General features: G+C 60.1%; 57 protein-coding genes and 3 pseudogenes (2 of these 60 running past the window's edge). 28 read left to right on the top strand and 32 right to left on the bottom strand.

The genetic code is table 11. From position 1 onward, the window contains the following. The 12 genes from rpsC to rpsL all read right to left on the bottom strand — a co-directional run. Positions 1-59, bottom strand: the beginning of a protein-coding gene (gene rpsC, locus AC1RZR_RS22500) for a 30S ribosomal protein S3 (protein WP_013895697.1). Its footprint begins 667 nt before the window's first position; only the first 59 of its 726 coding nucleotides appear in the window; the start codon lies at positions 57-59; its stop codon lies beyond the left edge, outside the window. Continuing rightward, the gene (gene rplV, locus AC1RZR_RS22495) at positions 59-448 is read right to left on the bottom strand and encodes a 50S ribosomal protein L22 (protein ID WP_006205462.1); all 390 of its coding nucleotides are present in this window, start codon (positions 446-448) and stop codon (positions 59-61) included. The genes rpsC and rplV overlap by 1 nt, the downstream gene beginning before the upstream one ends. A 2-nt stretch (positions 449-450) precedes the next feature. Continuing rightward, a complete protein-coding gene (rpsS, locus tag AC1RZR_RS22490) occupies positions 451-729 on the bottom strand; it encodes a 30S ribosomal protein S19 (RefSeq protein ID WP_006205463.1) in 279 nt (92 codons plus the stop codon). Positions 730-745: 16 nt separating this feature from the next. After that, positions 746-1,579: a 50S ribosomal protein L2 gene (rplB, locus tag AC1RZR_RS22485; protein ID WP_027026960.1), complete on the bottom strand. Its 834-nt coding sequence runs from the start codon at positions 1,577-1,579 to the stop codon at positions 746-748. Positions 1,580-1,601: 22 nt separating this feature from the next. Then, positions 1,602-1,895, bottom strand: coding sequence for a 50S ribosomal protein L23 (locus AC1RZR_RS22480; protein WP_379097707.1), 294 nt, complete (start codon positions 1,893-1,895; stop codon positions 1,602-1,604). After that, positions 1,892-2,512: a 50S ribosomal protein L4 gene (gene rplD / locus AC1RZR_RS22475; RefSeq protein WP_481826034.1), complete on the bottom strand. Its 621-nt coding sequence runs from the start codon at positions 2,510-2,512 to the stop codon at positions 1,892-1,894. Before rplD ends, AC1RZR_RS22480 begins: the two co-directional genes overlap by 4 nt. Continuing rightward, positions 2,512-3,225: a 50S ribosomal protein L3 gene (gene rplC, locus AC1RZR_RS22470; protein ID WP_111548978.1), complete on the bottom strand. Its 714-nt coding sequence runs from the start codon at positions 3,223-3,225 to the stop codon at positions 2,512-2,514. Before rplC ends, rplD begins: the two co-directional genes overlap by 1 nt. 61 nt (positions 3,226-3,286) lie before the next feature. After that, entirely contained in the window at positions 3,287-3,595 is a 309-nt protein-coding gene (rpsJ, locus tag AC1RZR_RS22465; RefSeq protein ID WP_010909272.1) for a 30S ribosomal protein S10, read from the bottom strand. Between the two features lie 69 nt (positions 3,596-3,664). Continuing rightward, complete coding sequence (tuf, locus tag AC1RZR_RS22460; RefSeq protein ID WP_013531404.1) at positions 3,665-4,840, bottom strand: elongation factor Tu; 1,176 nt, start codon at positions 4,838-4,840, stop codon at positions 3,665-3,667. Positions 4,841-4,906: 66 nt separating this feature from the next. Beyond that, positions 4,907-6,997: an elongation factor G gene (fusA, locus tag AC1RZR_RS22455; protein ID WP_379078891.1), complete on the bottom strand. Its 2,091-nt coding sequence runs from the start codon at positions 6,995-6,997 to the stop codon at positions 4,907-4,909. 29 nt (positions 6,998-7,026) lie between these two features. Then, complete coding sequence (gene rpsG, locus AC1RZR_RS22450) at positions 7,027-7,497, bottom strand: 30S ribosomal protein S7 (RefSeq protein WP_008875664.1); 471 nt, start codon at positions 7,495-7,497, stop codon at positions 7,027-7,029. Positions 7,498-7,572: 75 nt separating this feature from the next. Beyond that, a complete protein-coding gene (gene rpsL, locus AC1RZR_RS22445; RefSeq protein WP_006333356.1) occupies positions 7,573-7,944 on the bottom strand; it encodes a 30S ribosomal protein S12 in 372 nt (123 codons plus the stop codon). Between the two features lie 463 nt (positions 7,945-8,407). On the opposite strand from rpsL, the gene AC1RZR_RS22440 reads away from it, so the two are divergent. The 3 genes from AC1RZR_RS22440 (at position 8,408) to AC1RZR_RS22430 (ending at position 10,960) form a co-directional block, all read left to right on the top strand. After that, positions 8,408-8,689, top strand: coding sequence for a transcriptional regulator (locus AC1RZR_RS22440; RefSeq protein ID WP_481826033.1), 282 nt, complete (start codon positions 8,408-8,410; stop codon positions 8,687-8,689). 7 nt (positions 8,690-8,696) lie between these two features. After that, positions 8,697-9,818 carry a PLP-dependent cysteine synthase family protein gene (locus AC1RZR_RS22435; RefSeq protein WP_481826032.1) on the top strand — a complete coding sequence of 374 codons (1,122 nt, stop codon included), beginning with the start codon at positions 8,697-8,699 and terminating at the stop codon, positions 9,816-9,818. Between the two features lie 215 nt (positions 9,819-10,033). Continuing rightward, the gene (locus tag AC1RZR_RS22430) at positions 10,034-10,960 is read left to right on the top strand and encodes a Gfo/Idh/MocA family protein (RefSeq protein WP_481826031.1); all 927 of its coding nucleotides are present in this window, start codon (positions 10,034-10,036) and stop codon (positions 10,958-10,960) included. Positions 10,961-10,966: 6 nt separating this feature from the next. On the opposite strand, the pseudogene AC1RZR_RS22425 reads toward AC1RZR_RS22430, so the two are convergent. From AC1RZR_RS22425 to AC1RZR_RS22370, 12 genes and pseudogenes are all read right to left on the bottom strand, one after another. Further along, a pseudogene (locus tag AC1RZR_RS22425) lies at positions 10,967-11,633 on the bottom strand (O-methyltransferase). 159 nt (positions 11,634-11,792) lie between these two features. After that, positions 11,793-15,990 (bottom strand): annotated as a pseudogene (rpoC, locus tag AC1RZR_RS22420) (DNA-directed RNA polymerase subunit beta'). 131 nt (positions 15,991-16,121) lie between these two features. Then, positions 16,122-20,258 carry a DNA-directed RNA polymerase subunit beta gene (rpoB, locus tag AC1RZR_RS22415; RefSeq protein ID WP_379097691.1) on the bottom strand — a complete coding sequence of 1,379 codons (4,137 nt, stop codon included), beginning with the start codon at positions 20,256-20,258 and terminating at the stop codon, positions 16,122-16,124. Positions 20,259-20,509: 251 nt separating this feature from the next. Next, complete coding sequence (gene rplL / locus AC1RZR_RS22410) at positions 20,510-20,887, bottom strand: 50S ribosomal protein L7/L12 (RefSeq protein WP_095089666.1); 378 nt, start codon at positions 20,885-20,887, stop codon at positions 20,510-20,512. 54 nt (positions 20,888-20,941) lie between these two features. Further along, complete coding sequence (gene rplJ, locus AC1RZR_RS22405) at positions 20,942-21,460, bottom strand: 50S ribosomal protein L10 (protein WP_095089664.1); 519 nt, start codon at positions 21,458-21,460, stop codon at positions 20,942-20,944. Positions 21,461-21,874: 414 nt separating this feature from the next. Beyond that, positions 21,875-22,573 carry a 50S ribosomal protein L1 gene (gene rplA / locus AC1RZR_RS22400; RefSeq protein ID WP_379097690.1) on the bottom strand — a complete coding sequence of 233 codons (699 nt, stop codon included), beginning with the start codon at positions 22,571-22,573 and terminating at the stop codon, positions 21,875-21,877. A gap of 4 nt (positions 22,574-22,577) precedes the next feature. Continuing rightward, positions 22,578-23,006, bottom strand: a complete 429-nt coding sequence (gene rplK, locus AC1RZR_RS22395; RefSeq protein WP_006333334.1) for a 50S ribosomal protein L11 — start codon at positions 23,004-23,006, stop codon at positions 22,578-22,580. A gap of 174 nt (positions 23,007-23,180) precedes the next feature. Continuing rightward, a complete protein-coding gene (nusG, locus tag AC1RZR_RS22390; protein ID WP_013531409.1) occupies positions 23,181-23,708 on the bottom strand; it encodes a transcription termination/antitermination protein NusG in 528 nt (175 codons plus the stop codon). Positions 23,709-23,735: 27 nt separating this feature from the next. Continuing rightward, positions 23,736-23,939, bottom strand: a complete 204-nt coding sequence (gene secE / locus AC1RZR_RS22385) for a preprotein translocase subunit SecE (protein WP_013531408.1) — start codon at positions 23,937-23,939, stop codon at positions 23,736-23,738. Between the two features lie 322 nt (positions 23,940-24,261). Beyond that, entirely contained in the window at positions 24,262-25,398 is a 1,137-nt protein-coding gene (locus AC1RZR_RS22380) for an NAD(P)/FAD-dependent oxidoreductase (protein WP_481826030.1), read from the bottom strand. 88 nt (positions 25,399-25,486) lie between these two features. Then, positions 25,487-27,028, bottom strand: a complete 1,542-nt coding sequence (locus tag AC1RZR_RS22375; RefSeq protein ID WP_477275033.1) for an amino acid ABC transporter permease/ATP-binding protein — start codon at positions 27,026-27,028, stop codon at positions 25,487-25,489. A 96-nt stretch (positions 27,029-27,124) separates the two neighbouring features. After that, positions 27,125-27,967, bottom strand: a complete 843-nt coding sequence (locus AC1RZR_RS22370) for an ABC transporter substrate-binding protein (protein WP_481826029.1) — start codon at positions 27,965-27,967, stop codon at positions 27,125-27,127. Positions 27,968-28,172: 205 nt separating this feature from the next. Between AC1RZR_RS22370 and AC1RZR_RS22365 the strand changes: the two genes are divergently transcribed. The 9 genes from AC1RZR_RS22365 (at position 28,173) to AC1RZR_RS22325 (ending at position 36,913) form a co-directional block, all read left to right on the top strand. After that, entirely contained in the window at positions 28,173-29,252 is a 1,080-nt protein-coding gene (locus AC1RZR_RS22365; RefSeq protein WP_477275037.1) for a LacI family DNA-binding transcriptional regulator, read from the top strand. 822 nt (positions 29,253-30,074) lie between these two features. Next, on the top strand, positions 30,075-31,787 hold the full coding sequence (locus AC1RZR_RS22360; RefSeq protein ID WP_481826028.1) for an HsdM family class I SAM-dependent methyltransferase: 1,713 nt from the start codon (positions 30,075-30,077) through the stop codon (positions 31,785-31,787). Further along, a complete protein-coding gene (locus AC1RZR_RS22355) occupies positions 31,784-32,872 on the top strand; it encodes a BsuBI/PstI family type II restriction endonuclease (protein WP_481826027.1) in 1,089 nt (362 codons plus the stop codon). The genes AC1RZR_RS22360 and AC1RZR_RS22355 overlap by 4 nt, the downstream gene beginning before the upstream one ends. Then, positions 32,862-33,932: a DUF262 domain-containing protein gene (locus AC1RZR_RS22350; protein WP_481826026.1), complete on the top strand. Its 1,071-nt coding sequence runs from the start codon at positions 32,862-32,864 to the stop codon at positions 33,930-33,932. The genes AC1RZR_RS22355 and AC1RZR_RS22350 overlap by 11 nt, the downstream gene beginning before the upstream one ends. After that, a complete protein-coding gene (locus AC1RZR_RS22345) occupies positions 33,929-34,948 on the top strand; it encodes a RelA/SpoT-related domain-containing protein (protein ID WP_481826025.1) in 1,020 nt (339 codons plus the stop codon). Before AC1RZR_RS22350 ends, AC1RZR_RS22345 begins: the two co-directional genes overlap by 4 nt. Before the next feature lie 12 nt (positions 34,949-34,960). Continuing rightward, positions 34,961-35,809: a pentapeptide repeat-containing protein gene (locus AC1RZR_RS22340; protein ID WP_481826024.1), complete on the top strand. Its 849-nt coding sequence runs from the start codon at positions 34,961-34,963 to the stop codon at positions 35,807-35,809. Between the two features lie 14 nt (positions 35,810-35,823). Continuing rightward, positions 35,824-36,354 (top strand): DUF6998 domain-containing protein, encoded by a 531-nt coding sequence (locus AC1RZR_RS22335; RefSeq protein WP_481826023.1) that lies wholly within the window; start codon positions 35,824-35,826, stop codon positions 36,352-36,354. A gap of 71 nt (positions 36,355-36,425) precedes the next feature. Then, on the top strand, positions 36,426-36,665 hold the full coding sequence (locus tag AC1RZR_RS22330) for an HTH-like domain-containing protein (RefSeq protein ID WP_481826022.1): 240 nt from the start codon (positions 36,426-36,428) through the stop codon (positions 36,663-36,665). Beyond that, positions 36,662-36,913, top strand: coding sequence for a hypothetical protein (locus AC1RZR_RS22325; RefSeq protein WP_481826021.1), 252 nt, complete (start codon positions 36,662-36,664; stop codon positions 36,911-36,913). Before AC1RZR_RS22330 ends, AC1RZR_RS22325 begins: the two co-directional genes overlap by 4 nt. Before the next feature lie 306 nt (positions 36,914-37,219). Here the strand turns inward: AC1RZR_RS22325 and AC1RZR_RS22320 are convergent, their stop codons facing one another. The 7 genes from AC1RZR_RS22320 to AC1RZR_RS22290 all read right to left on the bottom strand — a co-directional run bounded on the left by AC1RZR_RS22320 (position 37,220) and on the right by AC1RZR_RS22290 (position 43,830). Then, positions 37,220-37,423 carry a hypothetical protein gene (locus tag AC1RZR_RS22320; RefSeq protein ID WP_481826020.1) on the bottom strand — a complete coding sequence of 68 codons (204 nt, stop codon included), beginning with the start codon at positions 37,421-37,423 and terminating at the stop codon, positions 37,220-37,222. 268 nt (positions 37,424-37,691) lie between these two features. Next, on the bottom strand, positions 37,692-38,402 hold the full coding sequence (locus tag AC1RZR_RS22315; protein ID WP_481826019.1) for a competence protein CoiA family protein: 711 nt from the start codon (positions 38,400-38,402) through the stop codon (positions 37,692-37,694). Between the two features lie 105 nt (positions 38,403-38,507). After that, positions 38,508-39,935 (bottom strand): UvrD-helicase domain-containing protein, encoded by a 1,428-nt coding sequence (locus tag AC1RZR_RS22310; RefSeq protein WP_481826018.1) that lies wholly within the window; start codon positions 39,933-39,935, stop codon positions 38,508-38,510. Beyond that, the gene (locus tag AC1RZR_RS22305; RefSeq protein ID WP_481826017.1) at positions 39,925-41,649 is read right to left on the bottom strand and encodes an ATP-dependent nuclease; all 1,725 of its coding nucleotides are present in this window, start codon (positions 41,647-41,649) and stop codon (positions 39,925-39,927) included. The genes AC1RZR_RS22310 and AC1RZR_RS22305 overlap by 11 nt, the downstream gene beginning before the upstream one ends. Positions 41,650-42,103: 454 nt before the next feature. Next, on the bottom strand, positions 42,104-42,424 hold the full coding sequence (locus tag AC1RZR_RS22300; protein ID WP_481826016.1) for a DUF6804 family protein: 321 nt from the start codon (positions 42,422-42,424) through the stop codon (positions 42,104-42,106). Continuing rightward, positions 42,421-42,768: a hypothetical protein gene (locus tag AC1RZR_RS22295; protein ID WP_481826015.1), complete on the bottom strand. Its 348-nt coding sequence runs from the start codon at positions 42,766-42,768 to the stop codon at positions 42,421-42,423. The genes AC1RZR_RS22300 and AC1RZR_RS22295 overlap by 4 nt, the downstream gene beginning before the upstream one ends. A gap of 147 nt (positions 42,769-42,915) precedes the next feature. Further along, positions 42,916-43,830 (bottom strand): ArdC family protein, encoded by a 915-nt coding sequence (locus tag AC1RZR_RS22290; RefSeq protein ID WP_481826014.1) that lies wholly within the window; start codon positions 43,828-43,830, stop codon positions 42,916-42,918. Positions 43,831-44,443: 613 nt separating this feature from the next. Between AC1RZR_RS22290 and AC1RZR_RS22285 the strand changes: the two genes are divergently transcribed. From AC1RZR_RS22285 to AC1RZR_RS22260, 6 genes and pseudogenes are all read left to right on the top strand, one after another. Further along, positions 44,444-44,686: a helix-turn-helix domain-containing protein gene (locus tag AC1RZR_RS22285; protein WP_481826013.1), complete on the top strand. Its 243-nt coding sequence runs from the start codon at positions 44,444-44,446 to the stop codon at positions 44,684-44,686. Between the two features lie 87 nt (positions 44,687-44,773). Further along, on the top strand, positions 44,774-45,613 hold the full coding sequence (locus AC1RZR_RS22280; protein WP_481826012.1) for an ImmA/IrrE family metallo-endopeptidase: 840 nt from the start codon (positions 44,774-44,776) through the stop codon (positions 45,611-45,613). Between the two features lie 6 nt (positions 45,614-45,619). Continuing rightward, the gene (locus tag AC1RZR_RS22275; protein ID WP_481826011.1) at positions 45,620-46,084 is read left to right on the top strand and encodes a DUF4411 family protein; all 465 of its coding nucleotides are present in this window, start codon (positions 45,620-45,622) and stop codon (positions 46,082-46,084) included. A gap of 987 nt (positions 46,085-47,071) precedes the next feature. Continuing rightward, positions 47,072-48,220, top strand: a pseudogene (locus AC1RZR_RS22270) (IS701 family transposase); the annotation flags it as partial. A gap of 623 nt (positions 48,221-48,843) precedes the next feature. Continuing rightward, positions 48,844-49,362: a Ros/MucR family transcriptional regulator gene (locus AC1RZR_RS22265; protein ID WP_481826010.1), complete on the top strand. Its 519-nt coding sequence runs from the start codon at positions 48,844-48,846 to the stop codon at positions 49,360-49,362. A 65-nt stretch (positions 49,363-49,427) separates the two neighbouring features. Next, positions 49,428-49,787, top strand: coding sequence for a sunset domain-containing protein (locus AC1RZR_RS22260; protein ID WP_481826009.1), 360 nt, complete (start codon positions 49,428-49,430; stop codon positions 49,785-49,787). Between the two features lie 18 nt (positions 49,788-49,805). Here AC1RZR_RS22260 and AC1RZR_RS22255 read toward each other — a convergent pair whose 3' ends face one another. Beyond that, positions 49,806-50,351, bottom strand: coding sequence for a recombinase family protein (locus AC1RZR_RS22255; protein ID WP_481826008.1), 546 nt, complete (start codon positions 50,349-50,351; stop codon positions 49,806-49,808). Positions 50,352-50,590: 239 nt separating this feature from the next. Between AC1RZR_RS22255 and AC1RZR_RS22250 the strand changes: the two genes are divergently transcribed. From AC1RZR_RS22250 to AC1RZR_RS22205, 10 genes are all read left to right on the top strand, one after another. Next, a complete protein-coding gene (locus AC1RZR_RS22250) occupies positions 50,591-51,388 on the top strand; it encodes a hypothetical protein (protein WP_481826007.1) in 798 nt (265 codons plus the stop codon). A gap of 36 nt (positions 51,389-51,424) precedes the next feature. Beyond that, a complete protein-coding gene (locus AC1RZR_RS22245) occupies positions 51,425-51,823 on the top strand; it encodes a dynein light chain family protein (RefSeq protein ID WP_481826006.1) in 399 nt (132 codons plus the stop codon). Positions 51,824-52,018: 195 nt separating this feature from the next. Next, the gene (locus tag AC1RZR_RS22240; protein ID WP_481826005.1) at positions 52,019-52,234 is read left to right on the top strand and encodes a hypothetical protein; all 216 of its coding nucleotides are present in this window, start codon (positions 52,019-52,021) and stop codon (positions 52,232-52,234) included. A 69-nt stretch (positions 52,235-52,303) separates the two neighbouring features. Further along, on the top strand, positions 52,304-52,864 hold the full coding sequence (locus AC1RZR_RS22235) for a hypothetical protein (RefSeq protein WP_481826004.1): 561 nt from the start codon (positions 52,304-52,306) through the stop codon (positions 52,862-52,864). 128 nt (positions 52,865-52,992) lie between these two features. Further along, a complete protein-coding gene (locus AC1RZR_RS22230) occupies positions 52,993-53,361 on the top strand; it encodes a hypothetical protein (RefSeq protein WP_481826003.1) in 369 nt (122 codons plus the stop codon). Between the two features lie 26 nt (positions 53,362-53,387). Beyond that, positions 53,388-53,609 carry a hypothetical protein gene (locus AC1RZR_RS22225; protein ID WP_481826002.1) on the top strand — a complete coding sequence of 74 codons (222 nt, stop codon included), beginning with the start codon at positions 53,388-53,390 and terminating at the stop codon, positions 53,607-53,609. A 32-nt stretch (positions 53,610-53,641) separates the two neighbouring features. Then, on the top strand, positions 53,642-53,860 hold the full coding sequence (locus AC1RZR_RS22220) for a hypothetical protein (protein WP_477249916.1): 219 nt from the start codon (positions 53,642-53,644) through the stop codon (positions 53,858-53,860). Positions 53,861-53,885: 25 nt separating this feature from the next. Then, the gene (locus AC1RZR_RS22215) at positions 53,886-54,287 is read left to right on the top strand and encodes a hypothetical protein (RefSeq protein ID WP_481826001.1); all 402 of its coding nucleotides are present in this window, start codon (positions 53,886-53,888) and stop codon (positions 54,285-54,287) included. 265 nt (positions 54,288-54,552) lie between these two features. Continuing rightward, positions 54,553-55,605: an ABC transporter substrate-binding protein gene (locus AC1RZR_RS22210; RefSeq protein ID WP_481829097.1), complete on the top strand. Its 1,053-nt coding sequence runs from the start codon at positions 54,553-54,555 to the stop codon at positions 55,603-55,605. A 31-nt stretch (positions 55,606-55,636) separates the two neighbouring features. Further along, positions 55,637-55,947 carry the start of an ABC transporter permease gene (locus tag AC1RZR_RS22205; protein ID WP_481826000.1) on the top strand. The gene runs 571 nt beyond the window's last position, so 311 of the gene's 882 nt are visible here — the first part of the coding sequence; it begins with the start codon at positions 55,637-55,639; the stop codon falls past the right edge of the window.

The following is a 55,947-nucleotide window of genomic DNA, read 5'->3' as shown; positions in this document are numbered from 1 at the left end:
GAATCCCAGGTCCGGTTGATGCCGAGGCGAAGACCGATCGGATTGACTTTCTGGCCCATTATGCGGCCTCCCCTTTTTCTTCGACTTCACGAACGACGATCGTGAGGTGCGAGAACGGCTTCTCGATACGGCTGGCGCGACCACGGCCACGGGCATGGAACCGCTTCATGACGATCGACTTGCCGACATAGGCTTCCGCCACGATCAGTGCATCGACGTCGAGGTCGTGGTTGTTTTCCGCGTTGGCGATTGCCGATTCCAGAGTCTTCTTGACCGTGCCGGAAATCCGCTTGGCCGAGAATTCGAGATCGGAAAGCGCTGTCGCGACCTTCTTGCCGCGGATCAGCGCGGCAACGAGGTTCAGCTTCTGCGGGCTGATACGGATCGTGCGCAATACGGCGCGCGCTTCGTTGTCAGCAAGCCTGCGCGGAGCTTTGGCCTTGCCCATGATTATTTCCTCTTCGCCTTCTTATCCGCGCCGTGACCGTAATAGGTCCGGGTCGGAGCGAATTCACCGAACTTGTGACCGACCATGTCCTCGTTCACCGAAACGGGAACATGCTTCTGGCCGTTGTAAACACCGAAGGTGAAGCCGACGAACTGCGGCAGGATGGTGGAGCGACGGCTCCACATCTTGATCACCTCATTGCGACCACCTTCACGAACCTTGTCCACCTTCTTGAGAAGGTAGCCGTCGATGAAGGGGCCTTTCCAAATAGAACGAGTCACTTGGCGTTACCTCTTCTTAGCTCTTGCGCTGATGGCGCGAGCGCAGGATGAACTTGTCGGTCGCCTTGTTGGACCGCGTCTTCTTGCCCTTGGTCGGCTTGCCCCAGGGCGAAACCGGATGGCGGCCACCCGAGGTGCGGCCTTCGCCGCCGCCGTGCGGATGGTCGACCGGGTTCATGGTCACGCCGCGATTGTGCGGACGCTTGCCGCGCCAAACCGTGCGGCCGGCCTTGCCGTCATTGATGTTGCCGTGGTCCGGATTGGACACGGCACCGACGGTGGCCATGCAGGAGCCGTGAACGACACGCTGCTCGCCCGAGTTGAGGCGCAGGATCGCCATGCCCTGGTCACGACCGACCAGTTGGCCATAACCACCTGCCGAACGGGCAACCTGAGCGCCCTTGCCCGGCTTCAGCTCGATGTTGTGGACGATGGTGCCGACCGGCATCGAGGCCAGCGGCATCGCATTGCCAGGCTTCACGTCGACGGCTTCACCGGACACGATCTTGTCGCCGGGAGCCAGACGCTGCGGAGCGATGATGTAGGACAGCTCGCCATCGTCATACTTGATCAGCGCGATGAAGGCGGTGCGGTTCGGATCGTATTCGATGCGCTCGACAGTGCCGACAACGTCGAACTTGCGGCGCTTGAAGTCGATGATGCGGTACGAACGCTTGTGGCCACCACCGATGAAGCGGGCGGTGATGCGACCGTGATTGTTGCGGCCGCCCGACTTGGTCAGGCCCTCGGTCAGACCCTTGACGGGCTTGCCCTTGTAGAGGCCCGAGCGGTCGACGATGACCAGCTGGCGGGTGCTCGGCGTTACCGGGTTGAATTTTTTCAGTGCCATTGTTCTGTCCTCGCGGCCTTGCTCAGAGACCCGTCGCGACGTCGATCGACTGGCCGTCGGCCAGCGTCACAATCGCCTTCTTGACGTCGCTCTGGCGGCCGATCGTGCCGCGGAAGCGCTTGATCTTGCCCTTGCGGACAAGCGTGTTCACGGCCATCACCTTGACGCCGAACAGCGCTTCGACGGCGGCCTTGATTTCCGGCTTCGACGCCTTCTTGGCGACGTTGAAGACGACCTGGTTGTTCTCGGAGGCCATGGTCGACTTTTCGGTGATCGCCGGCGAGACGATCACGTCGTAATGACGAAGGTCGGTCATTTAAAGCGCTCCTCGAGAGCCTCGACGGCGGCCTTCGAAAGGACCAGCGTGCCGCGGCGCAGAATGTCGTAGACGTTGATGCCCTGGATGGGCAGCACGTCGATGTTGGGGATGTTCGTCGCCGCCAGCTTGAAGTTCTTGTCAAGCTCGGCACCGCCGATCACCAAAGCGTTGGTCAGGCCCAGCGTCGCGAAATTCGCGATCAGCGCCTTGGTCTTGGCCTCGGTCAGCTTCAGCTCGTCGATGATGATGATCGACGCGCTCTTGGCCTTGGCCGAGAGAGCATGCTTGAGGCCGAGCGCGCGAACCTTCTTCGGCAGCTCGTGCTCATGGCTGCGAACGACCGGGCCGTGAGCCTTGCCGCCGCCGCGGAACTGCGGAGCGCGTGCCGAATGGTGACGGGCGCGGCCCGTACCCTTCTGCTTGTACATCTTGGCGCCGGTGCGCGCGATCTCGGCGCGGCCCTTGGCCTTGTGCGTGCCCTGCTGCTTCTTGGCGAGCTGCCAGCGCACGACGCGCTGCAGGATGTCTTCGCGCGGATCAAGGCCGAAAATCTCCTCGGAGAGTTTCACCTTGCCGGCGTCCTTGCCGCCAAGCGTTGTGATCTTGAGATCCATTATTCCGCTCCCTCTGTGGCCGGAGCCTCATTCTTGACAACGGCGCGGATCGCGGCGGGCTTCGGCGCATTGGCCGGCAGTGCCACCTTGGCCGCATCGCGGACCAGGATCCAGGCGCCCTTCGATCCGGGAACCGCACCGCGGATCAGGATCAGGCCGCGGTCGGCATCGGTCGAAACGATCTCGACATTCTGCGTGGTGACGCGGGTGTCGCCCATGTGGCCAGCCATATGCTTGCCCTTGAACACCTTGCCCGGGTCCTGGCGCTGGCCGGTCGAACCGTGTGTACGGTGCGAGACCGAGTTACCGTGCGTTGCACGACCACCGCCCATGTGGTGGCGCTTGATGACGCCCTGGAAACCCTTGCCGATCGTCGTGCCCGTCACATCGACCTTCTGGCCGGGGACGAAATGCTCGACGGTGATCTCGGCACCGACATCGATCATGTTGTCGGCGGAGACGCGGAACTCGGCGACCTTCGCCTTCGGCTCGACGGAAGCGGTCGCGAAATGGCCGCGCATCGCCTTCGACGTGTTCTTCACCTTGGCAAGGCCAACGCCGAGCTGAACGGCGGTGTAGCCATTCTTCTCCTGCGTGCGCTGCGCCACGACCTGACAGTTCTCCATCTGGAGAACGGTGACGGGAACATGTTCCCCGGCATCGTTGTAGATGCGGGTCATTCCCACCTTCTTTGCAATCACACCTGAACGCATCGGTTCAATTCCTTTAGAGTTCCGGGCCAGGGGCACCGCCCCTTACCGCGCTCTCATTCCCTTAGAGCTTGATCTCGACGTCCACACCGGCGGCCAGATCGAGCTTCATCAAAGCATCGACCGTCTGCGGGGTCGGATCGACGATGTCGAGCAGACGCTTGTGCGTGCGCATCTCGAACTGCTCGCGGCTCTTCTTGTCGACGTGAGGCGACCGGTTGACCGTAAACTTTTCGATCCGCGTCGGCAGCGGAATGGGGCCGCGGACGTTGGCACCGGTGCGCTTGGCCGTCGACACGATTTCCTTCGTCGAGGCGTCGAGCACGCGGTGATCAAACGCCTTCAGGCGGATGCGGATATTCTGTCCGTTCATGCGTCACTTCCTTGTTCTGGCGCGGCGCGGGCAACTCCTGCGCCCGCGACAGATCGGTTTAAGTCCAAATTACTCTTTGATGGTGACGACGATGCCGGCACCGACGGTGCGGCCGCCTTCACGGATGGCGAAGCGCAGCTTCTCTTCCATGGCGATCGGCACGATCAACTCGACATCGACCGTGATGTTGTCGCCCGGCATCACCATCTCGGTGCCTTCCGGCAGCGACACAATGCCGGTCACGTCCGTCGTGCGGAAATAGAACTGCGGACGGTAGTTGGTGAAGAACGGCGTGTGACGGCCACCTTCGTCCTTGGTCAGGATGTAGGCTTCAGCCACGAACTTCTTGTGCGGCTTCACCGTGCCCGGCTTGGCCAGAACCTGGCCGCGCTCGACACCTTCACGATCAACGCCGCGCAGCAGCGCGCCGATGTTGTCGCCAGCCTGGCCCTGATCGAGCAGCTTGCGGAACATCTCGACGCCGGTGCAGGTCGTCTTGGTCGTCGGACGGATGCCGATGATCTCGAGTTCCTCGCCGACCTTGACCACGCCACGCTCGACGCGGCCGGTCACAACCGTGCCACGGCCCGAGATCGAGAACACGTCTTCGATCGGCATCAGGAACGGCTTGTCGAGCGGACGAACCGGCGTCGGGATGTAGGCGTCAACCGCAGCCATCAGCTCGCGGATCGCGTCCTCGCCGATCTTCTTGTCCGAATCTTCCAGAGCCGCCAGCGCCGAACCCTTGACGATCGGAATGTCGTCGCCGGGGAACTCGTTCTTGGTCAAAAGCTCGCGAACCTCGAGCTCGACCAGTTCGAGCAGCTCGGCGTCGTCGACCTGGTCGACCTTGTTCAGGAACACAACGATCGACGGCACGCCGACCTGACGGGCAAGCAGGATGTGCTCGCGGGTCTGCGGCATCGGGCCGTCGGCAGCCGACACAACCAGGATCGCGCCGTCCATCTGCGCGGCACCGGTGATCATGTTCTTCACATAGTCGGCGTGGCCGGGGCAGTCGACGTGAGCGTAGTGGCGGTTGGCCGTCTCGTATTCGACATGCGCCGTCGAGATCGTGATGCCGCGCGCCTTCTCCTCGGGTGCCGCGTCGATCTGGTCATAGCGCTTGTATTCGCCAAAATACTTCGTGATCGCTGCCGTCAGCGACGTCTTGCCATGGTCAACGTGACCAATCGTGCCGATGTTCACATGAGGCTTGTTACGCTCGAATTTACCTTTTGCCATGTGATGTCTCCAATCCTGCTCGCCCGTGCGGGCCTTGAATTAAGTTAATGCTGCAACCCGTTCGAGTTACGCGTATTTCTTCTGTACTTCCTGGGCGACCGCAGTCGGCACAGGCTCATAGTGATCGAACTGCATCGTGTAGGCCGCGCGGCCCTGGCTCATCGAGCGCAGGTTGTCGACGTACTTGAACATGTTGGCGAGCGGCACCATCGCGTTGATAACCACTGCCACGCCACGTGCTTCCTGGCCCTGGATCTGGCCGCGACGGCCGTTCAGATCGCCGATGACGCTGCCGACGTAGTCTTCCGGCGTCACCACTTCGACCTTCATGATCGGCTCGAGCAGCTGCACGCCAAGCTTGGGTGCAGCTTCACGGAAGCAGGCGCGGCCGGCGATTTCGAAGGCCAGAACGCTGGAGTCAACATCGTGGTAAGCGCCGTCGATCAGCGTCGCCTTGACGCCGATCATCGGGAAGCCCGCGAACGGACCCGAGGTCATGACGCTGTTGATGCCCTTTTCGACACCGGGGATGTATTCCTTCGGAACGGCACCGCCGACGATCTTTGTTTCGAACTCGAATTCGCTGCTGTCCGGATTCGGCTCGAAGACGATCTTGACGCGGGCGAACTGACCGGTACCGCCGGTCTGCTTCTTGTGCGTGTAATCCTGCTCGTGCCTACGGGTGATCGTCTCGCGATAGGCCACCTGCGGTGCGCCGACATTGGCCTCGACCTTGAACTCGCGACGCATGCGGTCGACGATGATGTCGAGATGAAGTTCGCCCATGCCGGAAATGATGGTCTGGCCGCTTTCCTCGTCGGTCTTGACGCGGAAGGACGGATCCTCGGCGGCCAGGCGGTGAAGGGCGAGGCCCATCTTTTCCTGATCGTTCTTGGTCTTCGGCTCGATCGCGATCTGGATGACCGGATCCGGGAATTCCATGCGCTCGAGGATGACCGGATGCAGCGGATCGCTGAGCGTGTCGCCGGTGGTCGTGTCCTTGAGGCCAGCCAGAGCGACGATGTCGCCGGCAAAAGCCTCTTCGACGTCGGCGCGCGAGTTGGCATGCATCTGCAGCATGCGGCCGATGCGCTCTTTCTTGCCCTTCACGGTGTTGTCGACCGAGATGCCCTTGGTGAGCTTGCCCGAGTAGATGCGGGCAAAGGTGAGCGAACCGACGAACGGGTCGTTCATGATCTTGAAGGCGAGCATCGACAGCGGCTCGTTGTCGTCGGCGTGACGCTCGATCTCGGCGTCGGTCTTGGCATCGACGCCCTTGATGGCCGGAACATCGGCCGGCGACGGCAGATATTCGACGACGGCATCGAGCAGCGGCTGCACGCCCTTGTTCTTGAAGGCCGAGCCGCAGAACATCGGGTAGAACTTCACCGCGATGGTGCCCTTGCGGATCAGCGCGCGGATCTCGTCATTCGACGGCATCTTGCCTTCGAGGTAATTCTCGAGTGCCGTCTCGTCCATTTCGACGGCGGCTTCGATCATCTTCTCGCGGTATTCCTCGGCACGGGCCTGGAGGTCGGCCGGGATTTCGACGACGTCCCAGGCAGCGCCCAGCGTCTCGTCGCGCCAGACCAGCGCGTTCATCTCGACGAGGTCGACAACGCCCTTGAACTCGGTCTCGGCGCCGATCGGCAGCTGCATGACGACGGCATGCGCACCGAGGCGCGAACCGATCATCTCGACCGAGCGGTAGAAGTCGGCGCCGATCTTGTCCATCTTGTTGCAGAAGATCATGCGCGGAACGCGGTACTTGTCCGCCTGGCGCCAGACGGTTTCCGTCTGCGGCTCGACACCGGCATTGGCATCGAGCAGCGCAATGGCGCCGTCGAGCACGCGCAGCGAACGCTCGACTTCGATGGTGAAGTCGACGTGTCCGGGGGTGTCGATGATGTTGAAGCGGTACATCTTGCCGCTACGACCCTTCCAGAAGGTCGTGGTCGCGGCGGACGTGATGGTGATGCCGCGCTCCTGCTCCTGCTCCATCCAATCCATGGTGGCAGCGCCGTCGTGGACTTCGCCGATCTTGTGCGACTTGCCCGTGTAATAGAGGACGCGCTCGGTGGTCGTCGTCTTGCCGGCGTCAATATGCGCCATGATACCGAAATTGCGGTAGTCTTCGATTTTGTATTCGCGGGCCATCGTAGCTGCCTCTCAGTCTCGTTCGCGCTTTACCAGCGGTAGTGCGCGAAAGCGCGGTTGGCTTCAGCCATCTTGTGGGTGTCTTCACGCTTCTTGACGGCGGTGCCGCGGTTGTTGGCCGCGTCCATCAGCTCGCCGGAAAGGCGGTCGACCATGGTCGTCTCGTTGCGGTTGCGGGCCGCGGCGATCAGCCAGCGAATGGCCAGCGCCTGGCGGCGCTCGGGACGCACGTCGACGGGAACCTGATAGGTGGCGCCGCCGACACGACGCGAACGCACTTCCACATGCGGCGCGACATTGTCGAGCGCCTGATGGAAGACGGTGACCGGCTCCTGCTTGGTCTTCGACTGAACCTGGTCGAGCGCGCCATAGACAATGGTCTCGGCAACCGACTTCTTGCCGTCATACATGACGGCGTTCATGAACTTGGTGACGATCAGATCGCCGAACTTCGGGTCCGGATTGATCTCACGCTTTTCTGCACTGTGACGACGCGACATTTTTTCTCTGCCTCAATTATGCGTGGTGGCCTTGATCCCGGATGCTTGCCCGGGATGACCTTCGCTACGCTTCGGTCACTTCGGACGCTTGGCGCCGTACTTCGAACGGCGCTGCTTGCGGTTCTTCACACCCTGCGTGTCGAGCACGCCGCGGATGATGTGGTAGCGGACGCCCGGAAGATCCTTGACGCGGCCGCCGCGGATCATGACCACGGAGTGTTCCTGAAGGTTGTGACCTTCGCCGGGGATGTACCCGATCACTTCAAAACCATTGGTCAGGCGGATCTTGGCCACCTTGCGCAGCGCCGAGTTCGGCTTCTTCGGCGTCGTTGTATAGACGCGCGTGCAGACACCCCGCTTCTGCGGGTTCTGCTGCATGGCCGGGACCTTGTTGCGCTTCACCGGCGCAATGCGCGGCTTGCGGATCAGCTGGTTGACGGTAGGCATTAAACCCTCTTGTCTCTCAATTCCGTGTCTCGCCCGGTCAGGGCCGCTCAAAGCGTCATTTCCATACGCAAATTCGGGCCATAAACCGCGCCTCGCGGTCTTGCCCGAACAAATGGCAGAGGAAGCGGAAGCCGCTTCGTGCACGCCGGAAATGTCTTTTCGCTCGTAAAACGAACCCTGTTTGAGGCAAACTCCAAAGCGTGTCGCTTCGGAAGGGAGAGCCTCACATCGGTTCTGACTGGGCGGCTTCTACTCGTAAGCCCGCGAACCGTCAACCCCGGAGCGCCAAATATTGCATTGAAGCCGGGGCTTGGCAGCCATGCGAAAACCGCATGTAATTTTCTTTCGCCATTTTGCAAGCCCGAGGAAGAAAGTGACCGGCTTTTGGCTGTTGCACGGCAAGGCTTCATGCGAAAAAGGGGGCATGAACAGTACAAATTCCCTCGCCCGGAGGAATTGGCCCGTGAACGACAATGAGGAGCGCCCGGTCACCATCATCACTGGCCGGGTGTGGAAGAAAAAGGGCGGCAAGCCCGAAGGCGTGCATGTGATGCTGGTCGCCCCCGACGACGATTCGGCGGTGCGCCGGGCGCTCGAATTGCTCGCGGCGGAAGGTTACGCGGAGGCCGAGCTCGACCAGATCGGCGACATGGACGGCGTGCCGGACGAAGAGCCGCATCTTTCCGCCTTCCAAGGCGCGCTCGAAGGCGAAGTGTCGATCGTTACGTTCGACGTGCCGATCTGAAACCAGGATGCCGATGATGGCCGGACCAAAAGCGGTTGGACCTGCGTCCCGGACCTGGGCCGACCGCGCAGTCGCGGCAATCGAGGCCGACCAGCGCCGCTCGGCCGACACGCATCTGTGGAAACTTGATCTGCCGGCACTGGCCGGCATCGACTTCTATCTCAAGGATGAGTCCACCCATCCGACCGGCAGCCTCAAGCACCGGCTGGCGCGCTCGCTGTTTCTTTATGCGCTGTGCAATGGCCTGATCCGCGAAGGCGCACCGGTGATCGAAGCATCGTCGGGTTCGACCGCGGTGTCGGAAGCATACTTTGCCCGCATGATCGGCGTGCCGTTCTATGCGGTGATGCCGCGCTCGACGTCGCGCGAAAAGATCGCAGCCATCGAGCACTATGGCGGCAACTGTCACTTCATCGACGACGGCAGGCGCATCTATGCCGAGTTGGCCGAACTCACCGAGCGGCTTGGCGGCCATTTTATGGATCAGTTCACCCATGCCGAGCGCGCCACCGACTGGCGCGGCAACAACAACATCGCCGAATCGATTTTCGGGCAGATGCGCGAGGAGCGACATCCGATCCCGGCCTGGATCGTGATGAGCGCCGGCACCGGCGGCACGACCGCCACGATCGGCCGTTTCCTGCGCTACAAGCAGCATGCGACGCGGCTGTCGGTTGCCGATGTCGAGCGCTCCGCCTTCTTCGACGGCTATGCCACGCACGATCGCAATTGCCGCTGCGAACAGCCGTCGCGGATCGAGGGCATCGGCCGGCCGCGCATGGAGCCGTCCTTCGTGCCGGGCGTCATCGATCACATGCTGCGCGTGCCCGACGCGATCTCGCTGGCGGCGATGCGGGTGCTCTCTCGCCGGCTGGGCCGCCGTGTCGGCGGTTCGACCGGCACCAATTTCATCGCCATGTGCTTGCAGGCCGCGCGCCTGATCGAGGACGGCAAGGCCGGTTCGCTGGTGACGCTGATCTGCGATTCCGGCGACCGCTATGCAAACACCTATTATTCCGACGAATGGCTGGCCGCGAACAGCCTCGATCCCTCGCCTTTCGAGCCGGCCATCGAGGCCTTTCTGGCGGGCAAGAAACTGACGCTGCAGTTCGAGGAAAGCTGGGGCTGACTTTTCGGCTTCGGCTTGCCGGTTTCGGCTTGCCGGGGCAAATGTTCTGCCAGAGCGGTTCACCGTTTCACGGAAACGCCGAACCGCTCTATCTCTCTGTTTTATCGCAATTCCCCAAGGGAAAGCGCTTCGCGCTTTTCCCGAGAAAACCGCTTCACACTTTTCCTGGAATTGCTCTAAGAAACCACCACCATCATCCAACAGACGGAGCGGCCGTGTCCCAGCCCATCAAGATTGGCATCGTCGGTGTCGGCAAGATCGTCCGCGATCAGCACCTGCCGGCCCTGGCGAAAGACCAGGACTATCGCCTCATCGCGGCCGCCAGCCGGCATGGCAAGGTGGAAAACATCCCGAATTTTCCTGATATCGAAGCCATGCTCGGCGCGGTGCCTGAGCTCGAGGCCGTCTCGCTCTGCATGCCGCCGCAGTTTCGTTACGACGCGGCGCGCACAGCGCTGGAAGCGCAAAAGCACGTCTTCCTGGAGAAGCCGCCCGGCGCCACGGTCAGCGAGGTCGAGAATCTGAAAGCATTGGCCGTGAAGAACGGCGTCTCGCTGTTTGCCAGCTGGCATTCGCGCTATGCGCCGGCGGTAGAGGCCGCGCGTGCCTTCCTGAGTTCTGCCAGGATCAAGTCCGCCGCCATCAACTGGAAGGAGGACGTGCGCCGCTGGCACCCGAACCAGGAGTGGATCTGGGCGCCTGGCGGCTTCGGCGTCTTCGATCCCGGCATCAATGCGCTGTCGATCGCGACCCACATCCTGCCGGCGATGTTCATCACCTCGGCCGTGCTTGATTTTCCAGAGAACCGTGCCGCCCCGGTCGCCGCACACGTCACCTTCCGGACCTCGAACGGGTTGCCGGTGACGATGGATCTCGATTGGCTCCAGACCGGCCCACAAAGCTGGGACATTGTCGCCGACACCGACAAGGGCGCGATGGTGCTTTCAGGCGGCGGCTCGAAGCTGGCCATCGACGGCCGCGTCGTCCATGACGAACCGGAGGCGGAATACCCGATGCTCTACAAGCGCTTTGCAGAGATTGTCCGGGCCGGCACCTCCGATGTCGATCTGGCACCGCTGCAGCATGTTGCCGACGCCTTCATGCTGGGCAAGCGCAATGTGGTCGAGGCGTTTTTCGACTGAGCACCGTCAATCCACGATAGCAATCGCAAACCCGTCATAGCCCTTAGCGCCGACGGTCTGGATGGCGGTGCCGTCCAGCCGTTTGTTGCCGCCGATGAAGGAGAACGCCGCGCGTGCGCCTTCGACGTTGGCGTCATGGCCATCCTCATCGAGCACCGCGCCGTCACGGACGACGTTGTCGCAGACGATGACCCGTTCCCGGCCTCGACAGCCGCATGGCAAAGGACAGGTAGTTCGGGTTGTTCGGCTTGTCGGCGTCGATGAAGATGAGATCGAACGGACCGGCGTTCTCGGCGCTCAGCGCGGCAAGCGATTGAAGCGCCGGCCCGACCCGCAAGTCGACCCGTTCCGACACCCCTGCCCGCTCAAAATTCGAGCGCGCGACCCTGGCGTGGTGCGAATCGAGTTCCAGCGTCACGATCATGCCATCGGCAGCCAGTGCGCGCGCCATCCAGATCGTCGAATAGCCGCCCAGGGTGCCGATCTCGAGGATCCTCTTCGCGCCCTGAATGCGCGCCAGCAGCGAAAGCAGCTTGCCTTGCGCCGGCGATACGTCGATCGCCGGCAGGCCCTGGTCGTGGTTGGCTGCCAGAACGGCATCGAGCGCCGGATCCGCTTCGAACAGGGCGTCGACGATGTAGTCGTCGACAGAAGCCCAGGTCTTTCTGCTCATCGCTTCCTCCTCCGATCCAATTCGAAGCACAAAAGTCTCGCACAAACAAAAAAGCCGCCGGGTTGCCCCGACGGCCTTGTTGCCTGAGATTCCTGGAGCGGCTCACTGAGCCGCTCCATGTTTTGTTTGGCGCAATTCCTGGAATTGGCCCGGCCGCGCTTACTGCGCAGCGGTTGTCATATCGGCCAGCATCGGCTCGGCGACTTCCACACCGGAGGCCTTGCGGCGCTCGTCGATGATCAGTTCGTCGCGCGAGGTGGCGATGCGCCGGATCTGGCTCATCGTGCCGCCGGTGCCGGCCGGGATAAGCCGGCCGACGATGACGTTTTCCTTCAGCCCCTGCAGCATGTCGGTCTTGCCGGCAACCGCGGCTTCCGTCAGCACCCTGGTCGTCTCCTGGAAGGAGGCGGCCGAGATGAAGGACGGCGTCTGCAGCGATGCCTTGGTGATGCCCAAAAGCACCGGCTGGCCTTCGGCCGGCTTCTTGCCGTCCTCGATCAGACGCTCGTTGACCTCTTCCAGCTCGATCACGTCGACGTGGTCGCCCGGAATGTAGGTCGAGTCGCCCTGCGTGGTGATCTCGACCTTCTGCAGCATCTGGCGAACGATCACCTCGATGTGCTTGTCGTTGATCGACACGCCCTGCAGACGGTAGACTTCCTGGATCTCGTTGACGAGGTAGGAAGCAAGTGCCTCCACGCCCTTGATCGCCAGGATGTCGTGCGGCGCCGGATTGCCGTCGAGGATGTAGTCGCCCTTCTCGATGACGTCGCCGTCCTGGAGATGGAACGGCTTGCCCTTCGGGATCAGGTATTCGACCGGCTCAAGCGTCGAGTCATGCGGCTCGATGATGATGCGACGCTTGTTCTTGTAGTCGCGGCCGAAGCGGATCGTGCCGTCGATCTCGGCGATGATGGCGTGATCCTTCGGACGGCGTGCCTCGAACAGTTCGGCAACACGCGGCAGACCGCCGGTGATGTCCTTTGTCTTGGCGCTTTCCATCGGGATACGCGCCAGCACGTCGCCGGGGCGAACCTGAGCACCCGGCTCGACCGAAAGAATGGCCTCGACCGAGAGCAGGAAGCGGGCGTCACCGCCCTTCGACAGCTTGCCGACCTTGCCCTTGGCGTCCTGGATGGCAATCGCTGGCTTGAGGTCGTTGCCGCGCGGCGTCGAGCGCCAGTCGATGACCTCACGCTTGGTGATGCCGGTCGAACTCGTCGGCCGTTTCCTGAACGGAAATGCCGTCGACCAGATCCTCGTACGACACCCTGCCCTCGATTTCGGTGAGGACCGGGCGGGTATAGGGATCCCACTCGGCGATACGCTGGCCGCGCTTCACCTTGTCGCCATCGTCCACGAAGATACGCGAACCATAGGTGAGACGGTGCGTGGCGCGCTCCTTGCCGGTTTCGTCGAGGATCAGCACCGCCATGTTGCGGCCCATGACCATCTGCTGGCCGTCGGAGTTGCGCACCACGTTGCGGTTGCGGATCTCGACCTTGCCCTCGTAGGAGGCTTCAAGGAACGAGCTGTCCACCACCTGCGCCGTACCGCCCATATGGAAGGTACGCATGGTGAGCTGGGTGCCAGGCTCGCCGATCGACTGCGCCGCGATGACGCCGACAGCTTCGCCCTGGTTGACCGGGGTGCCGCGGGCAAGATCGCGTCCGTAGCAGACCGCGCAGACGCCAACCCTGACCTCGCAGGTCAGTGCCGAGCGGATGCGGACCGACTGGACGCCGGCCTTTTCGATCTTTTCCACGTCACGCTCGTCCATCAGCGTTCCGGCCTTGACCAGAATCTCGCCCGACACCGGATGGGTGATGTCGTCCAGCGACGTACGACCCAGCACGCGCTGGCCGACGGAAGCGACGACCTGGCCGGCATCGACGATCGGCTGCATGGTCAGGCCCTTGTCGGTGCCGCAGTCGACGGAGTTGACGATGCAGTCCTGCGCCACGTCGACCAGACGACGGGTGAGGTAGCCCGAGTTCGCCGTCTTCAAGGCGGTGTCGGCCAGACCCTTGCGGGCACCGTGGGTCGAGTTGAAGTACTCGAGCACGGTCAGGCCTTCCTTGAAGTTCGAGATGATCGGCGTCTCGATGATTTCACCCGACGGCTTGGCCATCAGGCCGCGCATGCCGGCGAGCTGGCGCATCTGGGTGGGCGAGCCACGCGCACCGGAGTGCGACATCATGTAGATCGAGTTCATCGGCTTCTGACGGCCATTGTCCTCGAACTCGACCGCCTTGATGCGGGCCATCATTTCGTCGGCGACCTTTTCCGAGCACTTGGCCCAGGCGTCGACGACCTTGTTGTACTTCTCGCCCTGGGTGATCAGGCCGTCATTGTACTGCTGCTCGTATTCCTTGGCCAAAGCCTCGGTGTCGGAGACCAGCTTGATCTTGGCGTCCGGGATCAGCATGTCGTCCTTGCCGAACGAAATGCCGGCGCGGCAGGCATGGCTGAAGCCAAGCGCCATGATGCGATCGCAGAAAATGACCGTCTCCTTCTGACCGCAGTGGCGGTAGACGGTGTCGATCATCTTGGAGATGTTCTTCTTGGTCATCTCCTGGTTGGCGGTCTCATAAGGCACGTTGACGTTCTTCGGCAGCAGCTCGCCGATGATCATGCGGCCAGGCGTCGTCTCATGGATCTTCGACACGACCTTGCCGTCGGCATCGACCGTCCGGAAACGACCGCGGATCTTGGAGTGCAGCGTCACCGCCTTGGTCTCGAGCGCGTGCTGGAGTTCGCCCATGTCGGCAAACACCATGCCCTCGCCCGGCTCGTTCTGGTTGACGATCGAGAGATAATAGAGACCCAGAACCATGTCCTGCGACGGCACGATGATCGGCGCGCCGGAAGCCGGGTGCAGGATGTTGTTGGTCGACATCATCAGCACGCGGGCTTCAAGCTGCGCTTCCAGCGACAGCGGCACGTGAACGGCCATCTGGTCACCGTCGAAGTCGGCGTTGAAGGCCGTGCAGACCAGCGGATGCAGCTGGATCGCCTTGCCTTCGATCAGGATCGGCTCGAACGCCTGGATGCCGAGACGGTGCAGCGTCGGCGCGCGGTTCAACAGCACCGGATGCTCGCGGATGACCTCGTCGAGGATATCCCAGACTTCCGGACGTTCCTTCTCGACCAGCTTCTTGGCCTGCTTGACGGTCGAGGAGTAACCCTTGGCGTCGAGACGGGCGTAGATGAAGGGCTTGAACAGTTCGAGCGCCATCTTCTTCGGCAGGCCGCACTGATGCAGCTTGAGCTCCGGACCGGTGACGATGACCGAGCGGCCGGAATAGTCGACGCGCTTGCCGAGCAGGTTCTGACGGAACCGGCCCTGCTTGCCCTTGAGCATGTCGGACAGCGACTTCAGCGGACGCTTGTTGGCGCCGGTGATGACGCGGCCGCGACGGCCGTTGTCGAACAGCGCATCGACGGCTTCTTGCAGCATGCGCTTTTCATTGCGCACGATGATGCCGGGGGCGCGCAGCTCGATCAGCCGCTTCAGACGGTTGTTGCGGTTGATGACGCGGCGATAGAGGTCATTCAGATCCGAGGTGGCGAAACGGCCGCCGTCCAGCGGGACGAGCGGACGCAGGTCCGGCGGAATCACCGGAACCACTTTCATGATCATCCATTCCGGACGGTTGCCGGATTCCATGAAGTTTTCGACGACCTTGAGCCGCTTCAGATACTTCTTCTGCTTCAGTTCGGACGTCGTCGAAGCCAGTTCCGAACGCAGGTCGCCGGCGATCTTCTCCAGGTCCATGCCGGCCAGAAGGTCGTGAATGGCCTCGGCGCCGATCATGGCGGTGAACGAGTCCTCGCCATACTCGTCGACGGCGATCATGTACTCTTCCTCGCTGAGCAGCTGGTGCTCCTTCAGCGCGGTGAGGCCAGGCTCGGTGACGATGTAGTTCTCGAAGTAGAGGACGCGCTCGATGTCTTTCAGGGTCATGTCGAGCAGCGTGCCGATGCGCGACGGCAGCGACTTCAGGAACCAGATATGGGCTACGGGCGCGGCGAGCTCGATATGGCCCATGCGCTCGCGGCGAACGCGCGACAGCGTGACTTCGACGCCGCACTTCTCGCAGATGACGCCCTTGTACTTCATGCGCTTGTACTTGCCGCACAGGCACTCATAGTCCTTGATCGGCCCAAAAATGCGCGCGCAGAACAGACCGTCACGCTCCGGCTTGAAGGTGCGGTAGTTGATGGTCTCCGGCTTCTTGATCTCGCCGAACGACCAGGACAGAATCTTCTCAGGGCTGGCAAGCGATATCCGGATGGAATCGAACACCTGCGCAGGCGCCTGCGGATTGAAGAGATTCATGACCTCTTGGTTCATGCCGTTCTCCTTTTCGGGGTCATCGAAAACCCCTTGCATCTAGCGCGGGCCAAACGCCCGCCGTCTTGTGTCGGCCACCGGCCGAAGAATTGGTGCGCCCGGTCGCGGTTTCCCGCGGCCGGGCGTCTTGCTTATTCGGCCGCGTCGGGCAGCCGGACAGGGTTGTCGTCGAGCTTGGTGTTCTCCAGCTCAACATTGAGGCCGAGAGACCGCATTTCCTTGACGAGAACGTTGAAGCTCTCGGGGATGCCGGCCTCGAAGGTGTCGTCGCCACGGACGATCGCCTCGTAGACCTTGGTGCGGCCGGCGACGTCGTCCGACTTCACCGTCAGCATTTCCTGCAGCGTGTAGGCGGCGCCGTATGCTTCCAGCGCCCAGACCTCCATTTCGCCGAAGCGCTGGCCACCGAACTGCGCCTTGCCGCCCAGCGGCTGCTGGGTGACGAGCGAGTACGGTCCGATCGAACGCGCGTGGATCTTGTCGTCCACGAGATGGTGAAGCTTGAGCATGTAGATGTAGCCCATCGTCACCTTGCGATCGAACGGTTCGCCCGTGCGTCCGTCATAGAGCTGCGACTGACCGCTGGTGTGCAGGCCCGCCTGCTCCAGCATGATGTTGATGTCAGCCTCGTGCGCGCCGTCGAACACCGGGGTCGCGATCGAGACGCCGCGGCGCATCTGCTCGCTGAGGCGAACGATGCTCTCGTCGTCATAGTCGCGGACCGGCTCGTTACGGTCGTTGGCCGGAATAAAGCTCTCGAGCGTCTTGCGCAGCGGCTTGATGTCACCCGCCACCTTGTACGCGTCGATCAGATCGCCGATCTTCCTGCCCATGCCGGCGCAAGCCCAGCCCAGATGCGTTTCCAGGATCTGGCCGACATTCATGCGGCTCGGCACACCGAGCGGGTTGAGCACGATATCGGCATGCGTGCCGTCCTCGAGGAAAGGCATGTCCTCGACCGGAACGATCCGCGACACGACACCCTTGTTGCCGTGACGGCCGGCCATCTTGTCGCCCGGCTGCATCTTGCGCTTCACGGCCACGAAGACCTTGACCATCTTCATGACGCCAGGAGGCATTTCGTCGCCGCGCTGCACCTTCTCGACCTTGTCCATGAAGCGCTGTTCGAGCGCCTTCTTGGAGTCGTCGTACTGGCCACGCAGGGCTTCCAGTTCGCTCTGGAGCTTTTCGTTCTCCACCGCAAACTGCCACCACTGCGAACGCGGATACTCGTCGAGCGTATCCTTGGACAGCGTCGAGCCCTTCTTGAAGCCCTTCGGTCCAGCGATCGCTTCCTTGCCGACGAGCACGTCGGAAAGACGCGCGTAGACGTTGCGGTCCAGAATGGCCTGCTCATCGTCGCGGTCCTTGGCGAGGCGTTCGATCTCCTCGCGCTCGATCGCCATGGCGCGCTCGTCCTTCTCCACACCGTGGCGATTGAAGACGCGCACCTCGACGACGGTGCCGAAGGTGCCCGGAGGCATGCGCATCGAGGTGTCGCGAACGTCCGATGCCTTTTCACCGAAGATGGCGCGCAGAAGCTTCTCTTCCGGCGTCATCGGGCTTTCGCCCTTCGGCGTGATCTTGCCGACCAGGATATCGCCCGGCTGAACTTCGGCACCGATATAGACGATGCCGGCTTCGTCGAGGTTCTTCAGCGCTTCTTCCGAGACGTTCGGGATATCACGCGTGATTTCCTCCGGACCGAGCTTGGTATCGCGCGCCATCACCTCGAACTCCTCGATGTGGATCGAGGTGAAGACGTCGTCGGCGACGATGCGCTCGGACAAGAGGATTGAGTCCTCGTAGTTGTAGCCGTTCCACGGCATGAACGCGACCAGCACGTTGCGGCCGAGCGCCAGATCGCCGAGCTCGGTCGACGGACCGTCGGCGATGATGTCGCCCTTGTTGACCCGGTCACCCATGCGGACCAGCGGACGCTGGTTGATGCAGGTGTTCTGGTTCGAACGCTGGAACTTCATCAGCCGGTAGATGTCGACGCCGGATTTGCCCGGATCGAGATCTTCGGTGGCGCGGATAACGATACGCGTCGCGTCCACCTGGTCGACGATGCCGCCGCGGCGAGCGCCGATGGCGGCGCCCGAGTCACGAGCAACGATCGGCTCCATGCCGGTGCCGACGAACGGCGCCTCGGCGCGCACCAGCGGCACGGCCTGACGCTGCATGTTCGAGCCCATCAGCGCGCGGTTGGCGTCGTCGTTCTCGAGGAACGGGATCAGGGCCGCGGCCACCGACACCATCTGCTTCGGCGACACGTCCATCAGATCGACGTTTTCGCGCGGCGCCATCATCACTTCGCCGGCACTGCGGCAAATGACGAACTCGTCGACGAAGCCACCATTCTTGTCGAGCTCGGCATTGGCCTGCGCGACATGGTGCTTGGCTTCTTCCATCGCCGAGAGATAGACAACGTCATTGGTCAGCTTGCCGTCGACGATCTTGCGGTACGGGCTCTCGATGAAGCCGTACTTGTTGACGCGTGCGAAGGTGGCCAGCGAGTTGATCAGACCGATATTCGGGCCTTCCGGCGTCTCGATCGGGCAGATGCGGCCGTAATGCGTCGGGTGCACGTCGCGCACTTCGAAGCCGGCACGCTCGCGGGTCAGACCGCCCGGTCCAAGCGCCGACAGGCGGCGCTTGTGGGTGATCTCCGACAGCGGGTTGGTCTGGTCCATGAACTGCGACAGCTGCGAGGAACCGAAGAACTCGCGCACGGCGGCAGCCGCCGGCTTGGCGTTGATCAGGTCCTGCGGCATCACCGTGTCGATCTCGATCGAGGACATACGCTCCTTGATCGCACGCTCCATGCGCAGCAGGCCGACGCGGTACTGGTTTTCCATCAGCTCGCCGACCGAACGCACGCGGCGGTTGCCGAGGTTGTCGATGTCGTCGATCTCACCCTTGCCGTCGCGCAGTTCGACCAGCGTCCTGACCACGGCCAGGATGTCGTCCTTGCGCAGCACGCGCACGGTGTCCTCGGCCTTGAGCTCGAGGCGCATGTTCATCTTGACGCGGCCGACGGCCGACAGATCGTAGCGCTCGCTGTCGAAGAACAGCGAGTTGAACATGGCTTCGGCGGTTTCGAGCGTCGGCGGCTCGCCGGGGCGCATGACACGATAGATATCGAACAGCGCGTCCTGGCGGCTCTCGTTCTTGTCGACGTTGAGCGTGTTGCGGATATAGGCGCCGACATTGACGTGGTCGATGTCGAGAACCTTGATCTCGTTTTCACCGGTGCCAAGCAGCACCTTCAGCGTCTTCTCGTCGATCTCGTCGCCGGCCTCGAGGAAGATCTCGCCGGTGGCGTAGTTGACGATGTCCTCGGCCAGGTAGTTGCCAAGCAGATCCTCGTCGGTCGCCTTGATCGCCTTGAGACCCTTTTCGCCAAGCGCCCTGGCCTGGCGGGCAGTGATCTTCTTGCCGGCTTCGACAACGACTTCGCCCGTATCAGCGTCGACCAGGTCGCCGACGGCCTTGAGGCCGCGGAAACGCTCGACGTTGAACGGAATGCGCCAGTGGTCGCCGGCGCGCTTGTAGGTGATCTTGTTGTAGAAGGTCGACAGGATCTCTTCGCCGTCCATGCCGAGCGCCATCAGCAGCGACGTCACCGGAATCTTGCGGCGGCGGTCGATGCGGGCGTGCACGACGTCCTTGGAATCGAACTCGATGTCGAGCCACGAGCCGCGATAGGGGATGACGCGCGCGGCAAACAGAAGCTTGCCCGACGAGTGCGACTTGCCCTTGTCATGGTCGAAGAAGACGCCCGGCGAACGGTGCATCTGCGAGACGATGACGCGCTCGGTGCCGTTGACGATGAAGGTGCCGTTCAGGGTCATGAGCGGCATGTCGCCCATGTAGACGTCCTGCTCCTTGATGTCCTTGATCGACTTGGCGCCGGTATCCTCGTCGATATCGAACACGATCAGACGCAGCGTCACCTTGAGCGGCGCGGCGTAGGTGAGGTCGCGCTGACGGCATTCGTCAACGTCGAATTTCGGTCCTTCGAACTCGTACTTCACGAACTCCAGCATCGAGGAGCCGGAAAAATCGGAGATCGGGAAGACCGACTTGAAAACGGCCTGCAGTCCCTCGTCCGGACGCCCACCCTTGGGCTCCGCCACCATCAGGAACTGGTCATAGGATGCCTTCTGAACCTCGATCAGGTTCGGCATCTCCGCAACTTCCGGGATCTTTCCGAAGAACTTGCGTACGCGTCTGCGGCCATTGAAAGTCTGGGTCTGGGCCATCGTCGCTCCTTAGCTCTAAACTCGGGACGAGCCTCGCCGCGGCTCGCCTTGCATTCTGGGCCACCTGGGCGGCGACCCTCTGTCTGTTTTCCCGGCGCCTGTCGGCGGCCGGCTAAAACGGGAGAAAACCCGTTTCCTGAAGGCCGATTTTCGGCCCTCAGGAAAGAGGTTCTCGTACGTCTCGCGCTACGCGTGCTCCCTCCGGGCGAAGGGAGTGGCGGACGGCGCGAGGCCGTCCGCCGCTTTTACGCTTACTTCAGGTCGACCTTGGCGCCGGCTGCTTCCAGCTGGGCCTTGAACTTGTCAGCGTCGGCCTTGGAAACGCCTTCCTTGACCGGCTTCGGAGCCGCTTCGACCAGATCCTTGGCTTCCTTGAGGCCAAGACCGGTGATGGCGCGGACTTCCTTGATGACGTTGATCTTCTGAGCGCCTGCCTCGGTGAGGACGACGTCGAATTCCGTCTTTTCCTCGGCCGGAGCAGCAGCAGCCGCACCACCGCCAGCGGCGGCAACAGCCACCGGAGCAGCGGCGGAAACGCCCCACTTTTCTTCCAGAAGCTTCGACAGCTCGGCCGCCTCGAGGACGGTCAGCTTCGAAAGGTCGTCTACGATCTTTGCGAGATCAGCCATTGTTGTATTCCTTCATCAGGTTCGAACGTGTGTTTGTGATAGCGAGGAACGGCCTCATGCCGCCTCGTCCTTCCGGGCGTAAGCGCCGATGACGCGCGCGACCGAAGCCGCTGGCGCATTGACGATCTGGGCGATCCGGGTTGCCGGCGTGGCGATCATGCCAACCAGCCTGGCGCGCAGCTCATCGAGCGACGGAAGTGTGGCGAGTGCCTTCACACCGTCGGCATTGAGCGAGGTGGTGCCCATTGCGCCACCGAGAATGACGAGCTTGTCATTTCCCTTGGCGAAATCGGACGCGACCTTCGGCGCCGCAATCGGATCCTCCGAATAAGCAATCAGCGTCTGTCCCTTGAACAGGTCGATGATCGATGCGGAGTCCGTGCCCTGAAGAGCGATTTTGGCGAGACGGTTCTTCGCGACTTTGACGGTGCCACCGGCGGCGCGCATTTTCGACCGAAGGTCGTTCATTTGCGCGACGGTGATACCGGCGTAGTGGGCCACGACCACTGAACCTGCGTTCGAGAACGCACCATTCAGGCCCGTGACGAGTTCGCGTTTTTCCGCTCTGTCCACTGCCTATCTCCAGTTGACCCCCATCCTGTTAACGGGAACATTCCCATTCACGAGGACAGGCGTCGGGTTGCCTTTTGTCGGCCGGGCCATCCAGTAACGGATCTCCCGAACGACGCTCGAGGATCCTGCCCCCTTTCGCCACATCGACGGCCAAGCCGGCGATGCGCAGACAAAAGGCAAACACGGTTCGAACCTTTCATTGGAGCGGTCGCTCCGTTGTCCGGTCTTCACCCGTCTCATGCAGGCCCACATGAATTAAGGCCCCCCTTTTCAATCTAAGGCTCGGGCCGCCTGCAATCTCGGACAGGATGTCCGGAAGCCTTTCGACTTCCGGCACCGGGCCGCCAACCTAGATTGGAGGCCCGGAATTCTTTTGCGGATCAGCCCTTTAACGGCTGATCCCAATCATGCTTATCAGGACGCTGCGAGCGTCGAGACGTCGAGCTTGAGGCCCGGGCCCATCGTCGAGGTGACCGACACCTTCTTGACGTAGTTGCCCTTGGCGCCAGCCGGCTTTGCCTTGGTCACCGCGTCAGCGAAAGCGCGGATGTTCTCTTCCAGGGCCTTGACCTCGAACGAGACCTTGCCGACGCCGGCATGAACGATACCAGCCTTCTCGACGCGGAACTCGACGGCGCCGCCCTTCGATGCCTTGACGGCGGCGGCAACGTCGGTGGTGACGGTACCGACCTTCGGGTTCGGCATCATGCCGCGCGGGCCGAGCACCTTGCCGAGACGGCCGACGAGCGGCATCATGTCCGGCGTGGCGATGCAGCGATCGAAATCGATCGTGCCCTTCTGGACGATGTCGACCAGATCCTCGGCACCGACGATGTCGGCGCCAGCGGCGCGAGCTTCGTCAGCCTTGTCGCCACGTGCGAACACGGCGACGCGAACCGAGCGGCCGGTGCCGTTCGGCAGGTTGACCACGCCGCGGACCATCTGGTCGGCATGGCGCGGGTCGACGCCGAGATTCATGGCGACTTCGACGGTCTCGTCGAACTTGACCGAGGAACGGTCCTTGAGCAGCTTCAGCGCTTCACCCAGGGCGTAAGCCTTGTTGGGATCGATGCCTTCGCGGGTCTTCGATACACGCTTTGCAATCTTTGCCATGATCTTAGCCCACCACTTCCAGACCCATCGAGCGGGCGGAGCCCTCGACCATGCGCATGGCCGCTTCGACGTCGTTTGCGTTCAGATCCTTCATCTTCTGCTCGGCGATGGCGCGAACCTTGTCGCGGCCGATCGTGCCGGCCTTGATCTTGCCCGGCTCCTTCGAACCCGACGTCAGGTTCGCCGCCTTCTTCAGGAAGTAGCTCACCGGCGGCGTCTTCATGACGAAGGTGAAGGACTTGTCCTGGTAGTAGGTGATGACGACCGGAATCGGCGATCCCTTTTCCATTTCCTGGGTCTGCGCGTTGAACGCCTTGCAGAATTCCATGATGTTGATGCCACGCTGACCAAGCGCCGGGCCGATCGGGGGAGACGGCGTGGCCGATCCCGCTTTGACCTGGAGCTTGAGCTGGCCTGCAATTTTCTTAGCCATCTCTTTTCCTGCCTTTGTCTATGCCGGCCCCACTATCTGGGAAACCCCGGCGGTTGCAGTCTGGTGGTGCGATCCATGCGGCCGGCTAAAGCCGCACTCGTCTCCCACCGTTCTCAAAAGCCGCGCGATCTCCGCGCCGCCTTTCCCTGACGCGCTTGGCGCAGGGATTTCGGATCAGCCTTTTTCGACCTGTCCGAATTCCAGATCGACAGGCACAGCGCGCCCGAAGATCGAAACTTCCACCTTGAGCCGCGCCCGCTCCTCGTCCACTTCCTGGACGAAACCGTTGAACGACGCGAAGGGACCATCCGAAACGCGGATCGCCTCGCCGATCTCGAACGTGACCGAAGGCTTCGGCCGCTCGACGCCTTCCTGTACCTGGTTCAGGATGCGCTGCGCTTCCGCCTCGGTGATCGGCACCGGCTTGGAGTCGCCCAGGAAGCCGGTGACCTTCGGCGTGTTCTTGACCAGCGAAAACACCGCGTCGGTCAGGTTGGCCTTCAGGAGCACATAGCCCGGAAAGAACTTGCGCTCGGCATCGACCTTGCGACCGCGACGAACCTCGACGACCTTCTCGGTCGGCACCACGATCTGGTGGATATCGGCGGACAGGCCCTTCTGCTTGGCCTTGTTCTCGATGTCCTCGGCGACCTTCTTTTCAAAGTTCGAATAGGCGTGGACGATGTACCACCGCGCAGTCATTTCAAGACTTCTCCGTAATCGCCGGACTTAGCGTCCGATGCCAAGAATCTGCTCGACCGCGAGGCCCATGAGCTGATCGGCTGTGAAGAAAAAGATCATCGCGATCACAGCGAAAGCCAGAACCATGACCGTCGAGATCATCGTTTCGCGCCGCGACGGCCAAGTCACCTTGGCGGTCTCCGCGCGAACCTGCTGGAGAAAGACGAAAGGATTTGTGGTTTTCGAAGCCATATGCCGCTCTGTCTTCAAGACCCGTTGGCCGGGTCCCCTGGATGATCCCGCTGGCCGGGACGTGCCGCATGGGCTGGTTTTCGCGCCGAATCAGCGCAAACATTTCGCCCATGCAAATCAGACGCGTAAAGCCGGCTTCCCAGCTCCACGCGTCGCGTGTCTGTTTCGTCTACATAAAACCGATTCTTGATCCACGCAAGTGGCAAGTGTCCGCTTTATGACCAAACGCCGCCTCGGAACCATCCAGTCGTTCCGTCCCGGCTATGGCGCCCTTATGCCCCAATCACGCTAATATGGCAAGCGGGCCGCCGGTTTTCAAAGGCTAGCGCGGAGAAATATCAAAGCGGCTTGGGCGGAACTTAGCAAGCAGCGGGTGTTCATTGCCGGTGGCGATCTCTCCGGCAAGCAGCTCGCCGGCAATCAGGCCAAGCGTCGCGCCGCTATGGCTGAAGGCGACGTAGTATCCCCGGATGTCTCTCAACAGGCCGAATACAGGCTCGCCGTCGCCGGGAATCGGCTTGGGGCCGACACCATAATTCTCCAATTCCAGCTTTGGATGCCCCTCAAGGACCTTCGCGGCTTCTTTGAGAAGCCCTTCAACCGTCGAATCTTTCACGCCATAGGTGCCGTCAGCATTGATGATCACCTCTTCTTCCGACCAGGCGGAATCGAGCGCGAGGGCTCCGTCCGGCGTCGGGCGGATGGCGACGCGCGGCGTGTTGAGCACGGCCCGAAGAGCCAAGTCGACCGGCCTGGTCCTAACCAGCAGGGCGATCGGTGTCCCATCTGCGATATGCTGGCCTGAGGCCGCAACCATTCGCGGCACATCACCGCCGGTCGCCAAGAGGACTGCATCGGCAGGAAAGTTGATGCCGCTTGTCGTGGTGGCGCCAGTGGCACGACCGTCGACAACCGTGACCGTGGCCCTGCCGGCATCAGTGACCAATCGCCCACCGCGCTCGACGAATTCCGCACTCAATACATCGATCAGCGACGGCAGGTCGACCCAGCCTTCGCCCGGGTTGAAAATGGCACCCTGTGGCGTGACGGCGCTTGCGGCAACGCCTGGCGTGACCGACGCTATGGCAGCTGCGGACAGGTGTTGTGCGTCATAGCCGAGGTCCTTTTCATGGGCGAAGACATCCGCGATCTGGTTCGAGGCGTCGTCCGCATCCCATGTCAGGCCGCCGTCGAAACGCAGCCAGGCAGCATCCGGATATCTCGCTGACAAGGTTCGGTAGCGGTCGATACCGATCATCCGCAAGCGATGATACTCAGCCGACCGCTTGCGCGCCGAATTGAGCCAGGCGAGCGAGCGGCCGGACGCCCCCTGGGCGAGCGGTCCATCATTGACGAGGATCGTTTCGATGCCAAGCCGCGCAAGATGAACGGCTGTGGAGACACCGAAAATGCCGCCCCCGACAACGACGACCTTTGAGACCGGATGTGATGTAGCCATGGGGATGTTCTTTCAGTGTGCAGTGGATAGGTTGAGCGGCCGGGGCGAAGGCGTTTCCACGCGTCTCTCGGCCAAGCGATGATGCGGATTACAGCACTTCGGCAAGGAAGTGCTTCAAGCGCGCACTTTTCGGAGTGTCGAAGATCGCAGCGGGCGTGCCGGCCTCGATGACACGGCCCTCATCCATGAAGATGACCTGATCGGCGACCTTGCGGGCAAACCCCATTTCATGAGTCACCACGACCATTGTCATGCCACGCCGGCCGAGGTCCGCCATCAGGTTGAGAACGCCCTTCACCAGTTCTGGATCGAGAGCGCTCGTCACCTCGTCGAACAGAATGACCTCCGGGTCCATTGCGAGTGCCCGGGCGATTGCCACCCGCTGCTGCTGGCCACCGGAAAGACTGCCGGGACGATGGTGTTTGCGTGCGGCAAGGCCAACATCGGCGAGGCGCGCCTCGGCGAGGCGCTCGGCCTCCTGCACCGGAATGCCCTTGACTTTGGTCAGCGACAGCATGACGTTTTCGAGGGCTGTGTGGTCGGGAAACAGATTGAACTGTTGGAACACCATGCCGACACGCCGGCGCAATTTTTCGGGCTTCATCGCCAGGATGCTCTCGCCGTCGAGCAGCACGTCACCGCCCTTGGGTTCGACCAGGCGGTTAAGGCAGCGCAGCAGGGTCGACTTGCCCGACCCTGACGGACCAATGACGCAGGTGACGGTGCCGGGTTTGACTATCAGGCTGACGCCGTTCAGGACATCGAGGTCGCCATAGGCCATGTCGAGATTGCTGACGGCGAGACTACCGCCCTTGAACCGTGGCAGCGCCGAGCGATCTTCAGGGCTGGTCTCCGAAGGTGGCCCGCCGATGGCGCTTTCCAGTTCGCTAACCTCAGCAAGACCGCTGGTGACGAGGCCGCCCTTTTGCTTTCCGACCCGCAGCGAATTGTCGATGTAGTTGACCATATGGGTCAACGGCACGGTGATGACGAGATAGAACATGCCAGCCAGCAGCAATGGCGAGAGGTTTCCGGTGACCACCGCCTGGTCCTGACCGACACGGAAAATCTCGCGCTCCGACGCGAGCAGACCGAGGAAGTAGACGAGGCTCGAATCCTTGACGTTGCCTATGAACTGGTTGACCAGCGCCGGCAGGACGCGGCGGATGCCCTGCGGGATCACGATCAGGCGCATGCCCTGCCCGTAGCTCATGCTGAGCGCCCTGCAGGCTTCCATCTGCCCGCGCTCGACGCTCTGGATGCCCGAGCGGAAGATTTCGCCGATATAGGCGCCGGCGATCAGGCTGAGGGCCAGAATGCCAAGCGGATAGGGCGAAGGCCCAAAGATTTCTCGGCCGATGCGGGCAAAGCCCTGACCGATCAGAAGAATCGTGACGATCGCCGGAAGGCCACGGAAAATGTCCGTGTAGACCCGGGCCGGAAGGCGCAGCCAGCGCGATTGCGAGATGCCCATGACTGCCAGGATCATGCCGAGAACGACACCCAGCACCGTGGACGCTGCCGCGAGGATCAAGGTGTTCTTCAATCCGATGGTGATCATGCTCGGCAGCACGTCCGCCATGGCTTGCCAGTCAAGGAAACTGCGCCGCAAGTTTTCAAGCCAGTTCATTCGGCCCCCTTTCGGTTGCACTGTCCGCATCGTCCGAGATCAGGCGCGGCAGCCCGTGGTCCGGCCGCCGGCATAAATGCCAGCGGCCGGGTGCGGTTACTTCTTGGGGAGGTATTGATCGGGCATCGGCGAGCCGGGGAACCACTTCTCATAGAGCGTTTTCCAAGTGCCGTCCTGCATGGCCGCATGAAGGGCGGTGTTCAATGCGTCGCGGAACTTGTCATTGCCCTTGCGCAACACGAAGCCTGCGGGGGCATCGAAGGAAGGAATATTGATCGCAATCACCAGCCCCGGATACTGCCCGCCATATTGTTTGGCGGCCTCGTAATCGAGAAAATGCGCGTCGACGGTTCCGTTGTTGAGCGCGGAAACGGCGGAGTTGTTGTCGGGGAATTTGACGAGATCCGTTCCGACAAAGTTCTTCGTCGCGTAGATTTCCTGGAGCGTTCCCTGCACGACGCCGAGGCGCTTGCCCTTGAGCCCCTCCGCCGACGTGATCGCCTTGTCGGACGTAAGCACAGAGAGATAACCTGCAAGATACCCGTCAGAAAAGTCGACAGTCTTCTTGCGCGCTTCCGTCGTGCCGATTGCCGCGACCGCGACATCGAAGCGCTCGTTCGCAACCGAAGGCATCAGTGCCGAGAATTCCTGGCCGGTGAAGATCACCTGGTCCGGCTTGAATCCAAGGCGGCTGGCGACGTTGCGGAACAATTCGATGTCGAACCCGGTGAATGTGCCATCCGCTTGGGTGAAAGCGTAGGGCTTGGCATCACCCATGGTACCAACGCTAATGACTTTCGCGTCAATAAGACCATAGGGATTGTCATCCGCGGCGGCTGATCCAGAAACCAAACCCGCGCCGATGCACACAGCCATAAGAGCCATTGCGCCGGCCCGGACCGGTGACATCAACGACTTGAGAATTCCTATCCTGCTCATGTCTTCTCTCCACTCTGAAGGTCTGTTCTTCTTGGTATTTGCGTCGAGCCCGGCAGTCTCGCGCTTGCCGCCGCGACTGCGGCATGCACCTCTTGGCTCGCAATTTTTTAAAAGAGACCGGTCTCTTATTGATTGAGACCGGTCTCTTTGATAATCGTTATCGTCAGATTGACCTTCCGTCAACAACTCTTGTAGTCGTCATCCCATGAAAAGAACCGCGCCCAAGACCCCGTCGATAACGGTCAGCGACGTCGCCCGCGCGGCCAATGTGTCAAAAGCCACGGCCGCGCGCGTGCTCGGCGGCTACGGTGTCGTCAGCGACACGATCCGCGCGAATGTCATGGCCGCCGCCAAGGCCCTCGACTACCGTCCGAACGAACTGGCCCGAAGCATGACGACCGGCAGGTCCGGCATCATCGGCGTGGTGGTCGGGGACATCGAGAACCCGTTCTTCAGCCTGGCGGTGCGTGGCATCAGCGACGCCGCAAGGGCGGCTGGCTTCAACGTCATCCTGGCCAACTCCGGCGAAAGGATCGAGGTGGAAAAGGCAGCCGTGCGGCTGTTGATCGGCAAGCGCGTCGACGGACTGATCGTCACGCCGTCGGAATCGCGTGACATCGCACACCTGCGCGACATCCATCGTTCAGGCCGGCCGCTTGCCCTGCTTGACCGGGCGCTGCCCGATCTCGATGTCGATACGGTTACGGTTGACGACAGAGACATCGCCATACGGGCGACCCGTATCCTTGTCGACGCCGGCCACAGCAAAATCGCCTATGTGACTGCGGTTGACGCCGAAGGTCATGAGTATCGCGACCTCGGGCAGATCTACACCTCATCGGTCCGGGAGCGCATCGACGGCTTTCTAAAGGTGTGCCGGGACGCCGGAGTTGATCGACCGGAACGTCATATTCGCCTTGGCGCGACAAGCCCCGACGAGACGCGGAAGCTCGCCGGCAGACTGTTGTCCGGGCCAGATCGACCAACCGCAATCCTTGCCTCCGACAGCGTCATAGCCCTGGAGATCTTCAGGGTCATCCGCCAGCGCGGGCTGCGCATCCCGGAAGACGTTTCGCTCATCACCTTCCATGACGCGGACTGGACGAGCGTCACGACTCCGCCCATCACCGTCGTCGACCAGCCCGTCTATGCGCTGGGCAAAAGCGTCGCGGAACTGCTCATTCGCCGCTTGAAGGGCGAAACAAGACCGGCCGAAAGGCTCGTCCTGCCGACCGGGATCATCGAACGCGGATCTGTTGGTCCGCCTGCTGACTACGAGCCGTAAATTCTCGAATTGGTCCAAAGCGTGGCATGGAAGCCTATGTCCGAGCGTCGGATGGTTTGTTTTCTGCGCCCGCATCCTTCAGACCGAAGTACCAATCCTCGGCCCTCGCCAAGCTATCTTCCTTGGTGCCGACCCGCCAATTATTTGCCTTTGAGGACCGTCGAATAGGGCCAGACCGGGCTGTCGTTGCGCCGATAGAGGTGAATTTCCCATCCCGATTCCGGTGATTTTCCGCCGCCGTCAGACACTCCTCGCGGACGTGCAAGTTCGTGAAAGAGATGTGTAAGGGTGGTTTCGGCTTCCTAACCAAGCAGCGCTATTTCTAAGCGCCTGATTTCCCTAAGGAAATGGCACGGGCAGCAGGGCTCGAACCTACGACCTGCGGTTTTGGAGACCGAATAGCCTTCTCACATCTTCTTGTTTACAAAGCGCTATTTGGCATTTTTCTAATCGATGTGCAAGGATTTGTGTAAGACACAATGACCTTTTCCACCGGTTTCCAATCATTTTGTAGCGGATGGTAACTCTCGAAATTAAGGATGACGTGCTTAATACGCCCGAATCTGTCTATGGAGTGGACTGTCAAACAGGGCGAAAATTCTTGGCGAGCCGCCTCAACGGGTAGCATCCCATGAATCCAGGGTGAATGGCAGTCTTAGACCCGTTGCCAGATATCCGAGTTCACGGTAGCGTACACGATATGTTCCGCAAGAAATGTGTCCAATGAAATCTCCCGTTCGCCAGGTCGGAAGACCACGAAAGGCCGTCGCAGCGTACGCTGGAGTGACGGATGCGCCTCTGAGCCTGCAGAGCGGACGGGTGATGGCGCGCGCCTGGAGCGAGCAGCTGGAAATTCGAAGGAGGCAGCCAGCAGCTTGGTCTTTCATTGCCAAGACAGTTGAGGCCTATGTCGAGGCTTCGGGAGAGACAATCGGCTGGCCGCTGCCGATCGCACCACTCAGCGTCGCGTTGACCTACTCACTTGATACTTCGGCTACAGAGTTGGCCAAAACGTTGGGTCGAGCTGCCGCCACGCTGCCGATCGAGGAGGCCTGCTATCAACTGAGCGCCTGCTACACAGCCATGTTGCCGCAGGAGGTGCGCACTGCCTGGGGTGCCTATTACACACCGCCAGCGCTTACTGACCGGCTTTTGCAGCTTGCGAAGGAAGCCGGTGTCGACTGGCGAACCGCACGAATCCTGGATCCGGCATGTGGCGGCGGTGCCTTTTTACTGCCGGTGGCGATGCGGATGCGCGACGCCCTCCCCGAGGCGAGCGCCACGGAGCTGATCGAGCACTTTAGCGGCCATCTGCAGGGCTTTGAAATTGATCCGTTTGCGGCTTGGCTGACCCAAGCCTGGCTGGAAATTGCCTTCGCCGATGAGCTGAAGGCGGCACGTCGCCGGTTTCCGTCTGTCGTGAGGGTCTGCGACAGTCTCGAAGAGGCCGTGTCTGGCAAGCGTTTCGATCTGGTGATCGGCAACCCCCCTTACGGTCGCGTCAAGCTCGCTGCGCGTCAGCGCGAGCGTTACGGCCGCAGTCTCTATGGCCACGCCAATCTCTATGGTCTTTTCACAGACTTGGCGTTGCGCTGGACAAGAGTTGGCGGCGTCATCGCCTATGTGACGCCGACGGGTTTCCTCGCCGGTGAATATTTCAAAGCGTTGCGTGGGCTGCTAGCCAAGGAAGCTCCGCCGTTGGCCGTGGACTTCGTGACCGCCCGCAAAGGGGTATTTGAGGACGTCCTTCAGGAAACGATGCTGGCCACATACAAACGCGGCGCCAAAGTGGCGCCGACGGTGGTCCACTATCTGTCTGTCAACGGAACCGCACAGGTCACGCATGCCGGCGGTTTCAAATTGCCGGCCGAGCGCACAGACCCTTGGTTGGCACCAAGAAACCCATCGGATGAGGACTTGGTGAAGTCGCTGGAGCGTATGCCGACGCGGCTTTCCGATTGGGGCTATAAGATCTCGACTGGTCCGATGGTGTGGAACCGGTTTAAAGGCCAATTCCGCAATCGCCCCGGCAAGGATACCTTCCCTGTGATTTGGGCCGAGGCCGTTACGTTCGACGGACGGTTCATATTCCGGGCGGAAAAAAGGAATCATGAACCGCATTTCCGGCCATCGGCTGCTGACGAGTGGCTGAAAGTGTCGGAGCCCTGCGTCCTGCTGCAGCGGACTACCGCCAAAGAACAGGCCCGCCGGTTGATTGCGGCCGAATTGCCCGCCGACTTTATCAAGACGCACGGCAGCGTGATCGTCGAAAATCACCTCAATATGGTCAAGCCGCGCGTCAAAAAGCCAAGGGTCTCGACAGCGGTGATTGCTGCTGTCTTGAATTCGGGGATTGTTGACCGTGTGTTCCGCTGTATCAGTGGCAGCGTAGCAGTTTCAGCATATGAACTTGAAGCACTGCCAATACCGTCCCATGATGCTATGCAGAAAATCGAGGAGTTGGTGCGGCGCGGATCATCACCCGTCAGCATCGAGAACGCCCTGACCACATTGTATTTCGGGCAGGCGCAATGAGCTTGCCTGCCCTTGTCACCTGGCCGGAAGCGCAGCAGCGCTTGAGGGAGATTTTTCCTGAGGGCACACCCAATCGGGCTCAGTCCATCTGGGAAATAGCCGCCCGCACGGTTTTCGTGATGCTTTACATCGATGCTGTCGAAGGGCGCGGGATTTGGCTCAGGCCTGACCAAGTAACTCGCATGACGGATCTCCAGGCTTTGAAAACCGACGAGCAGGATCGGCTTGCTTGGGTCAAAGAGAGCGTGCGGCCTTCCAAAGGGGAATTGCCCGGACGCTGGTATGCCGTAAATACTCGCGAGTCCATTCGCGACGACACGCTGCGGACCGGTTTGGTTGTGAACGGAGCCGTGGTGGAACGTCCAGGAATGGCCACGACTTCACCAGCCGGCAAGTATGCGCTGGAAAGTGCGTTTGCCAAGTTATTCAATCCGACACTTACCGGGGATCGCTTCACCGAGGCGGTCGCCGGGTGGCAGGCCAAACATCTCAGCGCGGGTGCCCGCATGCGTGTAGCGGTGTTGCGCAAGGGCGCAGCCGCCGGCGGCGACCGGCTCCTCGTTACGTTCCCGAGTGGCGAAACGCAGCGCATGGCACCCGGGCCGAGTTCTGAATTATCCAAGGCGGTGATCGAGGTGTTCGCGCCGCTTTTCCTGGGGGAACCTGTTGTCATCTTCCTGAGTGAAAGCCGTGACAAGGTCGTGTCTCGTCACGACGAGTTGGCCAAAAAGATCGGTCTCAATATTCTGGCCGACAAAAACCTACCTGACATCATCCTCGCTGATTTGGCGCCTGCTCATCCCAAATTGGTTTTCATCGAGGTTGTCGCCTCGGACGGTCCCGTCTCGGAACAGAGGAAAATCGCTCTCTCGACATTGGCTGCGGGTGCTGGCTTCCCGCCTGAGCATATTGCCTTCGTCACCGCATACTTTGACAGGAACCGGCCCCAGTTCAAAAAAACCGTCGATTCTCTTGCCTGGGGCAGTTTCGCCTGGTTCGCGAGTGAACCAAGCCACTTAGTACATTTCGAAGCTGAAGGGGGAGCGCTCTGGAGCGGCTCCGGGGTATCTGTCAATGGCGCGTAATTTAGGCACTCAGGACGTGAGCTGGTTTCTTGATATGTATGGCAAGAAACAGCTTGATTTGGACCCGCCTTACCAGCGTAGGAGCGTTTGGTCTCCACGTGACAAGCGGTTTTTCATAGACACGATCCTCAATAATTATCCCGCGCCGCCGATCTTTCTCCACAAGACCCTCGATGACAACGGGCGACCGACGTACCACGTGGTCGACGGCAAGCAGCGGCTGCAGACCATTATTGACTTCAGCGAGGGGCGTCTGCGCATTCCGGATGATTTCGCCGATGTGAATCTGCAGAAGAAGCGGTGGAAGGACATAGAGCGCAGCACACGGGAACGGTTCTGGAATTATGTGCTCGTCGTGGAAATGCTGCCCGATGTTTCGGACGCGGCGGTCCGCAACATTTTCGACCGTATCAACCGCAACGCCCGGAAGCTCATGCCTCAGGAAATGCGCCATGCCAAATACGACGGGTGGTTCATTACAACGGCCGAGGCGGAGTCGGAAAAGGCTGAGTGGCGTAGTTTTGGCGTCGTTACGCCAGCCCGGGTTAAGCGTATGGCTGACGTGCAGTTCATTTCTGAACTCCTCATGCTCCAAATTAAGGGTCAAATTATTGGCTTCGACCAGGATGTGCTGGATGAATTTTACGCCGAGTATGAGGATACATCTGAGATCGGCGATTTTGTTGAGGATGACTTCACCCAGAACCTCGAGACGACCAAGCAATACCTCGCTGAAATGCTGGTTTCAACGCCTCCGTGTCGGGTCTTTATGCGGGTGCAGAGCCATTTTTACACGCTGTGGAGCTATTTGACGTTGGAAAGTGCAAGGCGTCCGAATGCAGCGGATTTTGCGCCCCTGTATCATGCGTTTTTAACCCACGTCACAGCTTACATCGAACATCCTGACAATCCTCCAAATACTGGCAATGCTGATTATGACACGGCGATCGTCGACTACGCGGCTGACACCCGCGGCGCCAGTACCGATATCACGCCACGCCTCAATCGTCACAATGCACTTGCCGTCGCAATCCATGGTGTACAGGCTGCCCACGAGTGAAAATAGCTAAGGAGCTACGCGATATCTTTTCAGCAGCCGAGGAGCGCTACAAACGTCTCGCGGCGGAAGTCCGGGACACACTCAAAACCCGCGTGGAAGAACGAGGTTGGTTCTTCGCCTCGAGAGTCAAGGGGCTCGAAAGCTTCGCGTTGAAGGTTGAAACAGGACGCGTTCCAGATCCAACGGCGGTCGAGGATTTTTTCGGTTGCACGATTGTTGTACCGACAATCCCAGAGATAGCCGTGGCGGAGGCGTTTGTCGCAGAGCACTACAATGGAAAGGGCAGAAGACCGGTCGACGACAAAAACACCAAGAAGAACTCGTACAGTTTTCAATTCGACGATCTTCGGCTCTACGTTTCGCGGGATGCCCTACCCAGTGGCCGTAATCCCGATTTGGACGGGCTGATTTTTGAGGTCCAGATCAAGACAATCCTCCAGCATGCGTGGAGCATTGCCACGCATGACCTTATTTACAAATCAGACTCTGTCAGCTGGCCGCGTGAACGAATCGCCTTTCAGGTTAAGGCTATGCTGGAACACGCTGAGATTGCCATTGCCGAGGCCAACAGCCTGTCGGCCTCACCGGCAGTTGCGAAGGCAGATGAGCGATCTATCTCGGTGGGAAAGGTGCTCGCCGCCCTTAAGGCAATTTGGGACCAGGAGAGGCTGCCCAACGACGTGAAGCGCCTAGCAGAAACCGTGAATGACTTGATGAAGACCTGCTATCTACCCCCGCAGCGGCTCACTGAAATTGTCGAAGCTGAAGTTGCCAGAGTCGGTGCTTTGCCAACAGACTTGTCTCCTTACTCCTTCATCGTTCAGGCGATTGCCCACACGGGTGATTTTGACTTTAAGAAGCAGCTCGACCGTGGCCGAACCAAAATCGTAGTGCATGGCGGTATGGAGTTGCCTGATTGGATGTTGCAGCCAAACCCCAAAATCATTCGCATCGACACTCCCGTGGCCGCTCCGGCAGAGGTAATCGAGTTGGCGCCCGGCCCAGGCGCGGAATGACATGAGGCAAGCATGAAATCCTGGCTGCTGGCGGTTGGTATCGTGCTTCTGGTGGTGTTCTTGATGGCCGCCGGCCTCTACTCTCAATACGACCATCTTTCCAGCTATTGGCAGGGCGTGGCGGTTGAGAGTGCCGGCGTGCTGATGGAGGTGGTGATCCTGCTCGCCGCCTTTGGCCTCTATGAGAAAATACGTGGACGCAGCGAAGACATCCGCCGCCTCCGGGATCGCATCGGCGATTTCAAACGGGTCGACGACGCCCACGCGCATAGCATCATCGCCTCATCAGTTCGGCAGCTGGCAGAACATGGGCTGACCGATATCGACTTTCGCGGTGCGCATTTGCATGGCTTTTCGTTTTCGCGTCAGGACATCACGTCGCTTAAGGGTTCGATGTTTTCGACCGGACTGGACTTTTCCAGGCCCAGCCGCGCCTTTACGGAGCTAAAGGACGTGGATTTCACGGATGTGGACTGCCGCGACGTGAAGTTCGGCACAGGCAACCTGTCGCTGGCCAAGTACGAGAACTGCCAGTTCTGGAACACAAATTTGCAGGGTGCGTCGTTCAACGGTGTGCGCCTGTTGTGGGACGAAGGCAGCGTTAAGGGGGACGAAGCCGACTGGAAGGAGCAATTTGATGAAACAGAGGATGGGCAGCCGCTGTTTGCGGATGTGTATAGTCCTGCCTTCCACGGAGCCGACCTGAAGGGCACATCCTTCCGGGAAACGTCTTTTGACAGGGCCGACTTTCGCGGAGCAGACAATATTCTCAGCGCCGATTTTACCAAGGCGAGAGGGCTGGAAACCTGCTTTTTTGACGAAGAAATCGGCGACGAGTTCCGGCGGAAATGGCTGACCTAATCACAAGTGCCGGCATGAGCGAGACTCTGGCAGACCGGATCAAGGGTATTCTCGCAGCCGTGAAGCCTCTGGCGGCCGAATACTACCAGCTGACCGGAAAACCGCTCGGCGTGACCGGCGAGGTTGCCGAATACGTCGCGGCGACCGTCTTGGGGTTGGAGCTAGCTCCTCCCCGCACCACGGGTTATGACGCCATCCGGCAAACTCCAGCCGGACCAGAGCGGATCCAGATCAAAGGGCGCGCCTATGACCCGAATGGGAAACGTAGCCAGCGCATGGGTCAGATCAAGCCGGCCGGCCCTTGCGACACCGTGATGCTGGTATTGTTGCACAATGCCACCTTGGACCCGGTCGAGATCTGGGAAGCCCCAATCACCGCCGTGGTGGCGCGCCTCGCTGAGCCCGGTTCCGTCGCCCGCAACAAGCGGGGTGCGCTGGCTGTGTCCGACTTCAAGCGCCTAGCCCGACAGGTCTTCGGCTCTCCCCGACTGCAGGGTATGAGAGCCGGCCTAATTCACGACCCTGGAATGTTTGTATCTTCATGATTTAGCATATTGCAATTAGCTTTTAGCTAAATTATGTCTACGCCCAGTGGGGTGACTGCTGAGGTGTAACGATGACCGCGGACGAAGCACTTAAGAAGATCAAGCTTGCCATCGAGACATCGCCCCGGAACGGGTATATCGCCGAGCTCCACGTTCAGGTGATCAAGTATGCCGATGTTCTGGAGGGTGTAACAGGTAGAGAGTTCTGCGAAGCCGTGGGCCTGACGCCGGCCTTCGGGACTGAATTTGCGAAGATGCGAAAGATCGCCGGTAGGCTCGTGAACGCCGGCCTTGATGTGGACCGGATATGACGACAGTCGCATCAAACTACCTTTACTCAACCTTACGGGAGCGGATCGTCGAACACGTGTTCGTTGGCGACGCTCTCCGCGAGCTGTGGCGGCTCGGTGTGTATGACGTGGAGGTGCTCCGGTCGGAGTTCGACGCCCACGGCTATGACCTGGTCATGGCGAGGGGAAAAATCGTTCGGCACATCCAGTTTCAAGACCGGAACGCAGAAGAAACCCGGCACCGTATCACTCTCCCGAGCGTTGGCTGAGAAACCCAGTGGCTGCGCCATCTGGATCCGTCTGGAACCCGACCTTGGCATGGGACCGTTCTTCTGGTTTGGCGGGGCGCCCGGGCTACCGCTAGCGGCACTGGACCACCTTCCCAACTCTCGGCGCGTGACGCCCAACAAGTCCGGGGTCCGGCCGATACGCAAGAATCATCATGAAGTGCCGGGCGCTGCATTCGTGCCTCGGACCAGCTTGCGGGAAATTCTGGTCGACCTTTTCGGTGACCTGACGCCGACGCTCGTCGTGGAGCAGCAAGAATGATCCTGCCCTATGGCCGCCACGTGAGTTCAGGTTTTCGGCTTAATGGGATCGCTCTCAGACCAGACGCATTTCGCGGTCAAAATCTTGGCGCCGGCAGTTTTAGCGTGCTGCATCAAGCCCCGCTGCAGCGTTGGCATAGCAGCTTCCAACGATGCTTCGCAGTCCGCGAGCGTCATGTCCGGTACGGCTGGATTATCGAAAGCCTCCTGTCCCTTGGTTCCGTCTGCCATCAAGAGGTCTAGAACGATCCAGGCTCTCCCCGACTTCTCCGAGCATCCCGCTATGATGAGAAGCGCACAAATCCCCAGCATTCCAAGCAAACGTGCCATATTCCCCCGCGTTAGGCATTCCTGGCACCGATAGAGCGACCGGATTGAGTTTGTTATCTTATCCAGGCCATTGAATCTATGGCCGGTCAAATCTGGTTAGGCTTGCCGTCCTGGCCGTTAATCTGGCCGGCGCTATGGCAACCTTCGTGCTTCAGACCTCGAACGAGCATCAATCACCAGAGACTTGAGGCGCGTTCCAATGCCAGTCTGGCAGTTGCCAACTAGGATACCCGTGCAGCATGCCGGCGATAGCTTCAGTCAGCGCCATCCGCTTTATGTGCCGACCTCTGCCGAACCTGATCAGTGGCAAAACATCGGGGTAAGTGTCCTTTCCGGCAAGTTCTATTGCAAAGGGTACAATCTCCTCACAGTCGCTTAGAAACTCGCCGTTCTCTCGGTAATATGGAATGTTCTCATAGATCAGCGCCTTTGTCAGACGCCACGCGACAGGCTTCTCAGACATGATCCAACAACACCTGACACCAGAACGCAGATAGCGCTGCGTCCTGCTTCGGAAATCGTTTAGGTGCTGGCTTGAGAGCTGAATCTCAAACGCGACCCGGCTGCCGTCAGCCAGAAACACCAGCACGTCCGCTATCCAGTCGGCGCCTGCTCCGTCTGTCCCCCAGGCCTCAAGTTCCGCCCGAAAGCCCATAGCCCGCGCAGCCTTAACCACGTCAATCTTCAGGCGAGTGTGTGCGTAGCTCTCCGGACCGGGAAGCTGACCTGTGAATCCAGGAGCGTGCGCGAAGAATCGTAAGCCCCGGATTGACGTTTTGGGCACGGCCGGCCAAGCCGTGCGCGGCATTAGCCACGTCCCGAGCGGCGCATTGCAAATACTCAGCCAAGCAGCATCCGAGGCCGAGAACGCTTCGGCCATGTCTCTCGTCGCCGCGTTGTACGCGACCTGCCCCATTTATCCGAACCCTCTCACATAATTATGTCGTTGAGATTGTGTGGCCCGACGCTGTCCAAACTCTCTCGCTCATGACGCAGCCGCTGGCCGTAGCTGCGGCGATGCCGAACAGACCACAAGCAACTTCGATCCGCGTGTCATGGCTACATAGAGGTGTTTGGCGTCCATCTCCGTCACGTCGAGTATGACGGCGACGTCGGCTTCCAAGCCTTTGAGTGTCAGCGTGCTCCCCACACCACGGGCCGGAAGCGGCCGCCCACGGAAACGGTTTTCCTCGCGCGCACGGATCGCAGCTTCATGCAGGGACAACGGATCGTCCTGTTTTGCCCCATTCAGCGCGCGGATGCATGCGCTCATCACTATGGGCCGGTGCTGACGTGTGCCCGGGCGTTTGCTTACCTCGACCAGTAGGTCGACGGCGCTCTTGAACGTGCGTTCTTGCTCAAAAGCGATAGCGGCCTGTTCTGTATCGGTCGCCTCCTTACGCTGACGCCCGGCCAGCAACGTTGTGACGCGCTGCTGAAGATCGGCCGCGCCCACATTCGTCATGACGCTCTCGGCGAAACTGAGAAGCTGGTTTAGGGCGTCAGGCGCATTGAGCTTGAAGCGCAGCGCGAACTGAATGAAGTCCTTTAGGTCGACGCTTTCGACCGTCACCGCGCCTGGCGTCTGGCTGGCGAAAAGTCGCTGACCTGACGGTTTTTTGCTGTCACCCATAATGAGGACATTGCCTTGGCCATCCCCCACTTTTGACAGACCGGCCCTCAGCCGCCGCTGATGATCTTCTGTGCCATCAAGGTGCACCCAGCGCACCTCCGGCGGAGCCTCTCTCAGATCGATGGCCTGGCCGTCCTTCAGCGCCTTTCGGACGTCAAGCAGCCACCGGCCAAACGCCTCTGTCCCAGCGTTTTTCCAGCGCCATGGCGTCCTGAGTTCGCCCGCGCTCGGGAAGTACTTGCAAACGTTCGTATCCCACTCAGGCAGCGGTCCGCTAAAGCCGAATACCGCCTGCATTGGGTCACCAAGGACGCAGGTAGGGAGATGGCGGGACGAATAGTAAACCAGTGCGTGCTGCGACTGTGAACAATCCTGATATTCATCCACGATCTGGCGGGAAAAGCTGGCGGCGAGGATGTCGTCGACGTGGCCGGCTTTCGCAAGCTCTGCCGCAGCCTTCTGGATTGTCTTGTAATCAGTTCGACTGTCCGTGATGCGCAGCACTTCCGGCGGGACGCCACAGCGCGCCGGGAACAGGGTTGCTAGCTTGATGGCCCAGCCATCAAGCGTCATGAGCCGGTAAGCTGCGGAGGGAACGCCGAGCTTCTGGAGCCGGCCCCGTAGGGCAACCACACCGGCAACGGTGTGGGTGAGTATGAGCGCCGGCTTCGTATAGTCATGTTCTAGCAAATTGGTCACGATGAGGTGGGTTTTGCCACAGCCCGCAGGAGCCGCGACTGAGCCCCGCCTGATCGCAAAGAGATCAATTTCAGCGGCCATCATGCATCCAGACGAAAAGCGCGTCGATGATCGCGACGAATGTGGCATCCGCATGCTTTAGCCCTGGCCCGATGATGAGACGCGCGGCGTCTTCCATCCATGTGACCTGCTTGAACCAGCCATTGCTGCGGACACTCGAAGCCACGCCGAGCAATGCGCGGGTGGCCTCATCGAAATCGCCAATTAGGAGCTCGTTGTCCACGTCGGTGTAGGTCGTCAAACCGCCCGACTTCGACTTGATATGCTCATCGATGAGGTCTTCGCCGTGCAACTCGACAGCATAAATGACCAAGTTACCCGCGGCGCTCTCTCCGAGGCTTAAGAAGAGCTCCTGTTCGAGTTTGCGCTTGGCTGGCCACTTCGTGAGCGCGCCGCCCCCTGCCAGGAACGCTGCTTCGTCGGCAGCGTCCGGCTCGACGTCGTCGTCGCGAAGCACGTGACAACGGTAGCCGAGTTTGAGCAACGCATTGGCTCGCTTGTAAATGTTGCCGACTCCGCCGGCATCGAGAAGCGCGACGCCAAGCGCCGTCAGTGACTGCTCACCTTGCGCAACGCGGAACTGGTCGAGCCCTCGCAGCAGGCCGACCTCGCTCGCCCCCTCACAGATGATAACGGACGGCGCCAGGAACGCTTCCGGATCACGACGAATGGTGCTCTGGACGTCATCTTCGTCGCCGACAGTTTGCACGGACAACCGACCGCCATTGCGTCTGACGATCATCAATTGTGTGCCGCTAAGCTCCTGTAGAGCCACCGGTGAATGTGTTGTCGCAAACACCTGTAGAGGTAGGCTCGCGTCTTTGCTTCCGAGAGACCCCAGCAGCCGGTGGATGCGATGCGGTTCCAGGCCATGTTCGAGCTCGTCGACAAGCACCATTGTCGCCGTCGCGGCGGCCTTGCGTTGTAATCCAGCCGTTAAGAGGCGCGTCGAGCCCACGCCGAGGGACCGAAGGGGGATCCCTGTGTCGCTATGGAGTGAAATGCTGCCGCCGCTGAACGACACCGAGTGGGCGTCAAGCATGGCCTTCACATCGTCGCCCACCGGGATGCCAAGTTCATCGGCCGTGTCTTTCACGACCGCAAGTGTTGCGCCCAGCTGAGCGCCAGCGCTATCGCCAAAGCCGGCGCGTGCTTCGCGCGCGGCTTTTACCAATGCGGTCGAGATGTCGGCTTTCTCCTCTGAGAGCTTGTTCAAGACGGATCCCCTGCGCCACATGAGGTTACCGTCCGCGAATGGACCGATGCGTGTGGGTGCAATCACCTGACGGTCGGCCCACGCGAGGTTCCTGACCAAGCCCGCATCAGCCGCGCGGTCTGAGATGAGAGTCCAGACCGGCTCAAGGTCACTTCCGACGGTAAGGTTCACGGTAAGCACGGTTTCGCCGGTGGCTTCTGGCTCATCCTCAACCAGAGCCGATTCCGCAACGAAATTGCGCAGGTGGAGTCCGTAAGCCTCGATGTTTTTCAATCGGTCAGTCAGTGAACCGAGTGTGCACGAGATCGAAATTGGCTGAGTCACGTCGAGGTTGAAGAAGTCGGCATCGGTGATCTGGAGATTGCGGCGCGCACCAAGACAAAGGTCAATGGCGTCGAGAATTGAACTTTTGCAGCTATCCCCGGGGCCGATAAGGCAATTGATTCCTGCGGACGGAGCCCATGTAAGCTCCTTGATCCCCCGAAAATTTGCGATCTCTATTAACCGTATGCGTGCCATGAAGAGTCCCCCCAATGGTGACTATAGACCGTCGCGACCATCCGGTCATGAGCATTGCTTACCTGCGCGCCAAGCGACGAAGCCTCCTAGGTCGAGATCCAATGGACCTGATGATCAGAACCCCAGTTACACGAAAGTTACATGAAAGAATAGGCACGATCGATATTCATGTAACTACTTGAAAAATATGGTTGTCGGTACAGGATTCGAACCTGTGACCCCTATCGTGAACACACGCAAGTAGCATTGCAACGAACTAGAGAACAGCTTTCGTTCGGGAAATAACTCTTTTGCGACAATGGATTGACACGACTGACCTATCCCCCGTCAAGCTCTTCATGTTTCAAATCTGTGACAACAGTGACCTGATCGTGACAGGGCAGCCGCCATGCAAGCTATACAACGGGGATCAAGCAACTTTGGGGCTTGTTAGATAGAAGCGCGACGATCCTCATCACTTAGGACTTATAGCGACCTTCTTTTCATCGGCAGTGGGATATTTGTAGGCGACAAAGCCAAACAAGGCCGCGCATACGAGGTCGATCGGCATCCAAATCACTCGAGATAGGAACACGGGTAAGAATGGATTGAACACCAAGGCGACAAAGAATAGGCCATAAGCCAATTTCTCTTCGTCGGCCGATTTCAATTTGATGCCGCAATAAATGCTTGCGGCAAAGATCCCCAGGCGAAGTAGCTGATAGTACCCGTACGGCAGGGACAGGATTGCAATTACAAGTGCAGCGGCGGCGCATATGGCGATGATCCTAGTCATCCGCGTGCGCGCTCCGCAACTCCACCGATGGCAGCGACCAGCAGGCCGGCAATCATGAATGCAAGCCCTGGGAAGAAGACTGGCACCACAATCCAAAGCGGCCATTCCCAAGCGTAATAGGCTCCGTAGCCGCCAATCACCATGGCCGCTGCTATGAGGAGGCCCGAGCGGAATATGATCACACCAACAAAAAACAGGACCGGCACCCACCAGCCGTGCCAGCCGAACCATTCCCTAGCACCTGCCTCGAAGGCTACGCTGTAAAAAGCAAGTGCCCCAATGCCAATTGCCATTGCGCCGAAGACGCCGACGACGCCAAGAACTGACGTGACGAAATTTCTCATAGTTGATTCCCCCGTGCCCACAATCAAGATTGCTTAAGTTGGAGGCTGGGACAAGCCCCGTTTCGGGCGTCCCAGTGGGTCAAACTAGGCGAGATCGCAGCGTATTTCGGAAAGCGCGGCCATAGGCGGCGCTCGCCGGATCGCCTCTCACGCGGCTGCAGCCTCGGAGGCGCTGACACGCGACAGATAGTCGGCGGCGCGCTGCGCGTGCGCGGCGGCGGCGAAGATCGCTCGCTTGTCGTCCTTCAACACCGACAGCCAGTGGCCGATATAGGCGGCATGGTCGTCGCGATCCTCGAGGCGCAGCCCTAGGTCGGCGCACAGGAACGCGGCCCCGAGCTCAGCGACCAGCTCCTCGCGGGCATAGCCGTCATCTCCGAACCGCTTGCGACCGAAATCACGGTCAAGGCGCGTAGCGTGCCGGGTCCAGTGCGTGGCCTCATGGGCAAGCGTGGCGTAGTAGGCTTGCGCATCCCGGAAGGCCGCGAAGGCAGGCATCTGGATAAAGTCGAGAGCCGGGCTGTAGTAGGCGCAGTCGCCGCCATGACGGATGTCGCCGCGCGTCGCAGCGAAGAAGGCTTCGGCATGAGCGATGCGCTCATCCGGGTTGCGGACATTTTCGGCGGAGGCATAGAAGTGAGCCGGCAGCCCGTCGACCTGTTCGACATTGAAGACCGTGTAGGCCTTCAGGAACGGGATGAAGCGCTCGGCCTCATCGCCCGTGGCCTCGTCGGTCTCGGTGCGCCGCATGGTGTCGGCATACACAACCGGAGAGCCCTTCTCGCCCTTGCGGACACGGCCGCCGAGTTCGATGGCCTGCTTGAAGGTCATCCAGATCGGCGCGGCGTAATGCGCGGTCATCGCGGACGCCCAGAGCGTCAGGACGTTGATGCCGGCGTAGGGCTGGCCGTTGTGGCGAAGCGGCCGGGAGACGTGGCCGGCGGCATGGGCGGCACTCCAGGGCTGCGTCCAGGGTTTGACGCCCTGCTCAAGGGCCTCAATGATCTGGTTGGTGATGCGGCTGTAGACATCCTGCCGCGGGGTTTCATTGGTGTCCGTCATGACCTTGCTCCTTTTGCGTCGGGTTTTTCTCAAGACGCGGAGAAGCAGGGCCGGGCGATTGAGCCGGCCGGTCAGGCCCTAACACGGTCCCGCCCCTTCGGCGGGAGTGGTGCGGGCGGGGTTTGACCGGGCGGCGCGCCCGGCCGAATGATCGCGGCAAAGATTGAGGAAAACCCGCCGCAATGAGCATGGACGAAACGCCGGAAAGCCAAACCACGCGGCATCGGCGAAAGTCGAGAGGAAGCGCCCCTGCAAAGGCAGGCAGCAGGGGAGTCAACTCAAATGGACGTCGCCGTGCGAGACCAACTTTACCGCGGCCCTTTTTAAGGTACGGGCCATGGCTGGCCTGTGCGACTGGGAAAACGACTACGATCCGGGCGAAAGCACCGCGACCGGACTTGCGTCAGCAGCACCCCGATACGAGGATCACCGGAGAGAAGATCGCATGAGGCGGGAGAACGCCAAAAACGGTCCGGTGGCCTTCCGCAACGCCTAGCCCTTGCGACGTCCTTTCGAGTATGACCGGGATGCAACGCCACCACGATCCAAAGGCGTTAACCGGAACAAGAGGTGCGGCGGCCATATTGACAGCTGTGATAGAATAAATTCGACCATGACCAAAAGCACCCTCGCCTATATCAATCCGGCCATCCTGCGATGGGTCCGGGAACAGGCCCGTCTCAGCCCCGAGGCGGCGGCCGAAGGCATTGGCATATCCGCCGATAAGCTGCAGGCCTGCGAGGCCGGCGACAAGCACCTGACCTTCCCGCAGTTTCTGGCCGCGGCGAACTTCTACAAGCGCGCGCCCGCAATCTTCTATCTGAACGAGCCTCCGGTCGGATTTCTGCCGATTTAGGATTTCCGGCGCCTCCGCGAGACGCCGGAGGACGCCTTCAAGTCCGGTCTGGAATGGGCGATCCGGCAGGCCAGGGAGAGACGGGAATTGGCGCTCGAGCTCCGCAATGATTTGGGCGAGCCGGTTCAGCCGTTCAAACTGCAGGCCTCCGTCAAAGACAACGTGGAGACCGTTGGCGCGGCGATCCGGACCTATCTTGGCATCAAGCAGGCCGACCAGCAGACCTGGCGCGCCAAGGCTTTCGACAACTGGCGCACCGCCATTGAAACCAAGGACGTGCTGGTCTTCATGGTGCCGCGCTTGGCATTGACCGAAATGCGCGGCGTGGCGGTCGCGGAACCCAAACTGCCGATCATCCTGATCAATTCCAAGGATCGCACCAACGGGCGCACTTTCACCCTGTTGCACGAATTCTGCCATCTGGTTGTCAGGGCCAGCGGTATTAGCGGTCTCGACTTCGTCGCACCCGAGCCGGCCAGCGCCGTCGTCGAGCAATTCTGCAATGCGGTCGCCGGCGCCGCCCTGGTTCCGAGCGACTGGCTGCTAAGCGAGCAATTGGTACGCACCAAGGGCCAGGTGAAGACCTGGGACGATGACGAGCTGGCCGCGCTGGCCGGCCGCTTCGGCGTCAGCCGCGAAGTCATTTTGCGCCGTTTGCTGAACCTCGGCCGCACGACACAGGCATTCTATGAAAGCCGCCGTGCGAGCTTCCAGGCCGAGTATGACGCCTTGGCCGAGAAAAAGAGTAGCGGAGGTCCCGAGCGCCATCTGGTCGTGCTCAGCCAGCTAGGTCGTAGTTTCACTCGCCTAGTGTTACAGGGCTACTACGATCGCCAGTTGACGCTGCGCGACGTTGCAAGCCACCTCAATATGCAGGTGACTGCCGTTCCGAACATCGAACGCGCCGCCTTCGGCCTTGCGGGGTAGCGCTACGTGGCGACGATTTATTGCATCGACACGTCAGCCCTGATCGCCGCCTGGTACGAACGTTACAAGCCCAAGCGCTTCCCGAAACTGTGGGACGAGTTTGACAAGCTGATCGATCAGGGCCGCCTGGTTTCGTCCCTTCTGGTCCAGGCAGAATGCGAGAAACGCTCCCCGGAGCTGCATGACTGGCTGAAAGAGCGCGCGCACATGTTTGTCGCGCCCGACCAGGCGATCCAGCAGCGCGTCCAGCATGTGCTGAACACCTACAAAGGCCTGGTCGCCGCCGGCAAAGAGAAGTTTGCCGCCGATAGCTTTGTCATTGCCACGTCTGAGGTGTTGGGTCACACGCTCATCACCGAGGAAACCGGCGTGGACAGCTTACGCAAGATCCCCGGCGTCTGTAACGCCATGAAAATACCCTGCATCAACCTGATGCAGCTGTTCGACGCCGAAGATTGGACCGTCGGCTAGACGAAATGCCTTGGGAACGGCGTACGCCGCCCTATAGAGCTAACTCTCCCTATGGAAGGTGTATTACCCGGCGCAGAGGTCCCAACGGCGAAGCATCGTCAATCCAGGTGCGAGAGCGCTCTATCGACCCATTGACCGACCTCAGGGCGACACGCACCCAGCGTGTGGAGGCTGCTCGGTCATGTGGCGCTGAATGCTTTTTGGCGCCAGCTATTGCAATCGACAACGGCACTTCGGACACGCCATCGTCGCAGCCCGATTTCTGTTCTCATTTATCCGGGTGGACCAGGCTCACCCGTTGATCAACATACGCCGTCGCAAGCGTGAGCCTCTCGAAAAGGTCTCCCTTGCGCGGACCATAAATCTTCGCAAGCCGCGCACCATCGCCCCCAGTCATCCCAGCTGTCTTCTTCTTTGTCTCGAAAGTACTCTTCTGCAACCGCTTAGCGCATTCGATAAGAGATCAACTGCACCGAGATACTGATAAGTTCACGCCAAAAGATCACTTTAACGCCAGAGGGATTCAATTGCGTTGCACCAATAACTGATCGAAAAATCTGAACAATACTGGCTTTGTGCAATCAAAAATGACGCAATGATTGAATGTCGTAACTATAAAATTAGGTTGCCACCTTTTACTATATCTCTTTGGTTCTTTGTGTTCGGTCACTTGTCCGCTGCTGGTCAACGCTTATTAAACATATCGACTCTTAATTCTCGATCCATGAAGCCATTCTATCGTTTATCCTTCGCGGCGATGCTTGCATTTTCGGCCACGTCGGGGTTATGGCAATCACGGGTTGTTAAGTCAAGCTTGTCCTGAACAAGAGAATGTGAGAGTTGTGTGCCGCCCAAATTGTCGCCACGGCATTACTGTTATCGGTAAAAAACAATGGAGAAAGAGGCTAGTATTACAATTGCGTTTCACACATGAATTAGTTATTTTTTTCGATTCCGTGCCGGGCGGCCAAAGGGGGGTTATTGATAATGGTTGAATCGATTGAAATGACACTGGAGATATGGGCCTCGGCACTACGGGAGGTGAAGTCTCGGATCAAGGGGCTTTTCCCTCAGGAACGCGTGGCTGTCTCGGCCGGTCTGTTCCTTGAAGGCCTGCTCCGGGACGCGCATCGCAAAACCGGGTGGATGCGCGCCGAGGCTGCGGGTGACCCGGGGCCGTGGCGCCAACAGGCCATTCTCGGAAGGGGCAGGTGGGACGCAGACGCCCTGCGCGACATCGTGCGCGAATATGCACTCGAAACGCTAGCCGACGCCGAAGCGGTCCTCGTGATCGATGAGATGGGTTTCGTCAAGCAAGGCAAGACGTCCTGTGGGGTAGCGCGCCAGGTCAATGCCTCGACGGGCAAGATGGCCAACTGCCAGATCGGCGTGTTCGCCGCCTATGCATCGAGGCACGGGCATGCTTTCGTTGATCGCGTACTGTATCTCCCGAGGGCCTGGACGGAAGACCTTGCCCGCCTGGCGCGGGCCCACGTGCCTGCGGGCACGACTTTCGCGACAAAGTCCCGCCTGGCTCTTGATATGATCGCGCGCATCGTCGCAGCCGACGTACCCTTCAGCTGGGTAGCCGTTGACCGGGTCTACACTGGCGTCGACATCGAGATGGCCCTGCGACGCTGGTGCAAGGGATACGTGCTCGCCGTTAGCGCAAACCATCATTTCGCTTTCCGAAATCGCTCTTTCCCGGAAGGAGGAACGGCCGAAGATGTCGCACGGAACCTCGATCCCTCCGTTTGGCGGAGCTTGCCCTCAGGAGGGCCCCTCCAGGGCTCTGAATCCTGGGCTTACTGCCCGTTCACTGACTCGGACGTCGCGCAATACGACAAAACCCGCACCGGGCTCTGGACCCCAGGGCTCTTGATCCGACGCGATGCGAACAAGGCTCTTTGCTACTTTTCAGCATGGTCTCCTGCGGGCACCGAGATCGAAACGCTGATTGCAGTCGAGCAATGTTGCAGGATTGTCGAGGAAGGCCTTCGCGCGGCGAAGAACGAACTGGGCCTCGACCATAACGAAACCCGTTCCTGGCACGGGTGGCATCGCCACGTCTCGCTGGTCATGCTCGCATTCGCGATGGTGTCGACCGTGCGTCTCAGGGCGAGCCATCAGCCCCCGGGAGTGGTCAGTGACCTCAAGGGGACTAGTTGCCAGCTCGAACGCTTGCCGAGGACCTTCAGGAAGCCGAAACCGGGATCGCTCGGCGCCGCAGCCACTCTCCCATGGCAAGATCAATCCGGCGAATGTGGCCGCAAGCCCTTGCCGCGCAAAACGCAATAGTAGCGTGAGGTTCTCATCATGAAATTGTCCGTGAAAACGAATGCTCCCGACTTCCGAACCAGGGCCGACAAGGCCGCGGGATTCGCTTGGATTGGGAGAAATGAAGAGGTGGTATGCGACAAAATGCCATCATCGGTGTCTGTACGTCAGATCGAGCCATCCGACCTGAGCAAGGGCGTACCCAAGCGGATCCCGGGGACAGGAGCGAACAAAACAGCCCGCCGATCTGGGCCCTGCTCTTACTTGGACAAGCACGCAATCTTCGATGGAGAGGTTAGGCGCGACACTAAATCATCAGTACTCGAAGCCGACAAGATGTCATCCCTTTCGATGGCTACAATGAGACCCAGTGGAAAAATGCAGTTAACGCCTTCAGAGAAGACGATTTCAATTTGCGTAGCGCAAGTGGACCGTCAACAGTTCCCGAATAGGAAGGCTTACAGAAAGCAAGGAATATGCCTATGACCGAAGTCAATACCGAACGCACGAGCGCAGAAGACAACAATACTGATCAGACAGGCGTGAATGAGGAGAATACCGAGCACATAAACGTGGATGAGGAGAATACCGAACAGCCAGGCGTGGACCTGCTGGCCCTTACGGCAGATATTGTGGCAGCCTACGTCCAGAAGAATGCGACCCCCGTTGCCGACCTTCCGGACTTGATCTCTAGCGTCAATTCCGCGTTGAGGGGCATTGTACAACCACCTGCCCCAGCAGAATCTGAGCTCGTTCCGGCGGTCAATCGCAAGCGGTCCGTTTTTCCCGACTATATCATCTGCTTGGAGGACGGAAAAAAATTCAAGTCTCTTAAACGGCATCTCCGAGCCAATTACGGCCTGACACCCGAGGATTACAGAACAAGATGGGGACTCGCCCCTGACTACCCGATGGTGGCACCCAATTATGCCGCTCGGCGGTCCCTCCTTGCGAAGTCCGCTGGTCTCGGACGCAAGCCCGCCGTCAACACGGCAGGGTGAAGTCTCCGCTCGCTTGCGGCTTCTGGACTTTTGGCTTTGAGAGACGCATCCTCCCCTCGGGAGAGATGGCGATGGGGAATGCGGTTCAGCCATGGCGCAAACGGCGCACACCATGGTGGCGCGCGGTTCTCAAAGCCCGTCTTGCAATCGTTGTTGCACTGCTTGCGATCTCATCTGCAGCCTATGTCGCGGCTGACAACCGGCCGCGGCTCCCAACTGTTCACTCTTATGGCCCATCTTCGAACACAGGGCGTAAGGTCGGTTGTGACATTAAGGGCAACATCAACCAGCGTGGTGAACATATTTATCACGTGCCGGGCCAGGAATATTACCTGGCTACCCGGATCAACCCTGCGCGTGGCGAGCGATGGTTTTGCTCCGAATGGGAAGCATGGTGGGCGGGTTGGCGAAAGGCTAAGGTTTGAAGAAACCTGCTATATCCTTTACGGATGAAGCCGCGAGATCGTGCTGTTGCTGACATTGTAGCGGTGGGCGACCTCACCCCTTGCCTCCCCGGCCGCAAGCCGTGCCAACGCCTCTCGTCGCTGCTCTTGGGAGAGCTTGGGCTTGCGGCCGAACTTAACCCCCATGGCCTTGGCGCGAGCGCGTCCATTCGACGTGTTCTCGAGGATCCTGCGCCGTTGCCATTTGGCGGCCCATCCGACAAGGAAAAGTACCAGATCCGACATCTCCGACGTGGTGTCGATAAAGGGCTCGTCCAGCAGGCGCAGCCCGGCGCCGGCCGACGTCACGGTCCTGAGGATGTTCAGCATATCAAAGGGATCCCGCGCCATACGGTCGCTGACGACGGCATAAACCACGTCGCCTGACTTCAGGGATCTTAACAACCGCTGCAATTGAGGACGGTCGGCATCCTTGCCGCTGCGCTTTTCAAAGAAAATCTTCTCGCAGCCTGCCGCCTGCAGGCGCTCAATCTGGGCGGCCAAGTCCTGCGCTTCGGTCGATACCCGCGCATAGCCGTATTTCATTCACCCATGCCTCCTCCGTTGCTCCAAAAATCACGACTTTTGCAAGAGTCGTCATGCGCAATATTTGCCTTTTTTTGAGCTTATCTGATAGGTATTTTGCACAAAGTATGTGCAGAAAGTCGGTGCGCGCGCAGCGCCACCGCCGCGCGGAGGCGTGCGCAAAAGTCGTGATTTCTGCATAAACCTGCCGTCTCTCCAGCCTCCTCCTTACAGGTGCACCTTTGAGACGTAGCGCAGCCTTGTTCTTCGTCGCGGCCGGGTCGATTCCGCCGCATAACCCGTTTGAAGGCCCTAAGGTATTCGTGAAACGATCCCGGGTTTTGTCGCTCGCGTTTGCGTTAGCAGTCGCCGCCACGCCCGCCTTTTCTCAAGAGAAACTTTCTCTCGATGTTGCGGTGCCCGCGGCGAGCCTGCCGTCCGATTTGTTCAGGTCCAATGGCCGGTCAGTTGACTTCCTTGGAATAGGTCTCGGCCAGACGGTTGATGACATTCGCAAAATATTGACCGACCAGAACTTTTCCAACGAGGAACCATCGAACCGCTTCCTGCTCGAGGAGGAATATTTCAACGTCGAGGTCATCGCCACCGGCCCCAACAGGTACTTCCCTGACATCACCTGGACCGGGCCAGAAGACGCTGAAGCCACCCAACGCATAAGGGTGGAGTTCTCATCTCCCTTGACCGGCCAGCGCTCTACCGACGTCCGGCGCCTCGTCACCTACAACGGCGGCAAAGGTCCTTTGCTCGCGACGCTTCGTGCGGCGATCGTCCAGAAGTTTGGCCCGCCAAGCGTCGATAGCAGCTCGTCGATGCGCTGGTTTTGGAGCAAGGGCCAGTTGGTCAAGAACGGCGCCCGTGACAAGCAGATGGCGATCGGTATGGAGACCGAAAGCGATTACGTGAAGGCTGTCTCCTACGAGGTGGTCGATGACGCCGCAGCTGCTGCTGACCGGGATCAGGTTGCCCAATTTGAGAAATCCGTCGAGAGCGCCACCAAAAAGGTGCGCGACGCACACTCCACGGCGCCCAAGCTCTAAAATCTGTCCCACAACAAACGGAGGAAGATTGTGAATATGATTTCGCGCGTCCAGGCTCTTCGGGTGGCAACCCTCGCCGCCGGTCTGTTGGCCGTTGTTTTGCCTGCAAGGGCCAAGGACATTATTGCATTTATTGATCAGGAGATGTCGCAAGCCAACCCAAGTTATATGCTCATTCTCCACAACAAGCAGGGATGGACCTCCAACATCATCGACACAATAACGGGCCAACTGAAGGCCAAGAATTTCAAGTACGACTTTCAAACATACAATGATGGCGATCGGCCGAAAGACATAGCCCGACCCTTCAACTGGCCCAATTACGGTGCGGTGTTCTGTTTCGGGCAGTTCCTGGAGTGCGACTATGTGCACCAGCAAGCTACGGCAAAAGGCTTCGAAGGCGATTTCTTCAACTCCAATTTGGAGAAGCGATAGACATCGCCCAGGCCCTACCCGGCTTATCCCCCAAAAATAGGTGCTCTCTTGAGACGTAGCGTTGCATTGCCACTCTTGGCGGCCGGGATGTCCGCTTGCAATCCACTCACTGCTGACCCGAAAATCGAAATCGTTGGACGGTGGGAGAGCCCTACCTGGACCCGAAGCCAGCGGCGGCTTTTCGCGGAATTCAAAATGAGCGGGAACGTGTTCTTCCTCAACAGCAACGCCTCTACCTCCAGGGCCGATTGGACGTTTCTCGAGAGTGGCGAGCTCCAGATCACCTATCCCGCTGGTTTTTCGAGACGGTGCAAGGCGACGATCGCCGGCCCCTCACTGACCATCGAGCCGCCGACATGCCTTTACGGCTGGGATGAGGTCGGCTCGAGTATCGCGCTCGTCAAGCAATGAGCCCGGCTGCGCCCGATACGCCCCACCGTACAGACGACTGTCCAACCCTTTCTCCCGAGGTCACCTTCCATGCAAAACACAATCAAGATTCCGACGATCGCGTGGGGCATCGCCGCGCTGATCTTCTTTCCCTTCTTTGTTCCGAATTCCTACAATATCAGCCTGTTCGGCATTCGTTTCCTGCCCGCCGCGCTCTTTGCCTATCTCGCCCATCGGGCCTACAAGAACGGGCTCACGGCAGGTGCCAGCGCCGAAGAACGTGCCCTGGCCCGGCACCAAGCCTTCGCAGCCGTGGCCTTATCTGTGGTCAGTGTGATCCTCGGAATCGGGTTTGGCCTGATCCGACCGCCAAACTTCAACTCTGCCATGCCCTCTGTCGCCAGCATCGAGGGCAAATACAGGGATCCCAACGGCAGCACAGTGGAATTTCTCGGCGACGGCACGGCCGTCATCGTCATCCATGGAACCCAAGCCATCTGGAAATGGAGCACCTATGCGGGCAATCGCCTGAAGCTCGAGCCCGATCCCGGTATGATCGGCGTTTCGTCCGCAATGTGTGATTACCAGCTCAATGGCTCCAGCCTGCGCGTCACCAATTGTGAGTATGCAATGCAATTAACCCGGCTCTGAAGCGCTGGGAAGAGTGGAGGATTGTATCCGGTGAGTTCCCCGTACCAACCCCTTTTTCCGAGCTCCTTGTCGAGCCGTAAGGTGGCACCGTGGCGTTCCTCCTGACCCAACACCATCGGAGAATCCCCATGACCAAGCACAATGTTAGACTGGCCGTCCTTGCGCTCGCCGTCCTGGTGGCGGCGACCGGGGTCACCGCTGCTCACGCCCAACCTCCAAAGTTGGGCGAAGCGGCCGCAACCTTGGCTATCACCGAATATGCCGAGGCTAACTGCCCAGGCCTCGCCGTTGACCATGCCAAGCTCGCAGCCTATTTCGCCGCCGGCGGCTTCACCGCCGATCAACTTAAGAAAGAGGGGAAATACCGGCACGTAAGGGATATCGACCTCCCTGGCGACGTCGCCAACAGGGGAGCCGCCGCAGTCTGCTACGACATTCAGGCATCCTGGTACGTGCCGAGCGATACCCTTCGCCACAAGATTGTCTTCAAACCATAAGTCCACATCTGCTGAGGAGAGATTTCATGAACAAAGCCATAGGCCTTGGCATAGTAGGCGCACTGGTCGGGGCCGGCGTCGGGTTTCTGACGAAACCACAACCTGCATTGTCGATGCTGGCGACCGCTGACCCCGACGCCACCTATCAGTCAGCCATAGTGAGCCACATTGCAATTTATGCCGTGGTTGGACTTGTCGCCGGCGCAGTCTTGGGGGCGCTAACGCTCCTGGCTGGGAAAGCCAGGTGAGCCTATCCGAGTGCGCCAGGAGCGGGAGTTGAATGATTTTGACCCGCGATGAAGCCAGGGCAGCACTTCTGCGCCAGATAGGCGGCTTGCCGGATAAGCAAGCCGCTATCGCTCACAAGCTGGTTCCGATCTTTGACGAGATCGAAGATGATGCCTCCTACGTGAACGATGTGAATACGCTCATGGCCGCCCTCCAGTTCGTAGAATACATGGCGACTGGTGTGCGGCCGAGGTCAGATGCGGTGCAATAAGGTTGTCATGGATTTCAGGCATGTAGTGGCCTTCACCGTGGCGGCGGGCAGCTTCCTGCCGACGCAAGCCAGCGCCCAGGAAGAGCCTTCCCAACCCGTCCCCAGCCAGCGATTCAAGCTTGGCCAAAGCGACGGCTGCTTTCGCTACATTGGCGACGCCGTCGAATTCGTCGGCCGCTTCAAGGCCGGGAGCTATATCGGCGTGTCCATGATCACCATTGGCCAGGACGGCATGCCTACACCGGCCGCCGATGAGGACCGGACACCGGCAATGGATTTGCCGGCGTGGACAAGCCCTTCACCCTATTTCTGGTTCGGACCGGCGACCAGCAGCCGCGACTACTCCATTACCTTCTCGCCTCGTGCCGTATGGGGCAGTACCGCGATCGTCACGATCTGCGGCCGCCAGTCCCCGCCAGGAAACTGACATAAGTCTTTTTTCCAATTACCGGCCGCTTCGTTCTTCCTGACAGCCGGCGACGCCTTCCTCCTGTTCTCTCTGAGCAGCGGCTGACTTGCGTCGGCCCCTCCCGCGTCGATTGGGCGTCACATGCCCCAAATCAGCATCGGAGGCGAACAGCGTTTCCCTCGGGCGGCAAAGAACAGCATCCGATACTTTATCGTCTACATAATTGATAGACATAGTAAACAGCGTAAGTAGGAGCCATTTCCAAAATTGGAGCGAGAAGATGATGCTAGCTGTGGAGAGATTTTCGAGAAGGAGGCTTGGCGTATTGGTCACCGCTTTGGCGGCAACCTTGGTCGCTTCTTCCTTCGCTTTCAGTGCCCTAGCGGGCAGTCCGGACGCGGCTAAGCTGCCGACCAAAATCCCGGATGGCACTGTCCTTCGTATCGGCGATCCCGAGACGCAAAGGGCCCTGGAACTCTCGGGCCTGATTGGTCAACTACCCTTCAAGGTCGAATGGGCCAATATCAGCGGCGGTCCCCAGACAATCGAAGCCTTTCGCGCCAATGCACTGGATGTCGGATCCGTCGCCGACATTCCGCCCATCCACGCGACCTGGACGGGCCTCAAGGTTAAGATCATTGCCGCGAAGTTCCGCAAGGATCCGGTTGCGCACCCGATTTATCAACTCGGCATTGCGCCGGGCGTCGAGGTCAAGTCGCTCGCGGACTTACGCGGCAAACGGATCGCTTTCAGCCCCGGGCAGGCGCAAGGCGCATTGGTGCTGAGGGTCCTGCAGGCCGCCGGGCTCAAAAAGGAAGATGTCAATCTCATCGAACTGCCCAGCAAGGGCGACGCCTATCCGGTGGCGCTCGCCAGCAAGCAAGTCGACGTCGCGCCGATCTGGGGCGTCCTCGTCAAGCACTATTTGCACCAGTATGGTGCCGACGGCGCTACCACTATCCCGCACGGCTTGCGCGATGATCCAGCCCATCTCTATGCCCCACAGGCCGTGCTTGACGACCCGGCCAAAGCTGCCGCGCTCGGCGAATATGTGCGCTACTGGGCACTTGCGGCCCGCTGGGTGCAGGAGCATCCGAAAGAGTGGATCGAGGGCTACTACGTCGCCACCCAGGGCCTCAACAGCGAAGATGGCCAGTATCTCGTCGACGCCGACGGCCAGTTCGACATCCCGTCCGACTGGAACGATGTGATCGCGCGCCAGCAGGCAACGATCGATCTCCTGGCTAGCGAACTGATCAGGCCCACGATCAAGGCCGAGGATCTTTTCGACAGGCGCTTCGAGACGATCGCCGCAAATGCGCTGAACGCGTCCTGACGCCCGCTTTTCAAGACTGGAGACGACGCAGATGAACGCAATCTCACATACCGCCTCAGTTGCACTCCCTATTCCCTACGCATTGGATGAGAGGGGGTTGGTTCCGCCTGCTGCTAAGCCCCGCACGGCCCGGACGACGCGTCGCCTGGCCCTTGGGCGAGCGATCCCGTTTGGCGCGCTGATTGGACCCGCGCTTCTACTCGCAATCTGGTCCATCGGCAGTGTCGCCGGCCTGATCGATCCAAGAACGCTGCCGGCGCCATGGTCCGTTGTCGGCACCGCCATTGATCTCATCGCCGAAGGCAAGCTTCAGGATCATTTGATGACGTCCGCCTGGCGGGC

This window comes from Mesorhizobium bavaricum, assembly GCF_056781655.1.
Note: the sequence above shows the minus strand (reverse complement) of the source record. Positions and strands in the feature narration are given on the sequence as shown.

What these genes read in the sequence shown, in the direction of transcription:
- rplV (WP_006205462.1), bottom strand. Translation starts at nt 448, where the DNA reads ATGGGCAAGGCCAAAGCTCCGCGCAGGCTTGCTGACAACGAAGCGCGC.
- rplB (WP_027026960.1), bottom strand. Translation starts at nt 1,579, where the DNA reads ATGGCACTGAAAAAATTCAACCCGGTAACGCCGAGCACCCGCCAGCTG.
- AC1RZR_RS22480 (WP_379097707.1), bottom strand. Translation starts at nt 1,895, where the DNA reads ATGACCGACCTTCGTCATTACGACGTGATCGTCTCGCCGGCGATCACC.
- rplD (WP_481826034.1), bottom strand. Translation starts at nt 2,512, where the DNA reads ATGGATCTCAAGATCACAACGCTTGGCGGCAAGGACGCCGGCAAGGTG.
- rplC (WP_111548978.1), bottom strand. Translation starts at nt 3,225, where the DNA reads ATGCGTTCAGGTGTGATTGCAAAGAAGGTGGGAATGACCCGCATCTAC.
- rpsJ (WP_010909272.1), bottom strand. Translation starts at nt 3,595, where the DNA reads ATGAACGGACAGAATATCCGCATCCGCCTGAAGGCGTTTGATCACCGC.
- tuf (WP_013531404.1), bottom strand. Translation starts at nt 4,840, where the DNA reads ATGGCAAAAGGTAAATTCGAGCGTAACAAGCCTCATGTGAACATCGGC.
- fusA (WP_379078891.1), bottom strand. Translation starts at nt 6,997, where the DNA reads ATGGCCCGCGAATACAAAATCGAAGACTACCGCAATTTCGGTATCATG.
- rpsG (WP_008875664.1), bottom strand. Translation starts at nt 7,497, where the DNA reads ATGTCGCGTCGTCACAGTGCAGAAAAGCGTGAGATCAATCCGGACCCG.
- rpsL (WP_006333356.1), bottom strand. Translation starts at nt 7,944, where the DNA reads ATGCCTACCGTCAACCAGCTGATCCGCAAGCCGCGCATTGCGCCGGTG.
- AC1RZR_RS22435 (WP_481826032.1), top strand. Translation starts at nt 8,697, where the DNA reads ATGCCGATGATGGCCGGACCAAAAGCGGTTGGACCTGCGTCCCGGACC.
- rpoB (WP_379097691.1), bottom strand. Translation starts at nt 20,258, where the DNA reads ATGGCCCAGACCCAGACTTTCAATGGCCGCAGACGCGTACGCAAGTTC.
- rplL (WP_095089666.1), bottom strand. Translation starts at nt 20,887, where the DNA reads ATGGCTGATCTCGCAAAGATCGTAGACGACCTTTCGAAGCTGACCGTC.
- rplA (WP_379097690.1), bottom strand. Translation starts at nt 22,573, where the DNA reads ATGGCAAAGATTGCAAAGCGTGTATCGAAGACCCGCGAAGGCATCGAT.
- rplK (WP_006333334.1), bottom strand. Translation starts at nt 23,006, where the DNA reads ATGGCTAAGAAAATTGCAGGCCAGCTCAAGCTCCAGGTCAAAGCGGGA.
- nusG (WP_013531409.1), bottom strand. Translation starts at nt 23,708, where the DNA reads ATGACTGCGCGGTGGTACATCGTCCACGCCTATTCGAACTTTGAAAAG.
- secE (WP_013531408.1), bottom strand. Translation starts at nt 23,939, where the DNA reads ATGGCTTCGAAAACCACAAATCCTTTCGTCTTTCTCCAGCAGGTTCGC.
- AC1RZR_RS22380 (WP_481826030.1), bottom strand. Translation starts at nt 25,398, where the DNA reads ATGGCTACATCACATCCGGTCTCAAAGGTCGTCGTTGTCGGGGGCGGC.
- AC1RZR_RS22375 (WP_477275033.1), bottom strand. Translation starts at nt 27,028, where the DNA reads ATGAACTGGCTTGAAAACTTGCGGCGCAGTTTCCTTGACTGGCAAGCC.
- AC1RZR_RS22370 (WP_481826029.1), bottom strand. Translation starts at nt 27,967, where the DNA reads ATGAGCAGGATAGGAATTCTCAAGTCGTTGATGTCACCGGTCCGGGCC.
- AC1RZR_RS22365 (WP_477275037.1), top strand. Translation starts at nt 28,173, where the DNA reads ATGAAAAGAACCGCGCCCAAGACCCCGTCGATAACGGTCAGCGACGTC.
- AC1RZR_RS22360 (WP_481826028.1), top strand. Translation starts at nt 30,075, where the DNA reads ATGGCGCGCGCCTGGAGCGAGCAGCTGGAAATTCGAAGGAGGCAGCCA.
- AC1RZR_RS22355 (WP_481826027.1), top strand. Translation starts at nt 31,784, where the DNA reads ATGAGCTTGCCTGCCCTTGTCACCTGGCCGGAAGCGCAGCAGCGCTTG.
- AC1RZR_RS22350 (WP_481826026.1), top strand. Translation starts at nt 32,862, where the DNA reads ATGGCGCGTAATTTAGGCACTCAGGACGTGAGCTGGTTTCTTGATATG.
- AC1RZR_RS22340 (WP_481826024.1), top strand. Translation starts at nt 34,961, where the DNA reads ATGAAATCCTGGCTGCTGGCGGTTGGTATCGTGCTTCTGGTGGTGTTC.
- AC1RZR_RS22335 (WP_481826023.1), top strand. Translation starts at nt 35,824, where the DNA reads ATGAGCGAGACTCTGGCAGACCGGATCAAGGGTATTCTCGCAGCCGTG.
- AC1RZR_RS22330 (WP_481826022.1), top strand. Translation starts at nt 36,426, where the DNA reads ATGACCGCGGACGAAGCACTTAAGAAGATCAAGCTTGCCATCGAGACA.
- AC1RZR_RS22325 (WP_481826021.1), top strand. Translation starts at nt 36,662, where the DNA reads ATGACGACAGTCGCATCAAACTACCTTTACTCAACCTTACGGGAGCGG.
- AC1RZR_RS22320 (WP_481826020.1), bottom strand. Translation starts at nt 37,423, where the DNA reads ATGGCAGACGGAACCAAGGGACAGGAGGCTTTCGATAATCCAGCCGTA.
- AC1RZR_RS22315 (WP_481826019.1), bottom strand. Translation starts at nt 38,402, where the DNA reads ATGGCCGAAGCGTTCTCGGCCTCGGATGCTGCTTGGCTGAGTATTTGC.
- AC1RZR_RS22310 (WP_481826018.1), bottom strand. Translation starts at nt 39,935, where the DNA reads ATGGCCGCTGAAATTGATCTCTTTGCGATCAGGCGGGGCTCAGTCGCG.
- AC1RZR_RS22305 (WP_481826017.1), bottom strand. Translation starts at nt 41,649, where the DNA reads ATGGCACGCATACGGTTAATAGAGATCGCAAATTTTCGGGGGATCAAG.
- AC1RZR_RS22300 (WP_481826016.1), bottom strand. Translation starts at nt 42,424, where the DNA reads ATGACTAGGATCATCGCCATATGCGCCGCCGCTGCACTTGTAATTGCA.
- AC1RZR_RS22295 (WP_481826015.1), bottom strand. Translation starts at nt 42,768, where the DNA reads ATGAGAAATTTCGTCACGTCAGTTCTTGGCGTCGTCGGCGTCTTCGGC.
- AC1RZR_RS22290 (WP_481826014.1), bottom strand. Translation starts at nt 43,830, where the DNA reads ATGACGGACACCAATGAAACCCCGCGGCAGGATGTCTACAGCCGCATC.
- AC1RZR_RS22285 (WP_481826013.1), top strand. Translation starts at nt 44,444, where the DNA reads ATGACCAAAAGCACCCTCGCCTATATCAATCCGGCCATCCTGCGATGG.
- AC1RZR_RS22265 (WP_481826010.1), top strand. Translation starts at nt 48,844, where the DNA reads ATGACCGAAGTCAATACCGAACGCACGAGCGCAGAAGACAACAATACT.
- AC1RZR_RS22260 (WP_481826009.1), top strand. Translation starts at nt 49,428, where the DNA reads ATGGCGATGGGGAATGCGGTTCAGCCATGGCGCAAACGGCGCACACCA.
- AC1RZR_RS22255 (WP_481826008.1), bottom strand. Translation starts at nt 50,351, where the DNA reads ATGAAATACGGCTATGCGCGGGTATCGACCGAAGCGCAGGACTTGGCC.
- AC1RZR_RS22245 (WP_481826006.1), top strand. Translation starts at nt 51,425, where the DNA reads ATGATTTCGCGCGTCCAGGCTCTTCGGGTGGCAACCCTCGCCGCCGGT.
- AC1RZR_RS22240 (WP_481826005.1), top strand. Translation starts at nt 52,019, where the DNA reads ATGAGCGGGAACGTGTTCTTCCTCAACAGCAACGCCTCTACCTCCAGG.
- AC1RZR_RS22235 (WP_481826004.1), top strand. Translation starts at nt 52,304, where the DNA reads ATGCAAAACACAATCAAGATTCCGACGATCGCGTGGGGCATCGCCGCG.
- AC1RZR_RS22230 (WP_481826003.1), top strand. Translation starts at nt 52,993, where the DNA reads ATGACCAAGCACAATGTTAGACTGGCCGTCCTTGCGCTCGCCGTCCTG.
- AC1RZR_RS22225 (WP_481826002.1), top strand. Translation starts at nt 53,388, where the DNA reads ATGAACAAAGCCATAGGCCTTGGCATAGTAGGCGCACTGGTCGGGGCC.
- AC1RZR_RS22220 (WP_477249916.1), top strand. Translation starts at nt 53,642, where the DNA reads ATGATTTTGACCCGCGATGAAGCCAGGGCAGCACTTCTGCGCCAGATA.
- AC1RZR_RS22210 (WP_481829097.1), top strand. Translation starts at nt 54,553, where the DNA reads ATGCTAGCTGTGGAGAGATTTTCGAGAAGGAGGCTTGGCGTATTGGTC.